This window comes from Rhodobacter sp. NSM (assembly GCF_052244495.1).
In the GTDB taxonomy this organism is placed as follows: domain Bacteria; phylum Pseudomonadota; class Alphaproteobacteria; order Rhodobacterales; family Rhodobacteraceae; genus Cereibacter_A.
This window is the reverse complement of the sequence record NZ_JBQPXH010000001.1, coordinates 559206-614759: the sequence shown is the minus strand read 5'-3', so window position 1 is coordinate 614759 and position 55554 is coordinate 559206. Positions and strand designations below refer to the sequence as shown.

Annotated in this window: 53 protein-coding genes and 1 tRNA gene (1 of these 54 cut by a window edge); 15 read left to right on the top strand and 39 right to left on the bottom strand. The window is 67.7% G+C overall.

Annotated elements, in window-relative coordinates; translation table 11 throughout:
* Positions 1-1023, bottom strand: partial view of a glycosyltransferase family 2 protein gene (locus tag ACTVZP_RS02895; protein WP_443210579.1) — the 5' portion only. It extends 471 nt beyond the left edge of the window; only the first 1023 of its 1494 coding nucleotides appear in the window; it begins with the start codon at positions 1021-1023; its stop codon lies off the left edge, out of view.
* Between the two features lie 202 nt (positions 1024-1225).
* On the opposite strand from ACTVZP_RS02895, the gene ACTVZP_RS02890 reads away from it, so the two are divergent.
* Both ACTVZP_RS02890 and ACTVZP_RS02885 read left to right on the top strand, forming a co-directional pair.
* Positions 1226-2008: a family 16 glycosylhydrolase gene (locus ACTVZP_RS02890; RefSeq protein WP_443210578.1), complete on the top strand. Its 783-nt coding sequence runs from the start codon at positions 1226-1228 to the stop codon at positions 2006-2008.
* A gap of 16 nt (positions 2009-2024) precedes the next feature.
* On the top strand, positions 2025-3317 hold the full coding sequence (locus tag ACTVZP_RS02885; RefSeq protein ID WP_443210577.1) for an O-antigen ligase family protein: 1293 nt from the start codon (positions 2025-2027) through the stop codon (positions 3315-3317).
* Positions 3318-3624: 307 nt separating this feature from the next.
* On the opposite strand, the gene ACTVZP_RS02880 is transcribed toward ACTVZP_RS02885, so the two are convergent.
* Both ACTVZP_RS02880 and ACTVZP_RS02875 read right to left on the bottom strand, forming a co-directional pair.
* On the bottom strand, positions 3625-4857 hold the full coding sequence (locus ACTVZP_RS02880) for a polysaccharide biosynthesis/export family protein (RefSeq protein WP_443210576.1): 1233 nt from the start codon (positions 4855-4857) through the stop codon (positions 3625-3627).
* A 74-nt stretch (positions 4858-4931) separates the two neighbouring features.
* Positions 4932-5543 carry a sugar transferase gene (locus ACTVZP_RS02875; RefSeq protein ID WP_443210575.1) on the bottom strand — a complete coding sequence of 204 codons (612 nt, stop codon included), beginning with the start codon at positions 5541-5543 and terminating at the stop codon, positions 4932-4934.
* A gap of 870 nt (positions 5544-6413) precedes the next feature.
* Between ACTVZP_RS02875 and surE the strand changes: the two genes are divergently transcribed.
* The 3 genes from surE to ACTVZP_RS02860 all read left to right on the top strand — a co-directional run bounded on the left by surE (position 6414) and on the right by ACTVZP_RS02860 (position 9203).
* Entirely contained in the window at positions 6414-7199 is a 786-nt protein-coding gene (gene surE, locus ACTVZP_RS02870; RefSeq protein ID WP_443210574.1) for a 5'/3'-nucleotidase SurE, read from the top strand.
* Entirely contained in the window at positions 7196-7852 is a 657-nt protein-coding gene (locus ACTVZP_RS02865) for a protein-L-isoaspartate(D-aspartate) O-methyltransferase (protein WP_443210573.1), read from the top strand. Before surE ends, ACTVZP_RS02865 begins: the two co-directional genes overlap by 4 nt.
* 145 nt (positions 7853-7997) lie before the next feature.
* Positions 7998-9203, top strand: coding sequence for a peptidoglycan DD-metalloendopeptidase family protein (locus ACTVZP_RS02860; protein WP_443210572.1), 1206 nt, complete (start codon positions 7998-8000; stop codon positions 9201-9203).
* A gap of 230 nt (positions 9204-9433) precedes the next feature.
* On the opposite strand, the gene ACTVZP_RS02855 is transcribed toward ACTVZP_RS02860, so the two are convergent.
* From ACTVZP_RS02855 to ACTVZP_RS02830, 6 genes are all read right to left on the bottom strand, one after another.
* The gene (locus tag ACTVZP_RS02855) at positions 9434-10270 is read right to left on the bottom strand and encodes an ATP-binding protein (RefSeq protein ID WP_443210570.1); all 837 of its coding nucleotides are present in this window, start codon (positions 10268-10270) and stop codon (positions 9434-9436) included.
* Entirely contained in the window at positions 10267-11130 is an 864-nt protein-coding gene (gene tatC, locus ACTVZP_RS02850) for a twin-arginine translocase subunit TatC (protein ID WP_443210569.1), read from the bottom strand. The genes ACTVZP_RS02855 and tatC overlap by 4 nt, the downstream gene beginning before the upstream one ends.
* Positions 11127-11570, bottom strand: a complete 444-nt coding sequence (tatB, locus tag ACTVZP_RS02845) for a Sec-independent protein translocase protein TatB (RefSeq protein WP_443210568.1) — start codon at positions 11568-11570, stop codon at positions 11127-11129. The genes tatC and tatB overlap by 4 nt, the downstream gene beginning before the upstream one ends.
* Positions 11571-11580: 10 nt before the next feature.
* Positions 11581-11793, bottom strand: a complete 213-nt coding sequence (tatA, locus tag ACTVZP_RS02840) for a twin-arginine translocase TatA/TatE family subunit (RefSeq protein ID WP_096786107.1) — start codon at positions 11791-11793, stop codon at positions 11581-11583.
* Between the two features lie 320 nt (positions 11794-12113).
* Entirely contained in the window at positions 12114-13208 is a 1095-nt protein-coding gene (locus ACTVZP_RS02835) for an ABC transporter ATP-binding protein (RefSeq protein ID WP_443210567.1), read from the bottom strand.
* 241 nt (positions 13209-13449) lie between these two features.
* Positions 13450-14229 (bottom strand): SDR family oxidoreductase, encoded by a 780-nt coding sequence (locus tag ACTVZP_RS02830; RefSeq protein ID WP_443210566.1) that lies wholly within the window; start codon positions 14227-14229, stop codon positions 13450-13452.
* A 235-nt stretch (positions 14230-14464) separates the two neighbouring features.
* Between ACTVZP_RS02830 and ACTVZP_RS02825 the strand changes: the two genes are divergently transcribed.
* From ACTVZP_RS02825 to ACTVZP_RS02805, 5 genes are all read left to right on the top strand, one after another.
* Positions 14465-15469: a Hint domain-containing protein gene (locus tag ACTVZP_RS02825; RefSeq protein ID WP_443210565.1), complete on the top strand. Its 1005-nt coding sequence runs from the start codon at positions 14465-14467 to the stop codon at positions 15467-15469.
* 130 nt (positions 15470-15599) lie between these two features.
* On the top strand, positions 15600-17204 hold the full coding sequence (locus tag ACTVZP_RS02820) for a peptide chain release factor 3 (RefSeq protein ID WP_443210564.1): 1605 nt from the start codon (positions 15600-15602) through the stop codon (positions 17202-17204).
* A 35-nt stretch (positions 17205-17239) separates the two neighbouring features.
* Positions 17240-18001: a hypothetical protein gene (locus ACTVZP_RS02815; protein WP_443210563.1), complete on the top strand. Its 762-nt coding sequence runs from the start codon at positions 17240-17242 to the stop codon at positions 17999-18001.
* Between the two features lie 122 nt (positions 18002-18123).
* Positions 18124-19623 carry a DEAD/DEAH box helicase gene (locus ACTVZP_RS02810; RefSeq protein ID WP_443210562.1) on the top strand — a complete coding sequence of 500 codons (1500 nt, stop codon included), beginning with the start codon at positions 18124-18126 and terminating at the stop codon, positions 19621-19623.
* Between the two features lie 266 nt (positions 19624-19889).
* On the top strand, positions 19890-20054 hold the full coding sequence (locus ACTVZP_RS02805; RefSeq protein ID WP_443210561.1) for a hypothetical protein: 165 nt from the start codon (positions 19890-19892) through the stop codon (positions 20052-20054).
* Positions 20055-20121: 67 nt separating this feature from the next.
* Here the strand turns inward: ACTVZP_RS02805 and ACTVZP_RS02800 are convergent, their stop codons facing one another.
* The 26 genes from ACTVZP_RS02800 to ACTVZP_RS02675 form a co-directional block, all read right to left on the bottom strand.
* The gene (locus ACTVZP_RS02800) at positions 20122-21795 is read right to left on the bottom strand and encodes a ribonuclease J (protein WP_443210560.1); all 1674 of its coding nucleotides are present in this window, start codon (positions 21793-21795) and stop codon (positions 20122-20124) included.
* Positions 21792-22565, bottom strand: a complete 774-nt coding sequence (locus ACTVZP_RS02795) for a type III pantothenate kinase (RefSeq protein WP_443210559.1) — start codon at positions 22563-22565, stop codon at positions 21792-21794. The genes ACTVZP_RS02800 and ACTVZP_RS02795 overlap by 4 nt, the downstream gene beginning before the upstream one ends.
* Before the next feature lie 10 nt (positions 22566-22575).
* On the bottom strand, positions 22576-23331 hold the full coding sequence (locus ACTVZP_RS02790; protein ID WP_443210558.1) for a biotin--[acetyl-CoA-carboxylase] ligase: 756 nt from the start codon (positions 23329-23331) through the stop codon (positions 22576-22578).
* Positions 23321-24757, bottom strand: coding sequence for an NADH-quinone oxidoreductase subunit NuoN (gene nuoN, locus ACTVZP_RS02785; RefSeq protein WP_443210557.1), 1437 nt, complete (start codon positions 24755-24757; stop codon positions 23321-23323). Before nuoN ends, ACTVZP_RS02790 begins: the two co-directional genes overlap by 11 nt.
* A gap of 10 nt (positions 24758-24767) precedes the next feature.
* Positions 24768-26309 carry an NADH-quinone oxidoreductase subunit M gene (locus ACTVZP_RS02780; RefSeq protein ID WP_443210556.1) on the bottom strand — a complete coding sequence of 514 codons (1542 nt, stop codon included), beginning with the start codon at positions 26307-26309 and terminating at the stop codon, positions 24768-24770.
* Positions 26309-28483: an NADH-quinone oxidoreductase subunit L gene (gene nuoL, locus ACTVZP_RS02775; RefSeq protein ID WP_443210555.1), complete on the bottom strand. Its 2175-nt coding sequence runs from the start codon at positions 28481-28483 to the stop codon at positions 26309-26311. The genes ACTVZP_RS02780 and nuoL overlap by 1 nt, the downstream gene beginning before the upstream one ends.
* A 5-nt stretch (positions 28484-28488) precedes the next feature.
* A complete protein-coding gene (gene nuoK / locus ACTVZP_RS02770) occupies positions 28489-28794 on the bottom strand; it encodes an NADH-quinone oxidoreductase subunit NuoK (RefSeq protein WP_002719678.1) in 306 nt (101 codons plus the stop codon).
* Between the two features lie 159 nt (positions 28795-28953).
* Positions 28954-29568 (bottom strand): NADH-quinone oxidoreductase subunit J, encoded by a 615-nt coding sequence (locus ACTVZP_RS02765; RefSeq protein ID WP_443210554.1) that lies wholly within the window; start codon positions 29566-29568, stop codon positions 28954-28956.
* Positions 29565-29975, bottom strand: a complete 411-nt coding sequence (locus ACTVZP_RS02760; RefSeq protein ID WP_443210553.1) for a carboxymuconolactone decarboxylase family protein — start codon at positions 29973-29975, stop codon at positions 29565-29567. The genes ACTVZP_RS02765 and ACTVZP_RS02760 overlap by 4 nt, the downstream gene beginning before the upstream one ends.
* Positions 29972-30475, bottom strand: a complete 504-nt coding sequence (gene nuoI, locus ACTVZP_RS02755) for an NADH-quinone oxidoreductase subunit NuoI (RefSeq protein ID WP_443210552.1) — start codon at positions 30473-30475, stop codon at positions 29972-29974. The genes ACTVZP_RS02760 and nuoI overlap by 4 nt, the downstream gene beginning before the upstream one ends.
* A 1-nt stretch (position 30476) precedes the next feature.
* Entirely contained in the window at positions 30477-31514 is a 1038-nt protein-coding gene (nuoH, locus tag ACTVZP_RS02750) for an NADH-quinone oxidoreductase subunit NuoH (RefSeq protein ID WP_443210551.1), read from the bottom strand.
* 27 nt (positions 31515-31541) lie between these two features.
* Positions 31542-31952, bottom strand: a complete 411-nt coding sequence (locus tag ACTVZP_RS02745) for a hypothetical protein (protein ID WP_443210550.1) — start codon at positions 31950-31952, stop codon at positions 31542-31544.
* 5 nt (positions 31953-31957) lie between these two features.
* Positions 31958-33979, bottom strand: a complete 2022-nt coding sequence (nuoG, locus tag ACTVZP_RS02740) for an NADH-quinone oxidoreductase subunit NuoG (RefSeq protein WP_443210549.1) — start codon at positions 33977-33979, stop codon at positions 31958-31960.
* A gap of 102 nt (positions 33980-34081) precedes the next feature.
* Positions 34082-34441, bottom strand: a complete 360-nt coding sequence (locus ACTVZP_RS02735) for a hypothetical protein (RefSeq protein ID WP_443210548.1) — start codon at positions 34439-34441, stop codon at positions 34082-34084.
* Between the two features lie 4 nt (positions 34442-34445).
* Positions 34446-35741 (bottom strand): NADH-quinone oxidoreductase subunit NuoF, encoded by a 1296-nt coding sequence (gene nuoF / locus ACTVZP_RS02730; RefSeq protein WP_443210547.1) that lies wholly within the window; start codon positions 35739-35741, stop codon positions 34446-34448.
* A 10-nt stretch (positions 35742-35751) separates the two neighbouring features.
* Positions 35752-35964 (bottom strand): DUF5337 family protein, encoded by a 213-nt coding sequence (locus ACTVZP_RS02725; protein WP_443210546.1) that lies wholly within the window; start codon positions 35962-35964, stop codon positions 35752-35754.
* Positions 35964-36875 carry an NADH-quinone oxidoreductase subunit NuoE gene (gene nuoE, locus ACTVZP_RS02720; protein ID WP_443210545.1) on the bottom strand — a complete coding sequence of 304 codons (912 nt, stop codon included), beginning with the start codon at positions 36873-36875 and terminating at the stop codon, positions 35964-35966. The genes ACTVZP_RS02725 and nuoE overlap by 1 nt, the downstream gene beginning before the upstream one ends.
* Positions 36875-38083, bottom strand: a complete 1209-nt coding sequence (locus ACTVZP_RS02715) for an NADH-quinone oxidoreductase subunit D (protein WP_443210544.1) — start codon at positions 38081-38083, stop codon at positions 36875-36877. Before ACTVZP_RS02715 ends, nuoE begins: the two co-directional genes overlap by 1 nt.
* Positions 38084-38093: 10 nt before the next feature.
* Positions 38094-38696: an NADH-quinone oxidoreductase subunit C gene (locus tag ACTVZP_RS02710; RefSeq protein ID WP_443210543.1), complete on the bottom strand. Its 603-nt coding sequence runs from the start codon at positions 38694-38696 to the stop codon at positions 38094-38096.
* A gap of 10 nt (positions 38697-38706) precedes the next feature.
* Positions 38707-39231, bottom strand: coding sequence for a NuoB/complex I 20 kDa subunit family protein (locus tag ACTVZP_RS02705; protein ID WP_443210892.1), 525 nt, complete (start codon positions 39229-39231; stop codon positions 38707-38709).
* Positions 39228-39593: an NADH-quinone oxidoreductase subunit A gene (locus ACTVZP_RS02700; RefSeq protein WP_443210542.1), complete on the bottom strand. Its 366-nt coding sequence runs from the start codon at positions 39591-39593 to the stop codon at positions 39228-39230. Before ACTVZP_RS02700 ends, ACTVZP_RS02705 begins: the two co-directional genes overlap by 4 nt.
* Positions 39594-39812: 219 nt before the next feature.
* Positions 39813-40601 carry a crotonase/enoyl-CoA hydratase family protein gene (locus ACTVZP_RS02695; RefSeq protein WP_443210541.1) on the bottom strand — a complete coding sequence of 263 codons (789 nt, stop codon included), beginning with the start codon at positions 40599-40601 and terminating at the stop codon, positions 39813-39815.
* A 68-nt stretch (positions 40602-40669) separates the two neighbouring features.
* Complete coding sequence (locus tag ACTVZP_RS02690; RefSeq protein ID WP_443210540.1) at positions 40670-41566, bottom strand: hydroxymethylglutaryl-CoA lyase; 897 nt, start codon at positions 41564-41566, stop codon at positions 40670-40672.
* Positions 41559-43499, bottom strand: coding sequence for an acetyl/propionyl/methylcrotonyl-CoA carboxylase subunit alpha (locus ACTVZP_RS02685; protein ID WP_443210539.1), 1941 nt, complete (start codon positions 43497-43499; stop codon positions 41559-41561). Before ACTVZP_RS02685 ends, ACTVZP_RS02690 begins: the two co-directional genes overlap by 8 nt.
* A gap of 1 nt (position 43500) precedes the next feature.
* Complete coding sequence (locus ACTVZP_RS02680) at positions 43501-44091, bottom strand: hypothetical protein (RefSeq protein ID WP_443210538.1); 591 nt, start codon at positions 44089-44091, stop codon at positions 43501-43503.
* Between the two features lie 2 nt (positions 44092-44093).
* A complete protein-coding gene (locus ACTVZP_RS02675; protein ID WP_443210537.1) occupies positions 44094-45698 on the bottom strand; it encodes a carboxyl transferase domain-containing protein in 1605 nt (534 codons plus the stop codon).
* Positions 45699-45841: 143 nt separating this feature from the next.
* Here ACTVZP_RS02675 and ACTVZP_RS02670 point away from each other — a divergent pair, with 143 nt between their 5' ends.
* Positions 45842-46447 (top strand): OmpW/AlkL family protein, encoded by a 606-nt coding sequence (locus tag ACTVZP_RS02670; RefSeq protein WP_443210536.1) that lies wholly within the window; start codon positions 45842-45844, stop codon positions 46445-46447.
* A 90-nt stretch (positions 46448-46537) separates the two neighbouring features.
* Here ACTVZP_RS02670 and ACTVZP_RS02665 read toward each other — a convergent pair whose 3' ends face one another.
* The gene (locus tag ACTVZP_RS02665) at positions 46538-47695 is read right to left on the bottom strand and encodes an isovaleryl-CoA dehydrogenase (protein ID WP_443210535.1); all 1158 of its coding nucleotides are present in this window, start codon (positions 47693-47695) and stop codon (positions 46538-46540) included.
* Between the two features lie 131 nt (positions 47696-47826).
* Between ACTVZP_RS02665 and ACTVZP_RS02660 the strand changes: the two genes are divergently transcribed.
* Positions 47827-48279, top strand: a complete 453-nt coding sequence (locus ACTVZP_RS02660; RefSeq protein WP_443210534.1) for a CreA family protein — start codon at positions 47827-47829, stop codon at positions 48277-48279.
* A 140-nt stretch (positions 48280-48419) separates the two neighbouring features.
* Here ACTVZP_RS02660 and ACTVZP_RS02655 read toward each other — a convergent pair whose 3' ends face one another.
* Positions 48420-49109 carry a phosphoglycolate phosphatase gene (locus ACTVZP_RS02655; RefSeq protein ID WP_443210533.1) on the bottom strand — a complete coding sequence of 230 codons (690 nt, stop codon included), beginning with the start codon at positions 49107-49109 and terminating at the stop codon, positions 48420-48422.
* A gap of 100 nt (positions 49110-49209) precedes the next feature.
* Between ACTVZP_RS02655 and glmU the strand changes: the two genes are divergently transcribed.
* Together glmU and glmS are read left to right on the top strand one after the other, a co-directional pair.
* Positions 49210-50574 (top strand): bifunctional UDP-N-acetylglucosamine diphosphorylase/glucosamine-1-phosphate N-acetyltransferase GlmU, encoded by a 1365-nt coding sequence (gene glmU, locus ACTVZP_RS02650; RefSeq protein WP_443210532.1) that lies wholly within the window; start codon positions 49210-49212, stop codon positions 50572-50574.
* Entirely contained in the window at positions 50574-52385 is a 1812-nt protein-coding gene (gene glmS / locus ACTVZP_RS02645; protein WP_443210531.1) for a glutamine--fructose-6-phosphate transaminase (isomerizing), read from the top strand. The genes glmU and glmS overlap by 1 nt, the downstream gene beginning before the upstream one ends.
* A gap of 280 nt (positions 52386-52665) precedes the next feature.
* On the opposite strand, the gene ACTVZP_RS02640 is transcribed toward glmS, so the two are convergent.
* Both ACTVZP_RS02640 and ACTVZP_RS02635 read right to left on the bottom strand, forming a co-directional pair.
* Positions 52666-52740, bottom strand: a tRNA-Thr gene (locus ACTVZP_RS02640).
* Between the two features lie 125 nt (positions 52741-52865).
* On the bottom strand, positions 52866-54539 hold the full coding sequence (locus ACTVZP_RS02635; RefSeq protein ID WP_443210530.1) for an ABC transporter permease: 1674 nt from the start codon (positions 54537-54539) through the stop codon (positions 52866-52868).
* Between the two features lie 76 nt (positions 54540-54615).
* Between ACTVZP_RS02635 and ACTVZP_RS02630 the strand changes: the two genes are divergently transcribed.
* Positions 54616-55485: a hypothetical protein gene (locus tag ACTVZP_RS02630; protein ID WP_443210529.1), complete on the top strand. Its 870-nt coding sequence runs from the start codon at positions 54616-54618 to the stop codon at positions 55483-55485.
* Positions 55486-55554 lie beyond the last annotated feature (69 nt).

Sequence of the window (55554 nt, the reverse complement as noted above, 5' to 3'; positions counted from 1 at the left end):
TTCGGGCGCGAGCAGCGGAGGCACAGCCACAAGGCGCTGCCCGTCCCCCACGGGCCGCGGATCGGCCGAGAGCACGATCGACAGCGCGTGAGGCTCGACCGCCTCGGAGGCGCGCCGCTGCAGCCGCTCGCGCAGGCTGCGCGCCAGTTCCGCCAGAAGCACCGGCCGACGCAGCAATCCCGCCAAAGCGGCCAAGGGACGCCGACCCTTCAATGCCGCCACGAGATGTTCGAAGGCGAGCAACCTCTCGAGACGCGCCCGCCGCCGTCGCATCATCGCCTGCAGGGCCGGATCGCCGGCCTCCGCGGCCGTCCGATCGTGCGCCGCCAGAAGCGGTTCCAGCGCCGCGACCGACAGGCGGTGCGAGATCGAGCCTGAATGGCGGCGGTAAAGGTAGAGCGCCTCGGGCAGCAGAACGAGTTCCGCACCACGAAGGAGGAGCCGCAGGTAGAGGTCGTAATCCTCTCCGACGCGCAAGGTCTCGTCGTAGCGGAGGTCTCCCCAGGCCGAACGGTGGACCAGAGGCTTCAGATAGCCCATCGGCGGAAGATCGTCCGACCCGCCATTGGCGGCGACGAAGGTCGTCGCATCCACCGGCATCGGCTCGACCAGATGCAGGCTCTCGAGCAGGGTGCGCCCGCTCGCATCCGGCGTATCGCCGAAGAAGAGCATGTCGTCGGCCACGGCATCGACCTCGAGCGCCTCAGCCGCCGCGAGCAGCCGCGCCAGCCGGTCCGGATGAAGCACGTCGTCGGAGTCCATGACGGCCAGCCACTCGCCGGTCGCCGCATCGAGCGCGCGGTTGCGCGCCGCGGACGGGCCGCCATTGCGCTCCATCTCGATCAGCCGGACGCGCGGGTCCTCGGCCGCGATCTCGCGCAGGATGTCCGCGCTCTCGTCACCCGAGGCATCGTCCACCACGATCAGTTCAAGATCCGCATGGCTCTGGCGCAGGACCGAGTCCACCGCCTCCGGCAGGAAGGCCGCGCCGCGGTAATTGGCCATCAGCACCGAAATCCGCATCTTCCCTCCGCCCGTGCCGAATCGTTCCTGTGTAGCCCTCTGGGGCCCGCGGTGTAACCCGGCACCGTTCCCGCTACCGGCCGCCTCGACAATCTGCCAAGTTTTGCGGCAGCGCGGCAAGCTGTTGCCATTGTGATCGTGGAATCGTCGCCACGGCACCGCTGCACGCCTAACCTCGATCCGAAACAGACACGGAGTTCAGATGAGTCCCCGTCCAACGCTTGCCGGCCTTGTGCTGCCGGCACTTCTTCCTGCCCTCTTCGCGCTGCCCGCTGCGGCACAGGACGCCCCCTCGTCGTTCCGCGAGACCTTCGACCGGATCGATGGCAGCCGCTGGTTCATTGCCGATGGCTGGACCAACGGAGAGCACCAGAACTGCACCTGGTCCTCCAAGGCCATCCGCGCCGAAGAGGGCATCCTCAAGCTCATGTATTTCGCGGACCCCTCCGGCGAGGGCAAGCACCGTTGCTCGGAAGTGCAGACGCAGGACCGCTATCTCCATGGCACCTTCGAGGCACGGATGCGCACCGATCATCGCGTGTCCGGCCTGAACGCGGCGTTCTTCACCTACATCGGCCCGGTGCATGGCGAGCCGCACGACGAGATCGATTTCGAGATCCTCACCCGCAACACTTCGTCGGTGGACGTGAACACCTATGTCTCGGGAGAGCCCCGGAACGGCGGCAAGGTGGCGCTCGACCCTCCGGCGGACGAGGACTGGCACGTCTACTCCTTCACCTGGGAGCCGGACCGGATCCGCTGGTACGTCGACGGCGCGCTGGTTCACGAGGCGACCGAGACCCTTCCCGTCACGGCACAGAAGATCTTCTTCAGCCACTGGAGCACGGACGTCCTGACCGAGTGGATGGGCGCCTACGAGGCGCCGCGGAAGCCGGTGGCACTGGAAGTGGACTGGGTCTCGTGGACGGCGCCCGGAGAGGAGTGCCAGTTCCCCGAATCCGTGCTATGTCATCTGCCGGATTGAGGAGAATTCATTTCAGATGACCGCCGCCCGCCTGAGCCCGAGCCGTAGAGACGGCCTCTACATCCACATCTGCCCGACGACGGTGCTGGCCTTCCTGACCATCATCTGCCTTCTTCTGGTGCAGTGGATCGGGTCGATGGCGGCGGCGGGATTCCTTGCCTCGGGCTGCCTTCTGGTGGCGCGGCGTCCGCAGACCACCCTGCAGGAGCTGCGCCGCTACTGGATGATCTTTGCCATCGCCGGCTGGTGCCTCTTCACGGTCCTCTGGTCGCAATACGCCTCCGTGACCCTGCGCTACGGGATCCAGCTCTGCGTGACCTTCGCGATCGCGGTGGCCATCGCCAGCCGACTCTCGCCCGCCGTCTTCCTCCGCATCCTCTTCAGCGCGCATCTCATCGCAGCCGTGCTCAGCCTGCTCTTCGGCCGCATCCGGGCGGATGGTGGCGGCTGGCTCGGCATCTTCGGATCGAAGAACGCCTTCTCGCTGCCGATGTCGACGCTGATGCTCTGCGCCTTTGCGATCATGCTCGACCGCAACCAGTCGCGGATGTGGCGCCTCCTGGCCACGGGGGGCTTCCTCCTCGGGGGGTTTCTGCTCATCCAGGCGCAGTCAGCAGGTCAGCTGCTTGCGACCGGCGCGGCGCTCGCCTTCGCGCTGCCCTTCATCCTTGGCCGCAGGCTGACCCTCGTGCAGCGGCTTCTGCTGGCGGGATTTGCCTTGGCTCTCGGCGTGTTGACAGCCATTGTTATCATGGCGCTTCAAGACGAGATCATGGCCTTCATCCTCGAGACGACCGGCAAGGATGCGACCCTTACCGGCCGGACGGATCTCTGGGCGCTGGCCTTCCGCGAGATCGCGCAGCATCCCCTGACCGGGATCGGCTTCCAGGCTTATTGGGTGCCCGGCAACCCCGGCGCCGAGGCGATGTGGAGCGAGTTCGGCATCGACGGAAAGCGCGGCTTCCACTTCCACAACACCTTCATCTCGAACGCGGTGGAGATCGGCATCATCGGCGTGCTGATGCAGGCCGCGGCCATCTTCGGGGCGCTCGGTCTCGCCATCTATTGGGCCTTCCGCGAGCCAAGGGCGGAGTCGATCTTTCTCACGGCGCTGATGATGCGAAGCACGGTGCTCAGCATGTCCGAGGTCGTGGGCTACACCCAGTTCGACCTGATGACGCTGATGCTGGTGGCGGCTCTCGTCTACGGCATCCGGTGGCAGCGCGAGCAAGGCCAGCGACTTCCGCCCCGGCGGGTCGGCAATCGCCCGGCCGCGTCTCAACAGGCCGCGCCTGCCGGCCCTGCCTGACGGGCAATCCGACCGGAGCACCTCGGGCCGAAGCCGTCCCCCGTCCTGATCGAGGCGGCCGGAGCGCGAGTGATCTGCCTTGCCTGACCCGCAACATTCCGGAACCTGTCGAGCCGAAGCCGGACCGTCCCCGCCTGCACCGACGTCGCTGGGGCGTGGGTGGAAAGCCGAGAGGCCGGCGCCGCCCCCGCTCCCGAGCCAGGGGGCGTTGCCTTGCGCTTATCCCGACTGCAACGAAACGGGCGGAAGCCGGTCCTCGCCAGCTTCCGCCCGATCATGACAAGCGCCCGCTATTCGCCGGCGCGGCTCAGTTGGTCGAAGGCGGCCGCAGGGTCAGTTGAACCATGTCGCCGGGCTCGAGCCGAACGTCCATCGCATCGGGGATCTGGCGGATCTCGTCGCCCGCGCTCCGCATGATCACGACGTCGCTCATCTCGGCGATGGTCGCCGGATCCGTCGCCAGATCCTTGCCCCCCGCCTGGCTCAAGAGCGAGATCGACAGGTTCCGCTGGGTGTCGATCTTGCGGTCCATCTCGAGAATCTGCGCCTCGACCTCCTGAAGCTGCGCCGCAATCTCGGACGACCGGCCGTCGAGCAGCTCGATGCGGTCGCGCTCGGCGGTGGTGATGCCCTGCCGTGCACGCAGGATCGCCGTCGACGTGTCGAGCAACTGGCTCTCGACCGTGGCGAGAGTCCGCTGCGTCTCGAACAGCCGGCCGCTGGCCACGAGGCCGCGCTCCGACAGGTTCTTGGCGTTCGCCGTCTCCTTCTCGGCCAGTTCCCGTTGCAGTTCCAGCTGTCCCGTCTTGGACTGGAGCGCCTCGATCTCGGCATTGAGAAGCTCGCTCTGCGCATCGATGGCCGCGAGGTTGCGGTCCAGCTGGTCGCGGCGCAGTTCCATGAAGGATTTCTCCTCGGCCAGCAGCGCCTTGCCCCGGGCCGTGGCGAGGTCCGGGACGGCATCGAGTTCCGTCTGCCCGTCGCGCTCGGCGAGAAGACGTGCCCTGCGGGCCATCATGCCCTCGCGGCTGTCGAGCAGAATGCGCAGCGCACCCTCTTCCGAGATCAGATCCCGCACGATGGCGGGCGTGCTGCGGATCTCATCGCTCGGACCACCCGCCATGGCAATGGCCTGCCGAGCGGTGAGACCGGGGCGGTAGTCGACCTCGCCCGGCGTCCGCACATGTCCCGCGACGATGATCGGGCGGTATTCGGCAATCTCGATCGTGGCATCGGGCAGGTCCGGCAGAGCCAACCGCTCCATCAGCCCGTCCGCGATCAGCGTGCCGAGCTGGGCCGGAGTGTGGCCAGCCGCCTCGACCGGACCGAGGAAGGGGACGGAGATCGTCCCGTCGGCGTTGACGCGATACTCGCCCGTCATCGCCTCCCACTCCCGCATGGTGCCGTCGACCGGCTGCCAGTCGAGGACGCGCAACCGCAGCAGGTCGCTTGCACTGATCGTGTAGCTCTCGGCGGCAGCGGCACCGGGCAGAAGCGCCACGGCAAGAAGGGTGAAGATGTGGCGGCGAAGTGCGGCCATTCGGCGACCTTTCTCAAAATGAATGCGCGGCGGACCCTCCGCCGCGGCCTCTGGACCGGATTCGGATGCCTGGCTCAGCAGGAGCCGCGGGACCGGAGCACTGCCGGCACGGTACGCAGGATGATCGCCACGTCGGCAAGCACGTTCCAGCGCATGACGTAGTACCGGTCGAGCAGGACACGCTGCTTGTAGCTCAGGTCGCTGCGCCCGCTCACCTGCCACATTCCGGTGAGACCGGGACGGGTCCGGAGGTAGTGGCCCGCCGAGCCACGGTAGCGGCGAAGCTCGGCCACGACAACCGGACGCGGGCCGACGACGCTCATCTCACCCGAAAGGATGTTGAAAAGCTGCGGCAGCTCGTCGATCGACAACATCCGGATGACCGCGCCGATCGGCGTGACGCGCGGATCCTTGCGCAGCTTGCGGTCGCGGTCCCATTCGCGCTGCGCGTCGGGATTCGCCCTCAGATGACGCTCGAGAACCACGTCCCCGTCCACGACCATCGAGCGGAACTTCCAGCACCGGAAGGTGCGGCCGCCGAAGCCCACGCGCTGGTGGCCGTAGAAGATCGGGCCGTTGCTGCCGAACCAGATGATCAGCGCCACGCCGATCATCAGCGGAGCAAGAGCGATCAGCGCCGTCACCGCAATCACGATGTCGATCATGCGTTTGAGCAGACCACCCACGGGACCCGACACCTGTTCGAGCGAGCGGGGCAGAGAGGAAAGATAGAGGTGATCCGGACTGACATGATCCGGCGTCAAAGAGGATTGCGGATTGAATTCCATGAAACACCTGTTGCTTTTGAGCGTCGCCACTCAGGCACGAGCCGACTTTAATCCAGAAAATGCTGAGTCATGTCGCGCCAAGTCTTCCGGGTTGATTATTGTCCAAATGAGAACAGAAATTTTCCTCGCTTTCGCCAAAGTGTCAAGGCATGCCCATTTTCCGGGCGGTTTCTTGATCGCGTCTGTGCGGATTCTCGCTGCACCCGCGAAGAGAGGGCTATCCTTATCAAAGTGGTCACCGGGGTCCGCCTTTCGGCCAGGGGCGATTCTTGTCGAACTCCCAGTCACTGTGATCCTCAACGATTCTAGGCATTTTTCAAGATGAAGAATGGTTCAACGACCTGCGCCGAAGTCATTCAAGAACTTGCAACCCAAAGAAGTAATGACAACCCCCTTCGGTAGCAATAATGCTGCGGGCGCAGCCTGGCGGACGAGGGATCGACCTCCGAGGTCAGGCATTGCTCCTAAGGAAGCGTCGGACGCAAGGGGGCACGTCTCCCGCAGGCGGAGGACCGCCGCCCGAGAAATCGGGTGAATCCTGCGGCAGCGCAGCATGAATGGGGTAGTCCTTGATCAAGGGTTGAGCAGGCAGACGGACCCGTGCGCGGCCCGTCATCCGCGCTACAACCCGCCCGGTCGCGATCTGTTCCGATGCGGGACCCGGGCGGTGAGGACACAGCGCGGAGGCCGCGCGCCGGGCCCGGCGGCGCGCCGCTTTACCCTCGGCGCCCGCTCGTCTAAGCAGATGATCGGAAAAGAGAGAGCTTCATGCGGATCCTGATCACGAACGACGACGGCATCAACGCCCCCGGCCTCGAGGTGCTCGAGCAGATCGCGCTGGAGCTTGCAGGGCCGGAGGGCGAGGTCTGGACGGTGGCCCCGGCCTTCGAGCAGTCGGGCGTCTCCCACGCGATCAGCTACACCCATCCGATGATGATCGCAAAGCTCGGCCCGCGCCGCTTCGCCGCCGAAGGCAGCCCGGCAGATTGCGTGCTCGCCGCGATCTACGACGTCCTGCAGGGTGCGCGGCCGGACCTCGTGCTGTCGGGCGTGAACCGCGGCAACAACTCGGCCGAGAACGTCCTCTACTCCGGCACGGTGGGCGGCGCCCTGGAGGCGGCCCTGCAGGGCCTGCCCGCCATCGCCCTTTCGCAGTTCCTCGGTCCCGACACCGAGGGGCTCGCGGATCCGTTCGAATGCGCCCGCGCCCATGGTGCGCGGATCCTGCGGCTCCTGCTCGAGCGCGGACTGTGGGACGACGGCGACTACCGCCTGTTCTACAACGTGAACTTCCCCCCGAAGCCGGCGGCCGGGCTTCGCGGCCACCGGGTCGCGGCGCAGGGCTTCCGGCGCAACACCTCCTTCGGGGTCGAGCCGCACATGTCGCCCTCGGGTCGGCGCTTCCTGTGGATCCGCGGCGGCGCGCAGCAGAGCCCGACCCTGCCCGGCACCGATGCCGCGGTGAATCTCGACGGCTTCGTCTCCATCACGCCCATGCGCGCCGATCTCACCGCGCATGACAGGCTGGCCGAACTCGAGGCCCAGATCGGATGACCGGGCCCGCGGAGGAGGATCCGGCCGAACGCAAGATGCGGTTCCTTTTCGCCGTCCGATCGCGCGGTGTGACCGATGCCCGTGTGCTGGCCGCGATGGAGCGCATCGACCGCGGCGCCTTCGTCCGCGGCATCTTCTCGGACCGCGCCTACGAGGACATGCCGCTTCCCATCGCCTGCGGCCAGACCATCAGCCAGCCATCGGTCGTGGGCCTCATGAGCCAGGCCCTCGCCGTCAACCCGCGCGACAAGGTGCTCGAGGTTGGCACCGGCTCGGGCTACCAGGCCGCCGTGCTGAGCCACCTCGCCCGTCGCATCTACACCGTCGACCGCCACCGCCGCCTCGTGCGAGAGGCGACCGAGGTCTTCCATCGTCTGGGGCTGACCAACATCACGGCCCTCGCAGCCGATGGCAGCTTCGGCCTGCCGGAACAGGCGCCCTTCGACCGGATCCTCGTCACGGCCGCGGCAGAGGATCCCCCCGGCCCCCTGTTGGCACAATTGAAGATCGGCGGTATCATGGTCGTGCCGGTCGGCCAGACCGATGCGGTGCAGAACCTGATCAAGGTCACCCGGCTCGAACAGGGCTACGACTACGAGGAGCTCCGGCCGGTTCGCTTCGTGCCGCTGGTCGAGGGGATCGGGTCCGACTGACAGGCGACAGGGCGGGCACGCCCGTCGCCACACAGGCGCTACGGGAGAGCCCGCCTCGCCCGCGTCCGACAAGAGGCTCCGGAGCGCAATCCGGGCGACTGACAAGCTTCGGGATCAACCCGGACCGCAAGACGAGAGGCAGAGCATGTTCCACCGTCCCCCGCTCGCGCGTGCCCTGTGCATGACGGCCACGCTGGCGATCCTGGCCGCTTGCAACACGTCGCAACTCGACTGGGACCTGCGCGGCCGTCCCGGCGCGCTGAACACCTCGGACGCGGCCCGCGCGGCGACGGCGCCCCGGCCCCGGCCCGATGAGCGCGGGATCATCTCCTATCCGAATTACCAGGTGGCCGTGGCGCGGCAGGGCGACACGATCGCCTCTCTGTCCGGCAGGCTCGGCCTCGATGCGGCGCAGGTGGCGAGCTACAACGCGTTGTCGCCTCAGAACGAACTGCGTCCGGGCGAGGTCGTGGCCCTTCCGCAGCGCGTGGCGGCCGCACCCGCCATGGCCCCGTCGCCGGTGATGGCGGCACCTGCCGCCGTTCCGCCCGGCGGGGTGGACGTGACGGCTATCGCCACGACCGCCCTCGACCGCGCGGGCAGCACGGCGCCTGCACCGGTCACGACGGCCGCTCCGGCGCCCGCCGCCGCGCCGCGCGCCGCGGACGAACCGGCGCGCCACCGCGTCGTGCGCGGAGAGACCGCCTATTCCATCGCACGCAGCTACAATGTCTCGGCGAAGGCGCTGGCCGACTGGAACGGCCTCGGCCCCGACCTGGGCATCCGCGAGGGCCAGTATCTGATCATTCCCACGGCCGCGGCCGCGCCTCCCTCGCCGACCCCGAACGTGACGGCCGTGACGGTGCCGGGTGCCGGCTCGCCCACGCCCACGCCGCCATCGGCCGCCAAGCCCCTGCCCGCCGAATCGACCACGCCCGCCTCGAAGCCGGCAAACCAGCCTGCCTCGCCCGATCTCGGCGCGCAAAGGACCTCTGCTTCGGCCTCGCGGCTGGGCTTCCCGGTGCAAGGCAAGATCATCCGCGGCTACGTGAAGAAGAAGAACGACGGGATCGACATCTCCGCGGCCGTGGGCACGCAGGTCGCGGCGGCCGCGGACGGCACGGTGGCGGCGATCACTCAGGATACCGACCAGGTGCCGATCCTCGTGATCCGCCATCCGGACAATCTTCTGACGGTCTATGCCAATATCGACGGGATCAAGGTCGCCAAGGGCACCTCGGTCAAGCGCGGCCAGCCGATCGCGGTGGTGCGCGCAGCCGATCCGCCCTTCGTGCATTTCGAGGTTCGCAAAGGCTTCGAGAGCGTCGATCCGATGCCCTACCTGCAGTAGATATACCTGCCCCAATCAACAGGTTACGACGCGAAGCAGCCACGGAACACGAAGTTCCCGGCTGCTTCTTGATTTTCGATCCAAGCGCATGGACATGCCTCGCCCCGAGGCCGGACTCCTGCGCTTGAGGGCGATTTCCGCACCGACCCCACGGGACAAGCGCCAGCAGGCACGGCAGGCGCCATGCCTGAACCATCAGCCCAGAAGGTGAAGACTTTCAGACCACTGGATCAGAGCGCGATGCCGTGGCGTGCCGCAAGGTCGGTAAAGAACTGCCAGGCGACGCGGCCAGATCGTGCGCCGCGGGTGGCCTGCCATTCGATGGCCTCGGCGCGGAGCGTCTCCTCGGCGATCGAAAGCCCGTGAGCGTCACAGTATCCGCGGATCATTTCCAGGTATTCATCCTGCGAACAGGGATGGAACCCCAGCCAGAGCCCGAACCGGTCCGAGAGAGAGACCTTCTCCTCCACCGCCTCGGAGGGGCTGATCGCGGTCGAGCGCTCGTTCTCGATCATGTCGCGCGGCATGAGGTGCCGGCGGTTCGACGTGGCGTAGAGAATGACATTCTCGGGCCGCCCCTCGATCCCGCCATCCAGAACCGCCTTCAGCGACTTGTAGTGCTGGTCATCGTGGCTGAACGAGAGATCGTCGCAGAACAGGATGAAACGGAAGGAGGCGCCGCGCAGGTGCTTCAGCAGCCGCTGCACGGAGGGCAGATCCTCGCGGCTCAGCTCGACGATCTTGAGCGGCAGGCCGTCTTCCACGACCTTGGCGTGAATGGCCTTGACGAGGCTCGACTTGCCCATCCCCCGCGCGCCCCAGAGCAGCGCGTTGTTGGCCGGCAGGCCGCGGGCGAAATGTTCGGTGTTGGCCCGAAGGATGTCCCGTGCGCGGTTGACCCCCACGAGAAGCGAGAGATCCACCCGCGACACCCGCTCCACCGGCTCGAGCCGGTCCGGCGCCGTGTGCCAGGCGAAGGCGTCCGCCGCGCCGAAATCCGGCACCGGCATCGGCGGCGGGCTCATCCGTTCGAGCGCCGCGGCAATCCGCGCAAGCGGGTCGCTCATGCCGCGCCGTCCTCTTCCTCGTCCTCGAACCACAGGCCCTGTGCCCGCAGTTCGGCCTCGCGCTTCCGCTCGATCCGCTTGATGAGGAAGATCGAGATCTCATAGAGCGGATAGACCGCGCCAAAGAGGATCATCTGGGACATCATGTCGGGCGGGGTCACCAGCGCGGCGACCAGCAGGATCAGCACGATCGCGTATTTGCGCATCGAGCCGAGCCCGTGCGAGGTCACGAGACCCGCCTTGCCCATCAGCGTCAGAAGGACCGGAAGCTGGAAACAGAGGCCGAAGGCCAGGATGAAGTTCGAGGTGAGAGCGAGATACTGCTCCATCGAGCCCTGGAACACGACCCCCGCGAGGGGCAGGCTGCCGTCCTCGCGCACAGTGCCCGGCTGCTCGGTCATGAACTGCTGGAAGCCGAGGAAGAAGTCGAACGCGATGGGCAGCACGACGTAGAAGGCGAAAAGGCCGCCGAGCAGGAACATGATCGGCGAGGCCACGAGGAACGGCAGGAAGGCCGCCTTCTCGTTGCGGTAGAGACCGGGCGCCACGAAGCGCCACATCTGCCAGGCGATGATCGGGAAGGACAGCGCGATGCCGCCCATGACCGAGATGCGGATCGCGACGAAGAAGCCTTCCTGCAGCTTGATCAGCACCAGCCCGCAATCCTGGCCACGCGCGATCAGCGCATCGCAGATCGGATGGGTGAGGAAGTTGAAGATCGGGTTCCACACCATGAACGAGGCGAGCATCGCCACCACGAAGGCGGCGAGCGAGATCAGGATGCGGTTTCTGAGTTCGGCCAGGTGCTCGATCAGCGGGGCACTGGAACCGTCGATATCGTCTTTGGTGTCGCGGCTCATTCGTCACTCTTGCGATCGGCCGGCGCGGAAGCCGCGGGTGCCTGCGAAGGCGGCGCGGCCGGCGCCGCGGCGGGAGGAGCCGTCACGGCAGCGGCGCCAGGGCCCTGCTGCGCCTGAGCCGTCGGACTGGCGCCCGAGGCGGATCCGGGCTGCGACGGCTTCATCGGATCCCACTTCTCGAACCGGTCGGCCGCTTCCTTCATCGCGTCGAGGCCCATGCTGCGCGGCGAGGTCACGTTCTTGACGTCCTTCACCACATCTTTCACGCCGGTCTCGTCCGCAGCCGCCTCCATCGCGCGCTGAAACTCGCGTGCCATGTTGCGGGCCTTGGCCGTCACCCGTCCAAGGGTGCGGAACATCTCGGGCAGGTCCTTGGGCCCCACCACGATCAGCGCCACCACGCCGATGACGAGCAGCTCGCTCCAGCCGATGTCGAACATCGGGTGCCGATCAGACCTTGTCGCGATCGGCGGCGGGCGTCACGTCGCGCGTCGTCTCGGGGCGGTTCTCGATTTCGGCGGTCTCTTCCTTGATGCCCTTCTTGAAGGCATTGATCCCCTTGCCAACCTCGCCCATGAGCGAGCTCACCTTGCCGCGCCCGAACAGCACGAGCACCACCACCGCAATGAGCAGCAGGCCGGGCAAACCGATATTGTTGAGCATCTCGCGTCTCCTGGAGCCGACATGCGGCCTCGCTTCGTCACTGACCCCATTTATTGGTTCGCGACCCCGGATCAAAGACCCTTTCGCAGCGCCTCCGCGTTTTTTGTTCTGCTGCTTGCGCTGGAACAAGCTTGCCGTCGGGCCTGGGAGCGCGATTGCGCCACGCCCTTGCATCTCGCGTGGCAGCTGAGGTTTTCCTACCAGGTGGCTGAGCAAAATTGAAAAATTTCCCAAGGCCAGCATCCACGACCCCGCCGAAAAGCAGGCAAGGCGTATGGCCGCCGCTCCGCGCGCCCGTGCGGATGGCGGAGGGAAGTCCGTCAGCGCCGCGCCGGAAACACGAAGCAGCGGTCGCGGCGGATCATCAGCCAGAGCGGGGTGCCGGGCCTCGGCAGGAACACGTTCGGCACGGACGTGGTCAGGCGGGAGCCGTCGCTGTCCATGACGAAATCCACGAGGCTCTCGCGGCCGAGGAACCGCGCCCGCACGACCCTCCCCCGCGCGGCCGTGCCCTCCGCGGGCGTGGGATTGGGGCCGCGCCCGTTGCGGTCGAAGTCGATCTTCAGGTGCTGCGGGCGGATCACGATCTCGACCTCGGCCCCGTCCGCATGCCCCGGCGTCAGGAACTCGCCAAAGGGTGTCCGCGTCAGTGCCCCCCGCGACGTCCCCCGGATCACGTTGACGTCCGAAAAGAAGGCCGCCGCCGCCCGGTCCACCGGCGAGTTGTAGACGTTGTAGGGAGAGCCGCGCTGCACGATCCGCCCCGCCCGCATCAACAGGATCTCGTCCGCCATGCGCAATGCCTCGTCGGGCTCGTGGGTCACGAGAAGGACCGCCGCGCCTTCCTCCTTCAGGATCTCGAGGGTCGTGTCACGGATCCCGTCGCGGAGGCGGTTGTCGAGACCCGAGAAGGGCTCGTCCATCAGCATCACGCGCGGCCGCGGCGCGAGCGCACGGGCCAGGGCCACCCGCTGTTGCTCGCCCCCCGAAAGCTGGTGGGGATGCTTGTCGCCGTAGCCCACGAGATTGACCCGCTCGAGGAGTTCCGCGACCCGACGCATCCGTGCCTCGCGGCTGTCCCTGAGGCCGAAGGCCACGTTCTGCGCCACCGTCAGATGCGGGAAGAGCGCGAAATCCTGGAACATCAGCCCGACCGACCGCGCCTCGGGCGGCAGGAATGACGCCGCATCCGAAACCGTCTGGCCGTCGAAGGCAATGCGGCCCTTGTCCGGACGCTCGACGCCCGCGATCATGCGCAGAGTCGTCGACTTGCCGCAGCCGGAGGGGCCGAGGAGGCAGGCGACCTGCCCCGCCGCCACATCGAGCGAGACGTCGTCGACGACGGGAACGGTTCCGAAGGCGCGCGTCAGATGCTCGACCGTGAGGCGCGTGGGACTGGCGGGAGACTGGGGCACGCTCTATCCGACTGTTTCTATCAGGCACTTCTGGCCGCTTTCGTCGCCGGATTCAAGCCGGAGATCCTGCCCGGCAATCGCCCACGGCACCGCATGGGCACTCGCCGCCGCTCGCCCTTCGGAAAAGGCCCGCTTTTCCGCACGTCCTGCCGAGCGGGGGATCCGAGGCGGACAGCACCCGCCGCGACCACGGACTTCCATCCGGGCGGGCCCGTTCCCCGGGGCTTTGGCGATTGCGGGCTCAGACCGTGAGGTTGGTCCCGCCGCCGTCCACCAGCAGGTTCTGCCCGACGATGAAGCGCGCCTGCTCCGAGCAGAGGAAGGCGCAGGCCGCGCCGAAGTCCTCCGGACGGCCGTAGCGGCGGGTCGGGATCGTCGCCTCGCGCTGCGCGCGCGCCGCGTCGCGGCCGATGCCCTGTGCCTCCATCACGCCCCGGTCGAGCGCCTCGGCCCGGTCGGTATCGTGGATGCCCGGCAGCAGGTTGTTGATGCAGACGCCGTGCTGCGCCACCTGCCGGGACGTGCCCGCGACGTAGCCCGTCAGTCCCGCGCGCGCCGAGTTGGAGAGGCCGAGCGCAGGGATCGGCGCCCGCACCGACTGCGAGGTGATGTTGACCACCCGGCCCCAGCCGCGCTCGATCATCCCCGGCAGCAAGGCGGTCATGAGCGCGATGGGCGTCAGCATGTTGGCGTCGAGTGCCCGGATGAAGTCGTCTCGCGACCAGTCCGACCACAGGCCGGGCGGCGGCCCGCCCGCGTTGGTCACGAGGATGTCGACCTCACCGGCGGCTTCCAGCACGCGGGCGCGTCCCTCCTCCGAGACGATGTCGGCGACGACGGTGGTGATGCGCGTGCCGTGGCGCCTGCGCAGATCCTCGGCCGCGGCGTCCAGCGCCTCCGCACCCCGCGCATTCATCACCAGATCGACCCCGGCCTCGGCCAGCGCCGACGCGCAGCCGAGACCCAGGCCCTTCGACGAGGCGCAGACCAGCGCCCGGCGGCCACGGATACCCAGATCCATTGCATCTCTCCTCTGCATGCTGCAGACCGCATTAGCAGCCATGCGCGTTGCCGGAAACCCGTCCCGGCCGGCGGCGCGGCCGGGGCAAAACGGGCCGACGACCGGCAAACCCTTGCCATCCGGACAGATTGACCCCTCTGGAACGATTTGCTAACCGCGTTCGTGCTTGTTTGGAGCCTTCGCGGACACATCTTTTCCGCACACATGCCCAATGACGAGGATCAGCCCGCACCTCATGGCCGAAGCACCCCTCAGCGCCTCGTTGCCCGGCCGCGCCGTCCAGCTCTTCCGGGCCGAGGACATCTTCGTGAGCTCGGGGGCCAACCTGCATGACGGCCTCGGGGGTCCCGACCAGGTGTGTCTCGGCGACAGCTACGAGCTCGACGCCATGGCCCGGCCGCTGCGGCTCGAGGTCGTGCCCTCGGCCGCGGGCGGGCTGGAAGTGGCGGAGGCCTCGGACGTCGGGCATGCGGGCGAAGAGGTGCTGCTCGCCTGCCGCTACCGGCTGATGACACCCGACGGTGACTCGGTGGAACTGCTGCTGGTTCGCGTGGGAAGTGCGGGGCTGCACGTGCTGCCCCTCGCCCCGCTCGGCGCCCGGATCGAATACATGCTGGTCAAGATCGAGGACGCGCCCGAGCCCGAGGCGCTGGCCGATCTGCTCTGCGTCTCCTTCGCCCATGGCACGATGATCTCGATGGCCGACGGCAGCCAGCGCCCGATCGAGAGCCTGCGCTGCGGCGACCGCGTTCTCACCCGGGATCATGGCGCACAGCCGATCCGCTGGATCGGAAATGCGACTCTGCGCGCGGTCGGGGCCTTCGCGCCGGTCGTGATCACGCGCGACGTGCTCGGCAACATGGGCGATCTCGTCGTCAGCCAGCACCACCGCATCTTTCTCTACTATCGCCGCAGGCGCGAGGAACTGCCGACGGCCGAGGTCCTCGTGCAGGCGCGTCACCTCGTCAACGGCGACAGCGTCTACCTGCGCGAGGGCGGTTTCATCGACTATTTCTCGCTCGTCTTCGACCGGCACGAGATCGTCTATGCCGAGGGCGTGCCCGCCGAGAGCCTGATGGTGAACGAGGCGACGGTCTCGCGCCTGCCGACCGATCTCGCCGAGGAGGTGAAGGCCCGCTTTCCCAACCTCTCGCAGCATCAGCATGTGGGCACCGAAGCCTCGCGTCAGCTCATCGACCGCATCGGAACGCCGCCCTTGCGCCGCGACGGCGGCCTCTGACCGACCCTCAGTGGCCTCGCCTCCGGGCCGGGCCGTCCCCTTCCCGTGCAGGAGGGCATGCAACGACTGCGACAGCACGGGTCCGAGGACGCGCTTTCCAAGACGCGGGGCACAGGCTATATCGCGGCCCATGCTGGACCAGTCGAACCGCCCCGCCCTGCCCCCCGAAATCGCCCGACGCCGGACCTTCGCGATCATCTCGCATCCGGACGCCGGCAAGACGACTCTGACCGAGAAGTTCCTGCTCTTCGGCGGCGCGATCCAGATGGCGGGGCAGGTCCGCGCCAAGGGCGAGGCGCGGCGCACGCGCTCGGACTTCATGGCGCTGGAAAAGGAGCGCGGGATCTCGGTCTCGGCCTCGGCCATGAGCTTCGACTTCAGCCGGTGGCGCTTCAATCTGGTGGACACGCCCGGCCACTCGGACTTCTCCGAGGACACCTACCGCACGCTCACGGCGGTCGATGCGGCCATCATGGTGATCGACGGCGCGAAGGGCGTGGAAAGCCAGACGCGCAAGCTCTTCGAGGTCTGCCGCCTGCGCGACCTGCCGATCCTGACCTTCTGCAACAAGATGGACCGGGAAAGCCGCGACACATTCGAGATCATCGACGAGATCCAGTCCAACCTCGCCATCGACGTGGCCCCCGCCTCCTGGCCCATCGGCATGGGGCGCGAGTTCCTCGGCTGCTACGACATCCTGCACGACCGGTTGGAGCTGATGGACCGCGCCGACCGCAACCGCGTGGCGGAGTCGATCAAGATCGAGGGGCTCGACGATCCGAAGCTCGCCCAGCATGTCCCGGCGGAGCAGCTCGCCAAGCTGCGCGAGGACCTCGAGATGGCGCGCGAGCTTCTGCCCGCCTTCGACCGGCAGAGCTTCCTAGAGGGGCATCTGACGCCGATCTGGTTCGGCTCTGCGATCAACTCCTTCGGCGTGAAGGAGCTGATGACCGGCATGGGCGAGTTCGGCCCCGAGCCGCAGATCCAGAAGGCGGCCGAGCGCGGCATCGCGCCCGAGGAGACGCCGGTGACGGGCTTCGTCTTCAAGGTGCAGGCCAACATGGACCCCAAGCACCGCGACCGCGTGGCCTTCGTCCGCCTCGCCTCGGGCCATTTCGAGCGGGGGATGAAGCTTCTGCACGTCCGCTCGAAGAAGCCCATGGCGGTGACGAGCCCGGTCCTGTTCCTCGCCGCCGACCGCGAACTCGCCGAGGAGGCCTGGGCGGGCGACATCATCGGCATCCCCAACCACGGCCAGCTTCGCATCGGCGACGCGCTGACCGAAGGCGAGGCGCTGCGCTTCACCGGCATCCCCTCCTTCGCGCCCGAGCTTCTGCAGGGCGTGCGGGCGGGCGATCCGATGAAGGCCAAGCATCTGGAAAAGGCGCTGATGCAGTTCGCCGAGGAAGGCGCCGCCAAGGTCTTCAAGCCGATGATCGGCTCGGGCTTCATCGTGGGCGTGGTGGGCGCGCTGCAATTCGATGTGCTCGCAAGCCGGATCGAGCTGGAATATTCGCTGCCCGTCCGCTTCGAGGGCTCGCAGTTCACCTCGGCGCGCTGGGTGTCGGGCCCGAAGGCCGAGGTCGAGAAATTCGTCAACGTGAACAAGGGCCACATCGCCCATGACCACGACGGCGACCTCGTCTATCTCACGCGGCTGCAATGGGACATCGACCGGGTGAGCCGCGACTATCCGGAGGTGCGTCTTACGGCGACAAAGGAGATGATGGTCTGACGGGGGGCCCGATCTGGAGCGGCGGTGCCGGCGAGGTGATCGGCCGATGGCGCCGCCGGCGCGCGCCGCTCGACTTCGCCGCGGGAGAGAGCCTGCCGTTCGAGGCGGATCTTGCCCTCCTCGCCAGCCGTCCGGCGCCCGAGGTTCCGGCGCCCGGTCCGGGTGCCTCGACCCATGCGGTGAAGCGGGCCGATGTCGCGCGCGAGACAACGGGTCTCAGCGAACTGGCCTTCCTGAACGCGCTTTGCATCGCCCATCTGAGGAAAAGCCGCCAGCCCGAGGGCACGGCCCGGCTGTTCCGCCGGATCTGGATCGAGCAGGGCCCGGCCCTGCTGGCCGAGCTTCCGACGCGCTGGCTCGTGTCCTCGCTCATCACCTTCGGCGACCACGGCGCCAACGAGGGCGAGCGCCGGCTCGGCGTGCAGATGGGTGTGCTCTTCGGGCTCATGAAGCTCTACGAGACCGAGCGGACCTATTCGGGCCTGCCGCCCGACCGGCCCTTCCCCCTCGGCCGCCGGGCGCGTGTCGCCCTGCCGATGGGCCTGCCGGGCTTTTCCATGGCGACTGGCGGGCTCGACGTGAACCTTCTCGCGCCCCTCTGGCTCGAGGCCGAGGAGGTGCCGGTCGCAGGACCGATCGCGCTCGCGCTCCTCGACAGGCTGAACCACGATCCCGGCACGCTCTTCCGCCGGCTCGAAAGCATGCGGCAGGAGTTGAGCGCCCGCCGGTCGCGCCGCGGCAAGTCAAAAGACCCTCTTCCGCCCCCGGAGGAGAAGGAAACGAAGCCCGAACCTTGACCGCGTGGTGGATTTGGGCTAAGGCGCGCGGAGGCCATGAGGGCCGAAAGACGCCGGGACGCCCGGACCATCAGCGTCCCCTTGAGTACCATGCGGTCCGATACCGCATTGACAGGATGCTAATGACCAAGTTTTCCGACCTCGCGCTGGATCCCCGCGTGCTGAAGGCCGTGCAGGAAGCCGGCTACGAAACGCCCACTCCGATCCAGGCGCAGGCCATACCGCATGCGCTCGAAGGCAAGGACGTGCTGGGCATCGCGCAGACCGGCACCGGCAAGACCGCAAGCTTCACGCTGCCGATGATCACGATCCTCGGCAAGGGCCGTGCCCGCGCGCGCATGCCGCGCAGCCTCGTGCTCTGCCCGACGCGCGAACTGGCGGCCCAGGTGGCCGAGAACTTCGACATCTACGCCAAGCACTCCAAGCTCTCGAAGGCGCTGCTGATCGGCGGCGTCTCCTTCACCGAGCAGGACAAGCTGATCGATCGCGGCGTGGACGTGCTGATCGCCACCCCCGGCCGGCTCCTCGACCATTTCGAGCGCGGCAAGCTCCTTCTGACCGGCGTGCAGATCATGGTGGTGGATGAAGCCGACCGGATGCTCGACATGGGCTTCATCCCGGATATCGAGCGGATCTTCTCGCTGACGCCCTTCACGCGCCAGACGCTGTTCTACTCGGCCACCATGGCGCCCGAGATCGAGCGCATCACCAACACCTTCCTCACCGGCGCGGTGAAAATCGAGGTGGCGCGGCAGGCCACGACCTCCGAGACGATCGAGCAGAAGCTCATCCAGATCACCCCCACCCGGAAGGAGCGCAGCTTCGCCGACAAGCGCGCCGTCCTGCGTGCGCTGATCCGCGCCGAGGGCGAGGCCTGCACCAACGCGATCATCTTCTGCAACCGGAAGATGGACGTGGACGTGGTGGCCAAATCGCTGAAGCAGCATGGTTTCAATGCCTCACCGATCCATGGCGACCTCGACCAGTCGCAGCGCACGAAGACGCTCGACGGTTTCCGCGACGGCACGCTGCACCTGCTCGTGGCCTCGGACGTGGCGGCGCGCGGGCTCGACATTCCGGCGGTGAGCCACGTGTTCAACTTCGACGTGCCCACCCACCCCGAGGATTATGTCCACCGCATCGGCCGGACCGGCCGCGCGGGTCGCAAGGGCAAGGCCTACACGATCGCCGTGCCCTCGGACGAAAAGCATGTGATCGCGATCGAAAGCCTTGTGAAGCAGCCGATCCCGCGGGGCGAGATGCCCGAAGGCTTCAGCCTCGAGGACAGGCCCGACCGCCCGGACCGCGAGAGCCCGCGCGGCGAGCGCGGCGACCGCAAGCGCCGGGGACGAGACCGCGACCGCCGCGAGGAGCCGCCGCGTGTCGAGGCCGTCGAGCCCGCCGCGCCGGAGCCGCGCGAGGAGCGCAGCCCGCGGCGGGAAGAGCGCCGCGACGACCGCAACCGCAGGGACCGCGACCGCGACCGCCGAGAGGATCGGGTCGTGGGCATGGGCGATCATGTCCCGGACTTCCTGCTGCGAAGCTTCCGCATCCCGGCCCTTCAGTCCGCAGAGGACGAGGACGCGACCGAAGAGGCGCTGGCCGAGCAGGGCGGATCCTGAGCCCGGCGGCGTAACCTGCGGTCCGCATCGCCGCAGCCTCTTCCGAAGGTTCCTCCGGCCGGATCCTGAAGCCATTGCGACGGCTGCCTCAGGTCATGCTGCGACCGGGGCTTGGCGCCTCGGCCGCCTCGCGGCTCTGGGGCGGCCCTGCCGTCTTCTCCACCCGGAAGCGACACGGGTTCGCCGAGTTGCTCCGCACGGGCCGAGGAAACGAAAAAGGCACTTTGCGCGTTGAGGTTCATCCTCACGCCAAGAAAGGTGCTGCCATGATCCGCCTGACGTCCGTCCTGCCCCTCGCGGGCCTCCTGATGCTCGCCGCCTGCGGCGACAATGACACCGAGCGCGCCGCCACCGGCGCGGTGGGCGGGGCCGTCGTCGCCGGCCCGCCGGGTGCGCTGGTCGGAGGTGCCGCCGGCACGCTCGTCGACTGACCCCTGCCCAGAAGTGCAGAGGCCGGCGGATCGCCGGCCTCTCTTGCCTTGAATGTGGCGACCGATGTCAGCCTTCCATCAGACGGCTCACGACGACGGTCACCTCCGGCTTCTTGCCGATCTCTTCCATCGAGACCTGACGGACCAGCCTGCGGATGGCCTCATCCAGCTTGTCGTCGTTGCGCAGCACCTTGGCACCCGCACGACCGAGGAAGTCCGAGAGTTCCTCCTCCATCGTCTCCGACAGTGCCTTGCCGGTCCGGCCCTGCTCCGGCAGGCCCATGAGTTCGACCCAGGCGTCGCCCAGCGGCTCGTCCTGTTCGTCGAGGATCACGGTCGTCAGGACATGGCCGTTCAGCGCCATCCGGATCCGGTCGCGAACCACGCCGTCGCGTGCGCCGATCAGCACCGAGCCGTCGAGATAGGTGCGTCCCGTGTCGATGTATTCGGCGACCTGCAACCCGCGCGTCAGGTCGACCATCATCCCGTTGGTGATCACGTCCGAGGTGATCCCCTTGGCCGAGGCGATCCGCGCATGTTCGCGCAGGTGGCGGTGCTCGCCGTGCATCGGCACCAGCATCTCGGGCCAGAGCAGCGTGTGCACCTGCTCGAGATCGGGACGGTTCGCGTGGCCCGACACATGGTAGAGCCCGCCGGCATCGTCCATCACGTCGACGCCCATCTCGGAAAAGGCGTTCACGACCCGCAGCACGCCGCGCTCGTTGCCCGGGATCGTCTTCGAGGAGAACAGGAAGAGATCGCCCTCCTTCATCTCGAGCCCGAGGTACTTGCCGCGCGCGAGCTGCGCCGAGGCCGCCCGGCGCTCGCCCTGGCTGCCTGTCACGATCAGCATGAGGTTCTGCCGCGGGATTTCGGCCGCTTCCTCGGGGCTGACGACGGCGGGGAAGCCGGACAGGACGCCGCTTTCCTGCGCCGCCTGAACCATGCGCCGCATCGCGCGGCCGAGCAGGCAGATGGACCGGTCGGCCGCGGCCGCCGCCTCGGCCAGCGTCTTCAGCCGCGCCACGTTCGAGGCGAAGGTCGTGGCCACCACCATGCCCCGCGCACCGGCGATCAGCGTGCGGAGCGGCTCGGCCAGCGTCGCCTCGGACCGGCCGGGATGAAGAGAGAAGACGTTGGTCGAGTCGCACATCAGCGCCTTGACCGGCCGCTCGGCCGAGATGGCGCGGAAGGTCTCGTCGGCCCATGCCTCGCCCACCACCGGCGACCGGTCGAGCTTGAAATCGCCCGAATGGACGATCCGCCCGGCGGGCGTGTCGATCACGAGGGCCGAGCTTTCCGGGATCGAATGCGAGACCGGGACGAACTGGACCTCGAAGGGGCCGGCCTCGACCACCTCGGGACGGGCGCCCACGATGGTGATCCGGTCGGCCGGCAGGCCATGCTCCTCGAACTTCAGCCGGCCGATGGTGCCGGTGAAGCGGCGGGCATAGACCGGCGCCTTCAGGCGCGGCCAGAGATGGCCGAGCGCGCCAATGTGATCCTCGTGCGCATGGGTGATGAAGATCGCCTCGATCCGGTCCTGCCGCTCCTCGAGCCAGGAGATGTCGGCCATGATGAGATCGACGCCGGGCGTCGTGTCCATGTCGGGGAAGGTCACTCCCAGATCCACGACGATCAGGCGCTCCTTGCCCTCGGGCCCGTAGCCATAGACGTAGCAGTTCATCCCGATCTCGCCCGCTCCTCCGAGCGGAAGGTAGATCAGCCGGTTAGTACTCATTCCGTGTCCTTGTTGTACTGGTGGATCAGGACAAGACCCTGCATGGTCAGATCGTCCTCCACCTTGTCGAAGAGATCGAATCCCTGGTCGAATAAGGGTGCCAGGCCCCCTGTTGCGATGACCTTCATCGGGGCGTGCCGCTCGAGCCGGATCTGGCGAACGATGCCCTCGACGAGGCCGATGTAGCCCCAATACACGCCGGACTGGATGCAGGCCACTGTATTCGTCCCGATGGCCTGCGGGGGTCTCGTGACGTCGACATGCGGCAGCGCCGCCGCCGCCATGTGCAGCGCCTCGAGGCTGAGGTTGACGCCCGGCGCGATGACACCGCCGATGTAGGCGCCGTCCGCGTCCACCACGTCGAAGGTGGTGGCGGTGCCGAAGTCCACCACGATCAGATTGCCGCCGTGGAAGTGGAAGCCTGCCACCGTGTTGACCAGCCGGTCCGGTCCCACCGTCGTGCCCTGGTCCACGCGCGGCGCCACGGGCAGGCGGCATTCCGGCTTGCCGACCACCAGCGGGCGGCAGTCGTAGTAGCGGTTGCAGAGCACGCGGAGATTGAACACCACCCGCGGCACCGTCGAGGAGATGACCGCCTCCGAGATCCGGGCGTGAATTCCGGTAAGGCTCATCAGCGTCGAGAGCCAGACGTGGTACTCGTCCGCGGTCCGCTTGTGATCGGTGGCGATGCGCCAGGTGGCGAGGAACTGCGTGCCGTCCCAGATCGAGAAGACCGTGTTCGTGTTGCCGCAGTCGATCGCCAGAAGCATCGCTTCTCCCTCAGAAAAACACCTCGGCCGCCGGGATCGCCACGCGGCCGTCCCGCGTCTTCAACACCAAAGCGCCCTGGGCGTCCACAGTCTCGAAGATCCCTTCGCGAACCTCGCGACCCGAGCGCGCCCGGATCATCTCGCCAAGCCGGGCGGCATGGGCCAGCCAGGCCGTCCGGATGGGGCCGAAGCCGAGGCGGGTGAAGCTCTCCTCGCGACGGGCATAGGCCGGGGCGAGCGCATCGAGGAAGGCCTCGGGCGTGACGCGGAGACCCGTCTCGGCGAGAAGGCTCACCGGCGGCACGGCGCCGGGCTCGACTGCGGAGGCATCCGGCGCGCCGATCAGGTTCACGCCGATGCCGATCGCCAGATGCTGCACGCGCCCGCCCTGTCCGAGGCTCTCCAGCAGGATGCCGGCGAGCTTGCCGCCGTTCAGCAACACGTCGTTGGGCCATTTCAGCGCGAAGGCCTCGGGCAGACCCGTGAGCGACACGCAGGCGTCGCGCAGCGCAAGGGCGGCCACGAAGGACCGCAGCGCCACCACCTCGGGCGGCTCGGTCGGATGCAGGAGATGGGTCGCGTATAAATTGCCGCGCGGCGAGGTCCAGGGACGGCCACGCCGGCCCCGTCCCGCCGTCTGCTCGCCGGCGAGGATCCAGGCCGGGCCGCTCAGGCTGGATGCGAGGCGAGCCGCCACGGCATTGGTGGAATCGACCGTCTCGAGGGCGTGGCGCGCCACGCCCTCCGGCCAGGGATCAGCGGACAAGCGTCTCGGCCGCCACCGCGGCAAGCGGTTCCAGACCGAACAAGTTGATCACGCCGAGCACGTTGATGGCGGCGGCCCCCATGAGCATGGTCCATTGCACCCCGTCCATCCGGCTCTCGACCGGGTCCGAGTCCTTGCCGAAATACATGTAGTAGACGATGCGCATGTAGTAGTAGGCGCCGATCACGGCTGCGAGCACCGTCAGCACCGCAAGCCAGGCCATCCCGGCGCTGACCGCCGCCTTCAGCACGTAGAACTTGGCGAAGAAGCCGACGAACGGCGGCACGCCGGCCAGGCTGAACATCAGGATCAGCACGGCGAGCGCCTTCAACGGCTCGCGTCGGGCGAACATGTTCAGGCTGTCGATGCTGGTCACCGGCCGGCCGTCCTTCTCCATCGACAGGATGAAGGCGAAGGTGCCCACGTTCATCGTGACGTAGATCGCCATGTAGAGCAGCATCGCCTGCACGCCCGCCGCCGTTCCCGCGGCGAGGCCAACCAGGGCATATCCCATGTGGCCGATCGAGGAATAGGCCATCAGGCGCTTGATGTCGCGCTGGCCGATGGCCGCGACGGAGCCGAGGAACATCGAGGCCACGGCGAGCGCGGCCAGCACCTGCCGCCAGTCGCCCGGGATGCCGCCGAAGGCATCGTGTACCGTGCGGGCGATGAGCGCGATGGCCGCCACCTTGGGCGCGGTCGAGAAGAAGGCCGTGACCGGCGTCGGAGAACCCTCGTAGACGTCCGGCGTCCACATGTGGAAGGGCGCGGCCGAGACCTTGAAGGCGAGACCCGACAGCATGAAGACGAGGCCGAACAGCAGCCCCAGCGGCACGCCCTCGTTCACCGTGGCGAGGATGCCCGAGAAGAGCGTCGTGCCTGCATAGCCATAGACGAGAGAGGCGCCGTAGAGGAGGAGGCCCGACGACAGCGCGCCGAGGACGAAGTACTTCAGCCCCGCCTCGGTCGACTTGACGGAGTCGCGCCGCAGCGAGGCCACGACATAGAGCGCGAGGCTCTGGAGTTCGAGCCCCATGTAGAGCGAGATCAGGTCCCCGGACGAGACCATCATCATCATGCCGGTGACCGACAGGGCCACGAGGATCGGGAACTCGAACCGGCCGAGGTCGCGGCGCTGCATGTAATCCTGCCCGAGCAGCAGGACGGCGGCGGCCGAAGCGAGGATCGTCACCTTGGCGAAGCGCGAGAACGGGTCCTCGATGAAGAGGCCGCCGAAGGCCGCGCGGGCCCCCGAGCCGCCGAAGCCGATCCAGACGGCGAGAAGCAGCATCAGCCCCGCCATCAGCCAGGTCATCAGCGGCGTCGTGCGGTCCTTGCCGCCGTAGACGCCGGCCATGAGCGCCACCATGGCCGCTCCGGCAAGCACCACCTCGGGAAGGACGGTCGAGAAATCAGCGGAGGTCATCGTTCGTCCCTCATTCCATGGCCAGCCGCGTGCCTGCCTCGAAGGCGGCGGCCGCGGCCTGGTAGTCGCTCGTCAGGCGGGCCACCGAAGGCCCGATGATGTCTGTGACAAGGCTCGGATAGACGCCGAGCAGCAGCGTCATGGCCACGAGCGGAGCGAAGATCGCCTTCTCGCGCCGGTCCATGTCGCTGATGGTGCGCAGCGCCTCCTTCACGAGCTCTCCGAACACCACCCGGCGGTAGAGCCAGAGGCCGTAGGCCGCCGAGAGGATCACGCCGGTCGTGGCCACCATCGCCACCCAGGTGTTGACCTGGAAGATGCCGACCAGGGTCAGGAACTCGCCGATGAAGCCCGAGGTGCCTGGCAGGCCCACGTTAGCCATCGTGAAGAACATGAAGATCAGCGCATAGGCCGGCATCCGGTTCACGAGGCCGCCATAGGCGTCGATCTCGCGCGTGTGCATCCGGTCGTAGATCACGCCCACGCAGAGGAACAGCGCGCCCGAGATGAAGCCGTGGCTGAGCATCTGGAAGATCGCGCCGTCCACGCCCTGCTGGTTCGCGGCGAAGATCCCCATGGTGACGTAGCCCATGTGCGCGACCGAGGAATAGGCGATCAGCTTCTTCATGTCCGACTGCGCCAGCGCCACCAGCGAGGTGTAGACGATGGCGATGGCGGACATCCAGAAGACGAGCGGCGAGAGGATCTCGGACCCCGCCGGGAACATGGGCAGCGAGAAGCGCAGGAAGCCGTAGCCGCCCATCTTCAGCAGGATTGCCGCCAGCACCACCGAGCCCGCAGTCGGCGCCTGCACGTGCGCGTCGGGAAGCCAGGTGTGGACCGGCCACATCGGCATCTTCACGGCGAAGCTTGCGAAGAAGGCCAGGAACAGCAGCGTCTGGAGGCCGCCCACGATCTGGAATCCCGCAAGCGAGATCGTGCCCGACGAGAATTCGTGCGTGAGCAACGTCGGGATGTCGGTCGTGCCCGCGTCGAAATACATCGCGATCATCGCGATCAGCATCAGGACCGAGCCGAGGAAGGTGTAGAGGAAGAACTTGAAGGCCGCGTAGATCCGCTCCTTGCCGCCCCAGATCCCGATGATCAGGAACATCGGAATGAGCCCCGCCTCGAAGAAAAGGTAAAAGAGCACGAGGTCGAGCGCACAGAACACGCCCAGCATCAGCGTCTCGAGGATCAGGAAGGCGATCATGTATTCCTTCACCCGCGTCTCGACCTCCCAAGCCGAGGCGATGGTGAGCGGCATGAGGAAGGTCGTCAGCAGCACGAAGAGGATCGAGATCCCGTCCACGCCCATCTTGTACTTCAGCCCCGCGATCCAGTCGTAGGTCTCGACGAACTGGAAGCCGGTGTCCTGCGGATCGAACCCCGCCAGCAGGAAGAGCGACACGAGGAAGGTCGCCGAGGTGGCCAGCAGCGCCAGCCACTTCGCGTTCCGCTGCGCGGCCGCGTCCTCGCCCCGCAGGAACAGCGCCATGATCAGCGCCGCCACCAGCGGGATGAAGGTGATGATCGACAGCAGGTTTTCCATCAGTGCGCGCCCCCCGTGAGCGTCATCCAGGTAATGAGGATCGCGATGCCGAGGAACATGGCGAAGGCGTAGTGGAAGATGTAGCCGGACTGGATACGCCCGGCCATGCGGGTCAGCGCCGGGATGATCCCGAGAGCGAGCCCGTTGATCGCGCCGTCGATCACCGACCCGTCGCCACGCTTCCAGAGGAAGCGGCCGAGGAACCGGGCCGGGCGCACGAAGATCACGTCGTAGAGCTCGTCGAAGTACCACTTGTTCAGCAGGAACAGGTAGAGCGGGCGCTGGTTCTTCGCGAGCGCCGCCGGCAGGGCAGGTTTCGCGATGTAGAAGAGCCAGGCCATGCCGAGGCCGAGCAGCATCGCCACGAAGGGCGAGACCTTGACCCAGACCGGCGCATGGTGCGCCTCGTCCATGACGTGGTTCTCAGGCCCCATGTAGATCGCCCCGATCGGCCCGAGCGCCGCGGCTTCGGCATGGGCCTCCTCCTCGGCCGCCGTCGGTGCCTCGCCGGCACCGGCGAGATTGCCGGCCTCGGGCAGCGCCTCGTCGGCCGTCACGGTTGCCTGGGCTTCCGTCCCCTCCGCCTCGGCCGCGCCATGTTCGGCCGCAGCCTCGGCATGGGACTCACCCTCTTCCGAGGCTTCGGCGTGGTGGGGCATGCCGAACCAGCTCGCCACCTTCTCGTGGTCGCCGAAGAACGAGTTGTACCAGATCATCCCGGCGAAGGTCGCCCCGAGCGCCAGCACCCCGAGCGGGATCGTCATGCTCGACGGGCTCTCATGCGCGTGGTCATAGGCGTGATGGTCGCCGCGCGGGCTGCCGAAGAAGGTCAGGAAGATCAGCCGCCAGGAATAGAAGCTGGTAAAGCAGGCGGCGACGACCAGAAGCCAGAAGGCGTAGGACGAGCCGACGAAGGCGCTCTCGATGATCGCGTCCTTCGACAGGAAGCCTGCGAAGCCGATGTGGGTCAGCGGTATGCCGACGCCGGTGATGGCGAAGGTGCCGATCATCATGGCCCAGAAGGTCAGCGGGATCTTCTTCCGCAGCCCACCGTAATTCCGCATGTCCTGCTCGTGGTGCATGGCATGGATGACCGAACCCGCGCCGAGGAAGAGCATCGCCTTGAAGAAGGCATGGGTGAAGAGGTGGAACATGGCCGCCGAATAGACGCCCACGCCCGCCGCCACGAACATGTAGCCGAGCTGCGAGCAGGTCGAATAGGCGATCACGCGCTTGATGTCGTTCTGCACGAGGCCCACCGTCGCCGCGAAGAAGGCGGTGGTGGCGCCGACGACCACGATCATGGTCTTGGCATCGGGGGCAAATTCGTAGAGCGGCGACATGCGACAGACGAGGAAGACGCCCGCCGTCACCATGGTGGCCGCGTGGATCAGCGCCGAGACCGGCGTCGGACCCTCCATCGCGTCGGGCAGCCACGTGTGGAGGCCCAGCTGTGCCGATTTGCCCATCGCGCCGATGAAGAGCAGCACCCCGATCAGGTTCGCGGCATTCCACTCGGTCCACAGGAAGGTGACGTTCGTCTGCGCAAGCTGCGGCCCGGCCGCAAAGACATCATCGAAGCGGATCGAATCCACCAGGAAGAACAGCGCCATGATGCCGAGGGCAAAGCCGAAGTCGCCCACCCGGTTCACCACGAAGGCCTTGATCGCCGCGGCATTGGCGGAGGGTTTCCGGTAGTAGAAGCCGATCAGCAGGTAGGAGGCGACGCCCACGCCTTCCCAGCCGAAGAACATCTGGACGAGGTTGTCCGACGTCACCAGCGTGAGCATGGCGAAGGTGAAGAACGAGAGATAGGCGAAGAAGCGCGCCTTGTAGTGCTCGTGGTGGTTCCAGTTGTCGTCATGCGCCATGTAGCCGAAGGAATACAGGTGCACGAGCGCCGAGACCGTATTCACCACGACCAGCATGATAGCGGTCAGCCGGTCGATGCGGATCGCCCATTCGGTCGAGAGCGAGCCGCTCTCGATCCAGCGCATCAGCACGACCTGATACATCTCGCCGTCGAAGCCGAGGAAGATTATCCACGAGAGCAGGGCCGCGAGGAAGACGAGCGCGGTCGCGATGACCTGCCCCGCCCGCTCGCCGATGAGGCGCCAGCCAAAGCCGCAGATCAGCGCGCCGATGAGCGGCGCCAGAAGGATGATCGTTGCCATGTGCCTCAGCCCTTCATCACGTTGACGTCTTCGACGTCGATGGTGCCGCGGTTCCGGAAGAAGGTGACGAGGATCGCGAGCCCGATGGCGGCCTCGGCCGCGGCCACGGTCAGCACGAAGAGCGTGAACACCTGCCCTGTCAGGTCGCCGAGGAAGCTCGAGAAGGCCACGAGGTTGATGTTCACCGCGAGCAGCATGAGCTCGATGGACATCAGGATCACGATCACGTTCTTCCGGTTGAGGAAGATGCCGAAGATCCCGATCACCAGCAGCGCGGCCGATACCGTCAGATAATGCTCAAGTCCCACCATTCTCGTCCCTCCGGCTCACCGCCCGTCTTTTCCCTTGCCGGTGGCCGGCCCACGCGCTGCGCAGGCACCCGGCCGCCGGGTCTTCCGCCCGCGGACCCGGCAAGGGGCCCGCACCACGGTCCTTGATCGCGGGCTCCTGCGGAGCCTCCGTCGTAGCCCTCAGAGGCCCTGCCCCGGCTTCACGTCCTTCAGCTCCATCGCCTTCGCGGGATCGCGCCACATCTGCGCCAGCACATTCTGGCGCTTGACGTCCTTGCGCTCGCGCAGCGTGAGCAGGATCGCCCCCACCATCGCGACCAGCAGGATCAGCCCGGCCGCCTGGAACAGGTAGAGATACTTGTCGTAGATCAGCAGCCCGAGGGCCCGGCTGTTCTCGATCTGGTCAGGGTCCGGCGTCACCGACTGCCGCATCGCCGGCGCGCCTTCCGCCGTGACCCATGCGCCGATCCCCATCGAAAGTTGCAGCAGGATCACGATCCCGATCAGGGCCGCCACCGGCATATAGCGGACCATCTCGGACTTCAGCGCCTCGAAGTCGACGTCCAGCATCATGACGACGAAAAGGAAGAGCACCGCCACCGCGCCGACATAGACGATCACGAGCAGCATCGCGACGAACTCGGCGCCCAGCAGCACGAACATCCCGGCCGAGCTGAGGAAGACGAGGATCAGCCACAGCACCGCATGGACCATGTTGCGCTGGGTCACCACCATGAGCGCGGCGAAGACCGCGGGCACAGCGAAACAGTAGAAGGCCACGTCGGCGACACTCATTCGTCCGTCTCCTCGAACTCGGCAAAGACGCTCTGGGCCACGTCCAGCGCCTTCTGCATGGCGGGAACCCCGCCGAATAGGCTCATCTGCCAGATCACCTCGGCGATCTCGCGCTTCGTGGCCCCCGCCGCCAGCGCGTGGCGGATCGTCAGCCGGATCTGCGGCTCGGCATGGGCGCCCAGCACGGTAAGGGCGGCCAGGGTCACGAAGAGCCGGGTCTTGGCGTCGAGACCTTCACGGTTGAAGGTCTTGCCGAACCACATCTCCATCACGTCCTTGGGCATGGTGGGGATCAGCTTCTCGAACTCCTTCACCTGGAAATGCTCGAGCGCAGGATTGAACGAGCGGGCCATCTCGTGGCTCTGCTCGATCATCGCCTTGAACATCCTGGCCAGATCGTCGTTCATCGGTAGGGCGCATCCATTTCCAGGTTCCGGGCAATCTCGGCCTCCCACCGCGCGCCGTTCTCGAGGAGCTTCTCCTTGTTGTAGAAGAGTTCCTCGCGCGTCTCGGTCGAGAATTCGAAGTTCGGCCCCTCGACGATCGCATCCACCGGGCAGGCCTCCTGGCAGAAGCCGCAGTAGATGCACTTCGTCATGTCGATATCGTAGCGCGTGGTGCGGCGGCTGCCGTCCTCGCGCGGTTCGGCGTCGATGGTGATTGCCTGCGCCGGGCAGATCGCCTCGCAGAGCTTGCAGGCGATGCAGCGTTCCTCGCCGTTCGGATAGCGGCGCAGCGCGTGCTCGCCACGGAAGCGAGGCGAAAGCGGACCCTTCTCGTGGGGGTAGTTGACCGTGTGCTTCGGCGCAAAGAAATACTTCATGCCGAGGCTGAAGCCCTTGATGAAATCAAGGAGCAGAAAGTACTTGGCCGCCCGGCCGTAGTCGATTGCGCTTGTCCTGGCCATGTCAGCCTCCCATCGCCCAGCGGGCCCAGAAGCCGCCGAACACTTCGAATTTCGCAAGGAAAGCCACGACCACCACCCAGGCGAGGCTGAAGGGCAGGAAGACCTTCCAGCCGATCCGCATGAGCTGGTCGTAGCGGTAGCGAGGCACGATCGCCTTCACCATGGCGAAGAGGAAGAAGAAGAACGCCATCTTCGCCACCATCCAGAACACGCCGTCGGGCAGTCCGGGGATGGGCGAGAGCCAGCCGCCGAAGAACAGCAGGCTCATCAGCGCGCACATGAGGAAGATGGCGATGTATTCGCCCGCCATGAACAGCAGGAACGGGGTCGAGCTGTATTCCACCTGGAAGCCCGCGACGAGCTCGGACTCCGCCTCGGGCAGGTCGAAGGGCGGGCGGTTCGTCTCGGCCAGTGCCGAGATGAAGAACAGTGCGACCATCGGCAGGTGCGGCAGCCAGTACCAGTTGAAGAGCCCGAATGCCCCGTCCTGCGCCTCGACGATATGGGTGAGGTTCATCGATCCGGTCGAGATGATGATCCCGATGATGATGAGGCCCAGCGACACCTCGTACGAGATCATCTGCGCGGCCGAGCGCAGCGAGCCGAGGAAGGGGTATTTCGAGTTCGACGCCCAGCCGCCCATGATCACGCCGTAGACCTCGAGCGAGGAGGCGGCGAAGACGAAGAGGATCGCCACGTTGATGTCCGACAGCACCCAGCCCGGGCTGAAGGGGATCACGGCCCAGGCGAGCACGGCCAGCACGAAGGAAATGAGCGGCGCGAGGAAGAAGACCGGCCGGTCCACGCCCGCCGGCACCACCACCTCCTTGAAGATGTACTTGGCCGCATCCGCCACCGTCTGCAGCAGGCCGAAGGCGCCCACGACGTTCGGCCCGCGCCGGAGCTGCACCGCCGCCCAGATCTTCCGGTCGCCATAGACGAGGAACAGCAGCGAGATCATCACGAAGGCGATGACCAGAAGGCCCTGCGCCGCAATCGTCAGGATGATGCCCATCCCCGTGTTCATGAACTCACCCATGGCGCCTCGCATCCCTCATGCCGATCGTCATATCGTCGGTATTCCCTGTTCCCGACAATCGCGCACCGTCACCTCGGCGTCGATCGTCTGCACGCCGCGGGGCAGCGCGGCCGAAATGGTGTAAATCGCATCCCCTCGCCAAACGCCACCCCTCTCCGCGACATTTGTTCGCAGATGGCGGGCGAAGCCGTAGCCGCGGATGACCGCATATTGGGCAGCGGCGCATCGGGCGTAATCCTCGACGTCCGGGATGTCCCGCGCGCCCTCCATCTCGACGAGGAATTCCACGAGATCATCGTCCAGAAGCCGCGTCTCGATGCCCTTGTAGACCGGCGCGAATTCCTCTTCCGGGGGCATGGCCTCGGGGGCCGCCTGCGGGCCGCAGGAGGCGAGGCCCGCCATCGCGAGCCCGACGGGAAGGAGGATCGCTGGCCGCACCGCGCTCACTCCGCCGCGAGCGGGGGCTGGCCGCGCCGCGAGGCCATGGCCGAAAGCTCCGCCATGAGCTGCGAGGCCCGCGCGATCGGGTTGGTCAGGTAGAAGTCCCGTACCGCAAGGCGGAAGTCGGCGGTCGCCGGATCGCGCAGCGGCAGCGGCTGCCATTCGGTCTCGGCCAGCTGGTCCACGCGGCCGAGATGCGGCACGGCCTCGACGAGCTTGCGGCGCAGGCCCGCCATCGTGTCCCAGGGCAGCGTCTGTCCCAGTTCCGCCGAGAGCGCGCGCAGGATGGCCCAGTTCTCCTTCGCCTCGCCCGGCGGGAAGCCCGCGCGGAAGGCGAGCTGCGGCCGGCCCTCGGTGTTGACGAAGAGGCCGTTCTCTTCGGTATAGGCCGCGGCCGGCAGGATCACGTCGGCTCGGTGCGCGCCGCGGTCGCCGTGGCTGCCCTGATAGATCACGATGGGGCCCGCAGCGATCTCGATCTCGTCCGCGCCGAGGTTGTAGATCACCTCGGCCCCCTCGATGGCTGCGGAAAGCCCGCCCTCGGTCACGGCGCCCACGTCCATCGCGCCCACACGGGCAGCGGCCGTGTGCAGCACGAGGAGCTTCACGCCCATCGTGGCGGTCAGCTTCATCGCCTGCGCCAGCACGGCCTCGCCATCGGCCTCGCCAAGCGCACCCTGCCCCACGATGACCACGCCCGGCTTGCCGTCGGGGCCGTTCCGCTCCGCCTCGGCCACCAGCGACATCAGCGCAGCCCGGTCCGTGCCCGCATGGTGGTAGTCGTAGGTCAGGTCAACCGCCGGACCGACCACCGCCACCTGCGCGCCCTGCAGCCAGGCCTTGCGGATCCGCGCGTTCAGCACCGGGGCCTCGTCGCGCGGGTTGCAGCCCACGAGCAGGATCGACTTCGCCCCGTCGATGTCCTCGATCGCGGCGTTGCCGACATAGGCCGAGCGGTTGCCCGCAGGCAGCCGCGCCCCGTCGGTGCGGCATTCGATCCGCCCTCCGAGCCCCTCGACCAGCGTCTTGAGCGAGAAGGCGGCCTCGACCGAAGCCAGGTCGCCCACGAGCCCCGCGACCTTCCGGCCCTTCAGCGCGGCGGCGACGGTCTTCAGCGCCTCGCCCCAGGTGGCCTTCCTGAGCTTGCCGTTCTCGCGCACATAGGGCGTGTCGAGGCGCTGGCGGCGCAGGCCGTCCCAGACGAAGCGGGTCTTGTCGCTGATCCACTCCTCGTTCACGCCGTCATGGTTGCGCGGCAGGATGCGCATGACCTCGCGGCCCTTCGTGTCGACGCGGATGTTGGAGCCGAGCGCATCCATCACGTCGATGCTCTCGGTCTTGGTCAGCTCCCACGGACGGGCGGTGAAGGCATAGGGCTTCGAGGTCAGCGCACCGACCGGGCAGAGGTCGATGATGTTGCCCTGCAGGTTCGAATCGAGCGTCTGGTTGAGGTAGCTGGTGATCTCGCTGTCTTCACCGCGGCCGGTCTGGCCCATCTGGCTGATGCCGGCGACCTCGGTCGTGAAGCGGACGCAGCGGGTGCACGAGATGCAGCGCGTCATCTGCGTGGCCACAAGCGGGCCGAGGTTCAGGTTCTCGGACGCCCGCTTCGGCTCGCGGTAGCGGCTGAAATCGACGCCATAGGCCATGGCCTGGTCCTGCAGGTCGCATTCGCCGCCCTGGTCGCAGATCGGGCAGTCGAGCGGGTGGTTGATGAGCAGGAACTCCATCACCCCCTCGCGGGCCTTCTTGACCATCGGCGAGTTGGTCTTGACCACCGGCGGCTCGCCGTTCGGTCCCGGGCGCAGGTCGCGCACCTGCATCGCGCAGGAGGCGGTGGGCTTCGGCGGCCCCCCCACGACCTCGACAAGGCACATGCGGCAGTTGCCGGCGATCGACAGGCGCTCGTGATAGCAGAAGCGCGGGATCTCGATCCCCACCTCTTCGGCCGCCTGCAGCAGCGTCATGGCGCCATCGACCTCGACCTCGATGCCGTCGATGATGATCTTCTTGAGGTTGCTCATCCGCCTACTCCGCCGCGATGAGCGCGGGGCCGATGCCCCGCGCGTTGTTCCGTTCCTTCGGACGCGGGGCGCAATGCCCCCATCCGACCGGGCGCCCGCCCGTCATGCGCAGGCCCCGGTGAAGCGCCAGAGGCCCGGCGCGCTCACGCGGCCCACCGCGGTCGGGTCGAACCGCCCGCCCTGGCCCTCGCAGGCCGCCTCGGCCGCCCGCTTCGCCGCCGCGCCGTCGCTGTAGTGGAGCGGCGGCGCAGCACGACGCACATCGACCGTGAAGCCCGCGACCGGCCGCGCCCCCGCCGCCGTCAGCCGCTCGCCCGCAGGACCCGGGCGTAATTCGGCGAGGAAGCCCTGCCCCTCGACCGTCAGTTCCGACGCGCCAGGGATCGCGCGGCCTCCGACCGGCCCCTCGGCGGCACAGGCCGACAGCGCGCCCATCACGATGAGGACCCCACCGGCGCGCAAGGGCTCACTCCGCCGCCATGGCGCCCATGCGCCCCGTCTTCCTGGCCTTGATCCGGTCCTCGATCTCTTCGCGGTAGTGCCGGATCAGGCCCTGAATCGGCCAGGCCGCCGCATCACCGAGCGCGCAGATCGTGTGGCCCTCGACCTGCTTCGTCACCGACAGCAGCATGTCGATCTCTTCGACCTCGGCCTCGCCGCGCACCAGCCGGTCCATGACGCGCATCATCCAGCCCGTGCCCTCGCGGCAGGGCGTGCACTGGCCGCAGCTCTCGTGCTTGAAGAACTTGGCCAGCCGCCACACGGCCTTGATGACGTCGGTCTGCTGGTCCATCACGATCATGCAGGCGGTGCCGAACGAGGATTTCAGCTCGCGCATGCCGTCATAGTCCATGACGGCATCCTCGCACTGCTCGGCCGGAATGACCGGACAGGAGGCGCCGCCGGGGATGATCGCCTTCAGGTTCTTCCAGCCGCCGCGGACCCCGCCGCCATGCTTCTCGATGAGTTCCTTCATCGAGATCGACATGCTCTCCTCGACCACGCAGGGCGTGTTGACGTGGCCCGACATCGCGAACAGCTTGACGCCGGAGTTGTTCGGGCGCCCGAACGAGGCGAACCACTCGCCGCCGCGGCGCAGGATCGCGGGAATGACGGCGATGGATTCGACGTTGTTAACCGTGGTCGGGCAGCCGTAGAGGCCCGAGCCCGCCGGGAACGGCGGCTTCATCCGCGGCATCCCCTTCTTGCCCTCGAGGCTCTCGAGCAGCGCGGTCTCTTCGCCGCAGATGTAGGCGCCGGCCCCGTGGTGGAGGTAGACGTCGAAGTCGTAGCCCGACTTGGCGGCGTTCCTGCCGATCAGGCCCGCGTCATAGGCCTCGTCGATGGCGGCCTGCAGGGCTTCCTTCTCGCGGATGTATTCGCCGCGGATGTAGATGTAGGCCGCGACCGCGCCCATGGCGAAGCCCGCGAGCAGCGCCCCCTCGACCAGCGTGTGCGGATCGTGGCGCATGATCTCGCGGTCCTTGCAGGTCGCGGGCTCGGATTCGTCGGCGTTGATGACGAGATAGGCCGGGCGCCCGTCCGACTGCTTGGGCATGAAGGACCATTTGAGACCCGTGGGGAAACCCGCCCCGCCCCGGCCGCGCAGGCCCGAGGCCTTCACGATGTCGATGATCCTGTCGCGCCCGAGCGCGAGCAGGTCCGCGGTCCCGTCCCACTGGCCCCGGGCCATCGCGCCCTTCAGGCTGCGGTCCCGCATCCCGTAGAGGTTGGTGAAGATCCGGTCCTGGTCCTTCAGCATCGCATCGTCCTCATTTCCCCTGGCGCCGTCGCCAGATCCGCCAGGTTGTTACCAGCGCCCAACTGAACCCGGCGAGCGCCGCCAGGTCGAAGAGGAGGAGCGTCCGGGCCGTCAGGCCGAGCCATCCTCCCAGGATCTGCGCCCCGATCCACATGAGACCCGTCGCCGCGATGAGAAGCGCGACCTGCCGCGCCCGTCCCGTGTCGTCGGGCCCGCCCGCCATCAGCCCTCGGGCTTCTTCGGATCGGAGGTCTGCGCCCCTGGCTCGGCCGTGGCCGTGCCGCCAGATGCCACGCCCGGCGTCCCGGGACGGCCGGCCTTCTCGGCCGGGGCCTCCTCGACGGTCACGCCGGTCTTGTCCACCGGACGTCCCGCACCCGGTTTCGGCTGCCGCGCCTCGCCCTCGGCCTCGGAGACCGGCGGACGCCGGCCGAGCCACGGGGTCAGCATCGGCACCTCGGTCCCGTCGATGCGCTTCACCGTGTCGCCGATCTCGAGCGCCAGCGCCACCGAGGCGTTGTGCTCGGAAACCTGCGCGCCAAGTTCGGTCAGGCTCGTCGCCCCGCCCGCGGGCTCGGAGGAGAAGCGGCCGCTCTGCGAGCCGGGCCGCGGCACCTCGCCCGCCGAGAAGCGGTCGATCAGGGCTGCCAGCGTTTCGGCGTTCAGGTCCTCGTAGTAATCCTTGCCGATCTGCGCCATGGGTGCGTTCGCACAGGCGCCGAGGCACTCGACCTCTTCCCACGAGAAGCGGCCGTCGGGCGAGAGCATGTGCGGCCGCGGCGCGATCTTCTCCTGGCAGACCCGGATCAGGTCCTCGGCGCCGCAGATCAGGCACGAGGTCGTGCCGCAGATCTGGATATGCGCCACGGATCCAACGGGTTGCAGCTGGAACATGAAGTAGAAGGTCGCCACTTCCAGCGCGCGGATGTAGGCCATCCCGAGGAGGTCGGCCACATATTCGATGGCAGGCTTCGTGAGCCAGCCCTCCTGCTCCTGGGCGCGCCAGAGAAGCGGGATGATCGCCGAAGCCTGACGGCCCTCGGGATATTTCGTCATCTGACCCTTCGCCCATTCGAGGTTCGCCGGGGTGAAGGCGAAGCTGTCGGGCTGGGCGTGATGCAGGCGGCGAAGCATTAGCGGTCGATCTCCCCGAACACTACGTCGAGCGTGCCGATGATGGCGGACACATCGGCCAGCAGGTGCCCCTTGGCGATGTAGTCGATGGCTTGCAGATGCAGGAAGCCCGGCGCGCGGATCTTGGCCCGATAGGGCCGGTTGGTCCCGTCTGCCACGAGATAGACGCCGAACTCGCCCTTGGGCGCCTCGACGGCGGCATAGACATCGCCCTCGGGCACGTGGAAGCCCTCGGTATAGAGCTTGAAGTGATGGATGAGCGCCTCCATCGAGGTCTTCATCTCAGCCCGCGGCGGCGGCGTGAGCTTGCCCCGCGCGAGCACGTCGCCCTTCTCGACCCGGAGCTTGGCCAGGCACTGCTGGATGATCCGCGTGGACTGGCGCATCTCCTCCATGCGGCAGAGATAGCGGTCGTAGCAGTCGCCGTTCTTGCCCACCGGGATCTGGAAGTCGAACTCGTCGTAGCACTCGTAGGGCTGCGAGCGCCGCAGGTCCCAGGCGAGGCCCGAGCCGCGCACCATCACGCCCGAGAAGCCCCAGTCGAGGATGTCCCTCTCGGAGATGATGCCGATATCGACGTTGCGCTGCTTGAAGATCCGGTTCTCGGTCAAAAGCTCGTCGAGATCGTCGAGCACCTTCGGGAAATGCGCAGCCCAGTCCTCGATGTCCTCGATGAGGCGCGGCGTCAGGTCCTGGTGCACCCCGCCCGGCCGGAAGTAGGCCGCGTGGAGCCGCGCGCCCGAGGCACGCTCGTAGAAGACCATCAGCTTCTCGCGCTCTTCGAAACCCCAGAGCGGCGGCGTCAGCGCGCCGACGTCCATGGCCTGTGTGGTCACGTTCAGCAGGTGGTTCAGCACGCGCCCGATCTCGGAGAACAGCACCCGGATGAGGCTCGCCCGCCGCGGGATCTCGACGCCCGTCAGCTTCTCGATGGCGAGGCACCACGCATGTTCCTGGTTCATCGGCGCCACGTAGTCGAGCCGGTCGAAATACGGCAGGTTCTGCAGGTAGGTCCGCGTCTCCATCAGCTTCTCGGTCCCGCGGTGCAGCAGGCCGATATGCGGGTCGCAGCGCTCGACCACCTCGCCGTCAAGCTCTAGCACGAGGCGAAGAACCCCGTGCGCGGCAGGGTGTTGCGGGCCGAAGTTGATGTTGAAGTTGCGAAGCTTCTGCTCGCCGGTCAGCACGTCGTCGAACTTGCCGTCCATCATGACCCCCTTACGCCCGCGCCTTGTCGTCGCCAGGCAGGATGTAGTCCGCGCCCTCCCAAGGCGAGAGGAAGTCGAACTGGCGGTATTCCTGCACGAGCTTTACCGGTTCGTAGATCACGCGCTTCTGGACCTCGTCGTAGCGGACCTCGGTATAGCCCGTGGTCGGAAAGTCCTTGCGCATCGGATGACCGCGGAAGCCGTAGTCGGTGAGAATGCGCCGCAGGTCCGGATGGCCCGTGAAGAGGATGCCGAACATGTCGAACACCTCGCGCTCGAACCAGTTCGCCGAAGGATGCACGGAATGGATCGAGGCCACCGTCTCGTCCTCGCGCACCTGCATCTTCAGGCGGATGCGCTGGTTCTGGTACATCGACAGGAAATGATAGACCATGTCGAAGCGCGCCGGACGCTCGGGGTGGTCCACCGCCGTGATGTCGACGAGCGACGAGAACCGGCAGCTCGGATCCGTGCGGAGGAACTCCACAAGTCCGACGATGCGGTTCGGCACCACGTCGAGCGTCAGCTCGCCGAACTCGATCCGGTGGCCGAGGATCGCGTCGGGCTGGCGCATCTCGACATGCGCGGCCAGTTCCTGAAGGGCTTCGGCCATCTGGATCTCCTCAGCGGGTGATGGTGCCGGTGCGGCGGATCTTCCGCTGCAACTGGAGGATGCCGTAGAGCAGCGCCTCGGCCGTGGGCGGGCAGCCCGGCACGTAGATGTCCACCGGGACGATCCGGTCGCAGCCCCGCACCACCGAGTAGCTGTAGTGGTAGTAGCCGCCCCCGTTGGCGCAGGAGCCCATCGAGATCACGTAGCGCGGTTCGGGCATCTGGTCGTAGACCTTGCGCAGCGCCGGCGCCATCTTGTTGGTCAGGGTTCCGGCCACGATCATCACGTCGGACTGCCGCGGGCTGGCGCGTGGCGCCACGCCGAAGCGTTCCACGTCATAGCGCGGCATCGAGGTGTGCATCATCTCGACCGCGCAGCAGGCGAGGCCGAATGTCATCCAGTGGAGCGAGCCGGTGCGCGCCCAGTTGATCAGATCCTCGGTCGTCGTCAGCAGGAAACCCTTGTCCTGAAGCTCTCGGTTCAGGTTCTGCGTGTCGACGTCGCGGTCGTGTCCCGCGGTATTGAGGCCGGTCATTGCCATTCCAGCGCCCCCTTCTTCCATTCATAGGCGAAGCCCACCGTCAGCACGGCGAGGAACACCATCATCGACCAGAAGGCCGTCATGGAAATATCGCCGAAGGCAACGGCCCATGGGAAGAGGAATGCCACCTCGAGGTCGAAGATGATGAAGAGGATCGAGACGAGGTAGAACCGCACCTCGAACTTCATGCGGGCGTCGTCGAAGGCGTTGAAGCCGCATTCGTAGGCCGAGACCTTCTCCGGGTCGGGATGGCGGACCGCGACGATCACGGCGGACAGCATGAGCAGAAGCCCGAGCCCTCCTGCCAGCACCGTCAGGATGACGATGGGAAGAAACTCTCGGAGAAGATCGTCCATGGCGGCTCCCTCGGCTGGCGGCTGACCCCGTTTCAGGCGGTGCAGGCAGTCACGTGCTGACGCTTCGTTTACTCTGCGCCCCGTCCGGGGTCAACCGAAGGTCGCGACAAAATACCGCGACCAAAATGTGCCTTATGCCATTGGTATGCAATGGTGAACCGAAATTTTGCTTATGCAGCAATACGGAGCGGGGACGCCCTGTCGCAGGTGACCTCCGACTCAGCCCTCGCGGACCCATGCTGCGGGGCGGCGTCCGAAAAACGCCTCCACCCCTTCGCGCGCCTCGCCGCTTTCCCACCGTGTCACGAGCGCACGTATGCTGTCCTCGACCGCCGCCTCGTCGATGACCGGCCCGAAGCGGCGCAGGAGCGCCTTGGACTCCGCCACGGCGCCGGGTGCGCAGGCAAGATAAGGGCTCACCTCTGCCTCGACCGCGGCATCGAGATCCTCCGGCGCGACCACCGACGACAGGAAGCCGAGCCGGGCCGCCTCTGCGGCACCGAAGAGGCGGGCCGAGAAGAAGACGCGGCGCGCCATGGCCTCGCCCACGCGCGCCGCGACATAGGGCCCGATGGTCGCGGGAATGAGGCCGAGGCGCGTCTCGGTGAAGCCGAAGCGCGCGCCCTCGGCCGCAATCGCCGTGTCGCAGACCGAGATCATTCCCATCCCGCCGCCGAAGGCCTGCCCCTGCACCCGCCCGATGAGAGGCTTCGGCATCTCGTTCAGCGCGCGCAGCATCCGGGCGAGCCTGCGCGCCTCGGCGGCGCGGGTCGCGCCGTCCGCCTCGATCTGCGCCTTCATCCAGCCGAGGTCCGCGCCCGCGCAGAAGCTGGCTCCGGCGGCGGCGAGCACCACCACGCGGACGGACGGATCCGCGGCCAGCCTCTCCGCGGCGGTGGTCAGCTCGGCGATCATCACGCCCGAAAGCGCATTGTGCTTCTCCGGCCGGTTCAGCGTCAGCGTCGCCACACCGCGCCGGTCCGTGTCGATGGAGATGGTCTCGAACATCCTTCGCTCCTTTCCGGCAGGCCGCGCATCCCGGCCCCGCCATGCTCGCCCGGGCGACCGCCCCCCCTTCACCCGTCCCGCAGCGCCTTCGCCATGCGTGCCGCCACCGCGAGCCGCGCCGGATCCAGACCCGTCTGGAAGCCACGGGCCGCGAGATGCGCCGCCACCGCTTCCGTTGCGACATTGCCGGCCGCGCCCGGCGCATAGGGGCAGCCGCCGAGCCCGCCCACGGCGGCATCGACAACGCGCAGGCCACGCGCCAGCGCCGCATCGATCACCGCCAGCGCCCGGCCTGCCGTGTCGTGGCAATGGGCCGCAAGCCGGTCGGCCGGCAGCACCCCGAGAACCTCGGCCAGCATCGCGTCGAACCCCTCGGGCGTGGCCCGCCCCACCGTGTCACCCAGCGACACCTCGGCACAGCCGAGGTCTCTCAGCGCCGCCACCACCCGCGCCACGGCCGCAGGCGGAGTCGGACCGTCGAAGGGGCACTCCACCACCATCGAGACGTAGCCGCGAAGCCGCATCCCGTCGCGGCGAGCCGCCTCGGCAATGGGCGCAAGCCGGCCGAGGCTTTCCGCAACCGTGCAGTTCAGGTTGGCCTTCGAGAAGCCCTCGGAGGCCGAGACGAAGACCGCCACCTCTCCGACGCCGGCCGCAACCGCCGCCTCGTAGCCGCGCAGGTTCGGGGCGAGGGCCGCATAGGTGACGCCGGGCCGGCGGGCGATGCCCGCCAGAACCTCGGCCCCGTCGGCCATCTGCGGCACCCATTTCGGGCTCACGAAGCTCGCCACCTCGATCCGGCGGAAGCCGCAGTCCGAAAGCGCGTCGACCAGTGCGATCTTCCCGGCCGTGGGGATCGATCGCGGCTCGTTCTGGAGCCCGTCGCGCGGGCCGACCTCGAAGATATCGACGAAATCGGCCTTGGGCGTGCCTCCGCCCGTCTCCCTCACGCGCGCCTCAGCCATCGCCGTCCTCCAGCCGCACGAGCGGCGCACCGGCCTCGACCTGCGCGCCGGCCTCGACCAGAACCTCGGCCACCGTCCCGTCGCGTGCGGCAGTCAGCACATGCTCCATCTTCATCGCCTCGATCACGGCGAGCCGGTCGCCCTTCGCGACCTGCTCGCCCGCCCGCACCGCGACCTCGCGGACGAGACCCGGCATCGGCGAGAGGGTGAGCCCGCCCTGCCCGGCTTCCTCGACCCCGCGGTCGAGCGGATCGGGGATCGCGAAGCTGACCGTGCCGGTGCGCGCGAAGACATGGACCTGGCCGCCGATCCGGAGGACGCGGCCCGGATGACGGCCGGCGACCTCCCATCCCTCCGGACGCAGGAGCGCCGGAAGGCGGAGGTCCCCGATCTCCACGATGGCCCGGCCCGGCCCTTCGGTGGCGTAGGTCGCGCGGATCTCCTCGTCGCCGTGCCGCAGGCGCGCGTGGCGGCGGAGCGGGGTCCAGAGGCTGAACCCCTGGAGCGGCTGCGGCGCGGAGCCAAGCTCGGCCACGAGCAGAGCGGCTGCCGCGACTTCGGGCGCTACAGGCACGGGCTGGGTCAGGCTTTCGAGATCGCGCCCGATGAGGCCGGTGTCCACCTCGCCCGCCGCGAAGCCGGGATGGCGCGCGAGACGGCCAAGAAAGGCGAGGTTTGTGACCGTCCCTGCCACCTCGGTCTCCTCGAGGGCCCGGGCGAGGCGGTTCAGCGCGGAGGCCCGCGAGGGGCCGTGCGCGACGATCTTCGCGATCATCGGATCGTACCAGGGACTGATCCGGTCGCCGCTGCGCACGCCCGTGTCGGCACGAACGCCGTCGGCGAAGCGCAGGTGATCGAGCCGTCCGGTCGCGGGCAGGAAGCCCGCCGGCACGTCCTCGGCATAGAGCCGGGCCTCGAAGGCGTGGCCCCGCAGCGGGATCGCCTCCTGCGCCAGCGGCAGCGGCTCGCCCGAGGCGACGCGAAGCTGCCATTCCACGAGGTCGATGCCGGTCACGGCCTCGGTCACGGGATGCTCGACCTGAAGCCGCGTGTTCATCTCCATGAACCAGAAGCGGTCGGGGCGCAGGCCCTCGGACCCGTCCACGATGAACTCGACCGTGCCCGCACCGCGGTAGCCGATGGCGCGGGCGGCCCGCACCGCGGCATCCCCCATCGCCTCGCGCATCGCAGGCGTCATGCCGGGGGCCGGAGCCTCCTCGATCACCTTCTGGTGGCGGCGCTGGAGCGAGCAGTCGCGTTCGTAGAGATGGACCGCACCGGTGCCGTCGCCGAAGACCTGAACCTCGATGTGGCGCGGGCAGTCGATCCATTTCTCGATCAGGACGGCGTCGTTGCCGAAGGCGGTCCGGGCCTCGGCCCGGGCCGAGGCAAGCGCGGCCGAGAAGTCCTCGGGGCGTTCGACGCGGCGCATCCCCTTTCCGCCTCCGCCCGCGACGGCCTTGATGAGGACGGGATAGCCGATGTCTGCGGCCATCAGGGCGAGATGCTCGGGCTCCTGGTCCTCGCCGTGGTAGCCCGGCACGACCGGCACGCCCGCGCGCTCCATCAGCGCCTTGGCGGCATCCTTGAGGCCCATCGCGCGGATGGCGGAAGCCGAGGGGCCGATGAAGACGAGACCCGCGGCCTCCACCGCCTCGACGAAATCCGGGTTCTCGGAGAGGAAGCCGTAGCCCGGGTGGATCGCCTCGGCCCCGGTGGCCAGCGCCGCCTCGATGATGCGCTCGCCGCGCAGGTAGCTGTCGGCGGGCTGCGGGCCGCCGATCGCCACGGCCTCGTCGGCCATCGCCACATGGAGCGCGACCTCGTCGGCCTCGGAATGAACGGCCACCGTCGCCACGCCGAGGCTTCGGGCGGTGGCGATGATACGGACGGCGATCTCGCCGCGATTGGCGATCAGGATCTTGCGGAACAAGTTATCGCTCCCGAAGAATATTTGCACTTATTGGCCGACCGTTACCGTTCATTCGAACGAGAAGATGCTCGCCCGTAGCCAAGATCGCAACGTGGTTTTGGATTGCAGATATTATTGCCTTCACACTTTGCCGCAAGAAGGTCTGGTACTCCTCCCAATTTACGCTATCGGAGTATGGGTTCTTGGAGTGCAGCACGTTTCCCAAACGGCCATAGGTGCTGGTGAGTACTTGCGGCTTGAGCTGAAACTCATTGTCTGTCATCAGCCACTCACCACTCGAGTTCCGACCCGCTATAGACACTGAGGTCGGGAGGAACTGCGGGTTTATCTTTTCAAGCCGCCTCAACAATCTGCTAAAGTCATTTTCCTTGAAGAATCCGCTCCATTCCATCTCGTAGAGCTGTCGGTTCGAGGCAAGCGAGGCAAACGCAAGAAACTCCAAGATCTTTCGAACTTGAAGGCAGGCGTTTTCGAATTTCATTACAGGCACAGCCTTCAAACTGGCCGGTCGTACATAATCTTCCTTCACAAAGTCCAGCCGCACTTTGACCTCCCACAGGCAGCGCACATACACTTCTACTTCTTGGTTCATCATCACATCCGGAAGAGGCCGAAGCGCGTGGGCTCGATGGGCGCGTTGAGGGCGGCGGAGAGCGAGAGGAAGAGCGTCTCGCGGCTTTTCCGCGGGTCGATGATGCCGTCGTCCCAGAGCCGGGCGGAGGCGTAGAGCGGGTGGCTCTGGCGCTCGAACATCTCGATGGTCGGGCGCTTGAAGGCGGCCTCCTCCTCGGCCGACCACTGACCGCCCTGCCGCTCGATCGCGTCGCGCCGGACGGTGGCGAGAACGCCCGCCGCCTGCTCGCCGCCCATGACGGAGATGCGCGAGTTGGGCCAGGTCCACAGGAAGCGCGGGGAATAGGCGCGGCCCGCCATGCCGTAGTTGCCCGCCCCGAAGGAGCCGCCGACGAGCATGGTGATCTTCGGGACCGCCGTGGTCGCGACCGCCGTCACCATCTTGGCGCCGTGGCGGGCGATGCCCTCGTTCTCGTAGCGCCGGCCGACCATGAAGCCGGTGATGTTCTGCAGGAAGACCAGCGGGATCGAGCGTTGCGAGCAGAGCTCGACGAAATGTGCGCCCTTGATCGCGGCCTCGGAGAAAAGGACGCCGTTATTGGCGACGATCCCCACCGGGCAGCCCATCAGATGGGCGAAGCCCGTGACCAGCGTCTCGCCGAAGCGCGGCTTGAACTCGTCGAAGCGCGAGCCGTCGACGAGGCGGGCGATCAGTTCGCGGATGTCCCAGGGAGTGCGGAGGTCCGGGGGCACGATGCCCAGGATCTCCTCGGGGTCATGGGCGGGATCCTCGGGTGCGGCCCAGGCCACGGTCCGGGGCCGCGTCCGGTTCAACTGCCCCAGCGCGCGGCGCGCGAGGGCGAGCGCGTGGGCGTCGTCCTCGGCCAGATAGTCCGCCACGCCCGACAGGCGCGTGTGCACGTCACCCCCGCCCAGATCCTCGGCCGAGACCACCTCGCCCGTTGCGGCCTTCACCAGAGGCGGGCCCGCAAGGAAGATCGTACCCTGGTCTCTCACGATGATCGTGACGTCGGACATGGCGGGCACATAAGCGCCGCCCGCCGTGCAGGAGCCCATGACGACCGCGATCTGGGGGATGCCCGCCGCGCTCATCTGTGCCTGATTGTAGAAGATCCGGCCGAAATGGTCGCGGTCGGGGAAGACCTCGTCCTGATTGGGCAGGTTCGCGCCGCCGGAATCGACGAGATAGACGCAAGGAAGCCGGCATTCCGCGGCGATCTCCTGCGCGCGCAGGTGCTTCTTGACCGTCATCGGATAGTAGGTGCCGCCCTTCACGGTCGCGTCATTGCACAGGACCATGACCTCGGCGCCGTGGACGCGGCCGATGCCGGCGATCACGCCCGCGGCCGGCGCCGCGTCCTCGTACATGCCATGCGCCGCAAAGGCCCCGATCTCGAGAAAGGGCGAACCGGGATCCAGCAGCCCCGCCACCCGCTCGCGTGGGGGCAGCTTTCCGCGCGCAGCATGGCGGGCCTGCGCCGAGGAGCCGCCGCCTGCGGCAGCCCGCGCCGCCACCGCCGACATTTCGGCCAAGAGGGCCAGGTGATGCGCCCGGTTGCTGCGGAAGCTGTCCGAGGACGGCAGGATGCGGGAGGCGAGCTTCATGTCATGTCCTGCGGCTGGCGATGAGCGACGGTGTGGCCGGGATGCTGCGGCGCACGGAACCCGGGATGGCATTGACGCAGATCAAGGCAATCTGGGCGTTCACGAGAGACCTTCACCGGCGTTGATAATCCCAGGGTATGCAGATGCACACGATGATTCCCGCGGCCTTCGCCGCAAGCCTCGCTCTCCTTGCCGCCGCCCCGGTGGCCGCCCAGTCGGCCGGAGACATGACCTTCGGCCTCGGCCTCGGCAGTGTGATGCCGAAGTCCGACAACGGCACTCTCGCGGGACTCGACGCGGAGGTGGGCAACGACGTGCAGCCGACGATCACCTTCGAGTACTTCATCCGCGACAACCTCGGGATCGAGGTTCTGGCGGCCACGCCCTTCAAGCATGACGTGTCGCTGAGCGGCCTCGGGGACGTCGCGACGGTCAAGCACCTGCCGCCGACCCTGACCCTGCAGTACCACTTCCCGACCGGCGGCGCCTTCGCGCCCTTCGTCGGCGCGGGCGTCACCTACGTGACCTTCTTCGAGGAAGAGACGGACCTCGGCGATCTGGAACTCGACGATAGCTGGGGCCTCTCGGTCCATGCCGGCTTCGACTACTGGCTGAACGACCGCAACGCGATCCGGGCCGACGTGCGCTGGATGGACATCGACAGCGACGCCAAGCTGAACGGTGCCGACATCGGCACGGCCGAGATCGACCCGGTCGTGGTGGGCGTTTCCTACATCTGGAAATTCTGACCCTCCGACCGGCCCGGGTCTGCCGGGCCGGTCCGTCCCGCGGGCGGCAGCCATCCTGCCCGCGGGATGAACCGCATCACGCGCCACCGCTCAGACCGCCATCAGTTCGCGGCCGATAAGCATCCGGCGAATCTCGGACGTGCCCGCGCCGATCTCCATCAGCTTCGCATCCCGGAAGAGACGGCTGACCACCGAGTCGTTCAGGAAGCCCGCGCCCCCGAGCGCCTGCACCGCCTGGTGGGCCTGAACCATCCCCTGTTCCGAGGCATAGAGCACGCAGCCCGCCGCATCCGCCCGCGTGACGCGGCCCGCATCGCAGGCCTTCGCCACTTCGTAGACATAGGCGCGCGAGGTGTTGAGCGCGACATACATGTCGGCGATCTTGCCCTGCATCAGCTGGAAGTTCCCGATCGGCTTGCCGAACTGCTGGCGCGACTGGCAATAGGGCACCACCTCGTCGAGGCAGGCGGCCATGATCCCCGTCCCGATCCCCGAGAGCACCACACGCTCGTAGTCGAGGCCTGACATGAGCACGCGGACACCGCGGCCCTCCTGCCCGAGGACGTTCTCGAACGGCACCTCGCAATCGTCGAAGATCAGTTCCGCGGTGTTCGAGCCGCGCATGCCGACCTTGTCGAAATGCGGGCTGGTGGAGAATCCCTTCATGGACTTCTCGATCAGGAAGGCGGTGATGCCCTTCGCCCCCGCCTCGGGGTCGGTCTTGGCATAGACCACCAGCACATCGGCATCCGGCCCGTTGGTGATCCAGTATTTCGTGCCATTGAGGACATAGTAGCCGTTCCGCTTCTCGGCCTTCAGCTTCATGCCGACCACGTCAGACCCCGCCCCCGCCTCGGACATGGCGAGCGCGCCCACATGCTCGCCCGAGACCAGCTTCGGCAGGTAGCGCGCCTTCTGCTCGGCGCTGCCGTTCAGGCGGATCTGGTTCACGCAGAGATTGGAATGCGCCCCGTAGCTGAGCGAGACCGAGGCAGAGGCGCGCGCCACCTCCTCCACCGCAATGGTGTGCGCAAGATAGCCCATGTCCGAACCGCCGAACTCCTCGGGCACGGTGATGCCCAGAAGCCCGAGCTCGCCCATCTCGCGCCAGAGCTCGGCCGGGAAGACGTTCTCGCGGTCGATCCGGGCCGCCATCGGCTTCACCCGCTCCTGCGCCCAGGCATGGACGGTCTCGCGGAGGGCGGCGATCTCCTCGCCAAGGTCGAAGGTCATCGGAGCGTGAAACATGCGGCGAGCCCTTTATTGAACGTGTGTTCATTTCTTGCCCATCCAGGCTGAGTCGGTCAAGTGCGGCGTGCAGCGGCCTCGCGCAGCGGGCGGAACTGCGCCATGCTCGGGCCGAAGGACAGGAGGTGCGCATGAAACGTTTCTGGTTGGCGCTGGCGCTGCTGGCGGTCTCGCCCGCGAGCGCCGAAGTCGTGGGCGAGGTCGGGGTGGACTGGGTCGGCAACGACATCCTGATCGAGGCGGTCTCGGACCCCGAGGTGCAGGGCGTCACCTGCCACATCGCCTATTTCGACCGGTCGGTGATCGACCGGCTGCGTCAGGGCAACTGGTTCGAGGATCCGTCGAACGCCTCGATCGCCTGCCGGCAGACCGGGCCGGTCACGCTGGGCGACATCGATCGGTCGGAGGATGGCGAGGAAATCTTCAAGGCGAGCCGGTCGCTGGTGCTGAAGTCGCTCCGGATCACCCGCATCTACGACGAGGCGAACGATACGCTGATCTACCTCGTCCATGCGCGCGAACTGACCGAAGGCTCGGCCAAGATGTCGATCTCGACCGTGCCGCTCTGGCGCGCGCGGGAGTAGCGGCGCCACCTGAGCCCCCTGCCGCGGCCCGCATCCGCGCCTGCCGCACCGGCATGTGCGGACCATGACGGCCGCCTGAAGGATCGGGCGACTGCCTCGCGCGGCGGCGCAGCGCGCTCTCGTCGCGCGGATCGCGGGTCTCAGCCGAGCAGGCGGGCGGCGAGGTCCGGCAGATCATCGAAATGATCGAGCAGCGCCTCGGGGCCGAAGGCCGCCACGTCGCGCCCGCTCGGCCCGAAGGTCACGAGCGCGACCGGCACCCCGGCCGCGCGCGCCGTCTCGCGATCCGTGTGGGTATCGCCCACGAGCATGGAGTGCCCGAGGCTGCCGCCCGCCCGCTCGACCGAGGCCACATAGGGCGCGGGATCGGGTTTGCGGACCGGCAGCGTATCCGCCCCGATCATCGCGTCGAAGAGATGGCGGACCTCCATCAGTCCGAGCAGCGTCTCGGCCAGCGCCTCGGGCTTGTTGGTGCAGACCGCCGTGGCGAACCCCTCCGCCCGCAGCCGCTCGACCGCTTCCCGCGCGCCGGGATACAGCGTCGTGTGGACGTTGATGGCACAGCGGTAGTTCTCGAGCAGGATCGGATACTGCAGGTCGATGTCGGCCTCGGCGCTTTGCCCGTCCAGCCGCTCGAACCCGAGCCGCAGCATCGCCCGCCCGCCGTGGAACGCCGTCAGCGCATCCTTCAGCGGGTCGAGCGGTTCGCCGCGACCCAGGGCCCGGAAGCAGGCATTGGCCGAGGCGATCAAGTCGGCGCTCGTGTCGGCAAGCGTTCCGTCGAGGTCGAAGACCACCGTGCGCCGCGTGCCATCGGATCCATTGCGCATGTCGCCTCCTGAAACAGCCGGTAAGAGAGTGTGAAGGCCACGGTCTTGCGGCCTCGCCCAACCCCGTTAAAACGGGCGCAGTGCAAAGGAAAGGGTGCCCATGAGCCGTCCGACCGTTTCGTTGATCGTTCTGGCTGCCGGACAGGGCACGCGGATGAACTCGGACCTGCCGAAGGTCCTGCACCCTCTCGGCGCGGCGCCCATGCTGCATCACGCCCTGCGTGCCGGCCAGTCGCTGGAACCCGAGCGCGTCGTGGTGGTGGCGGGACATGGCGCCGAACAGGTTGCCCGTGCCGCGCGCGCCTTCGACGAGACGGTCGAGGTCGTGGTCCAGGCCGAGCAGCTCGGCACCGCCCATGCCGTGGCCCAGGCGGCGCCGCTTCTGGCCGATGCGCCCGGCGAGGTTGTCGTGCTCTATGGCGACACGCCCTTCATCCGGCCCGAGACGCTGGAGCGGATGCTCGAGATGCGGGCGCGCCATGCTGTGGTCGTGCTGGGCTTCGAGGCCGCCGAGCCCGGCCGCTACGGACGGCTCGTGACGCAGGGAGAGGATCTGGAGCGCATCGTCGAATGGAAGGACGCGACGGATGAGGAGCGGGCGATAACCCTTTGCAATTCAGGCGTGATCTGCGCCGAGGCTCAGATGCTCTTCTCGCTGGTGTCCGAGGTCGGCAATGCCAATGCCTCGGGCGAATACTATCTCACCGACGTCGTGGGCCTCGCCCGCGCCAAGGGCCTGTCAGCAGGCGTGGCGCTCTGCGACGAGGCCGAGACGCTCGGAGTGAACACCCGCGCGCAACTGGCTGATGCCGAGGCAGAATTCCAGAAGCAGGCCCGCGCCGCGGCACTTGCCGACGGGGTGACGCTGACCGCGCCCGACACGGTCTTCTTCGCGCTTGACACCTTCCTCGGCCGCGATGCGATCGTGGGGCCGAACGTGGTCTTCGGTCCCGGCGTCACCGTGGAGTCCGGCGCCGAGATCCGCGCCTTCTGCCATCTCGAGGGCTGCCACGTCTCGCGCGGGGCGACCGTCGGGCCCTTCGCGCGCCTCCGCCCCGGTGCGGAACTGGCCGAGGATGTCCATGTCGGCAACTTCGTCGAGATCAAGAACGCGGTGCTCGACGAGGGCGTGAAGGTCGGCCACCTGACCTATCTCGGCGATGCCCGCGTGGGCGAGCACACCAACATCGGCGCGGGTACGGTGACCTGCAACTACGACGGCGTCAACAAGCACCGGACCGAGATCGGCGCCCATGCCTTCATCGGCTCGGACACGATGCTGGTCGCCCCGGTGCGGGTCGGCGCAAGGGCGATGACCGCCTCGGGCTCCGTCATCACCGAGGATGTGCCCGCCGAGGCGCTGGCCGTGGGCCGCGCGCGGCAGGTCACGAAACCCGGCCTCGCCACGCGACTGATGGAGATGTTCCGCGCCGAGAAGGCCGCGAAGAAGAAGGAAGCCAGCTGATGTGCGGGATCGTCGGAGTCCTCGGCAACCATGAAGTGGCGCCGCTTCTCGTCGAGGCGCTGAAGCGCCTCGAATACCGCGGCTACGACTCGGCCGGGATCGCCACGGTGAACGGGGGCCGGCTCGACCGGCGCCGGGCGGTGGGCAAGCTCGCCAACCTTTCCGACCTGCTGGTGCATGAGCCGCTGGCGGGCAAGATCGGCATCGGTCACACGCGGTGGGCCACGCATGGCGCGGCGACGGTGACGAACGCCCATCCCCATCGCGCGGGACCGGTGGCGGTGGTTCACAACGGCATCATCGAGAATTTCCGCGAACTGCGCGCGGAACTCGCGGCGGCGGGCTTCAGCCCCGAGACCCAGACCGACACCGAGACGGTGGCGCTCCTCACCCAGATGCACATGGGCCGCGGCCTCTCCCCGCGGGAAGCCGCCGCCGAGACGCTCTCGCGGCTGACGGGGGCCTTCGCGCTGTGCTTCCTCTTCGACGGAGAGGAGGATCTGCTGATTGCCGCGCGCCGTGGCTCGCCTCTGGCCATCGGGCATGGCGACGGCGAGATGTTCGTGGGCTCGGACGCAATCGCCCTCGCGCCCATGACCGATGCGATCACCTATCTCGAGGAAGGCGACTGGGCCGTCGTGACCCGCGACGGCGCCGAGATCTTCGACGGCCACGGCCGTCGGGTGAACCGCACCACGACGCGGATCCAGATCGACGCCACGCGGATCGAGAAGGCTGGCTACAAGCATTTCATGGCCAAGGAAATTGCCGAGCAGCCGGTGGTTCTGGCCGATGCGCTGCGCCACTACGTCCAGAACGGGCACATCAACCTTCCGGGCGTCGAATTCGCCGGCGTGGACCGGGTGACGCTGGTGGCCTGCGGCACGGCCTCCTATGCCTGCCACGTGGCGAAATACTGGTTCGAGCAGATCGCGGGCCTGCCCGCGGACGTCGATATCGCCTCGGAGTTCCGCTACCGCGAGCCGGTGCTTTCGCCCACGTCCTGGGCCTTTTTCGTCAGCCAGTCAGGCGAGACGGCCGACACGCTGGCGGCCCTGCGCCATGCCGGCGACGAGGTGGCCCGGACGGTCGCCGTGGTCAACGTGCCCACCTCGTCGATCGCGCGCGAGGCGAACCTGGCATTGCCGATCCTCGCCGGGGTCGAGGTCGGGGTCGCCTCCACCAAGGCCTTCACCTGCCAGCTCACCGTGCTCGCGCTACTGGCGTTGAAGGCGGCGCGCGACCGCGGCCGGATCGACGACGCGGAACTCGGCCGCAGGCTCGACGCACTGGCGACGCTGCCCGGGCTGATGAACCATGCGCTCGGCCTCGCCGACGACATCCGCAGCCTCGCCGGAGAGCTGGCCGAGGCGCAGGACATCCTCTTCCTCGGCCGCGGCCCCATGTTCCCACTGGCACTGGAAGGGGCGTTGAAGCTGAAGGAAATCAGCTACATACACGCGGAAGGTTATGCATCGGGCGAACTCAAGCACGGGCCCATCGCTCTGATCGACAATCGGGTGCCGGTGATCGTGATGGCACCTCGCGACGGCCTGTTCGACAAGACCGTGTCGAACATGCAGGAAGTCATGGCGCGGCACGGCAAGGTGTTGCTGATCTCTGACGCCGAAGGCATCGCGGAGGCCGGAGCCGGCTGCTGGCAGACGCTCACCATGCCTCAGGTGGCGGATTTCCTCGCGCCGATCCTCTATGCGGTGCCTGCGCAGCTCCTGGCCTATCACACCGCCATCGCCAAGGGCACGGACGTGGACCAGCCGCGCAACCTCGCGAAATCCGTCACGGTCGAGTAAGGCGCGGCACAGGGGTGCCCGATCTCTCCCGACGCGCGACGCAGGACAGACGGGTCCCGCGCACGGTTCAGGGGTGCTCTGGCAGGGGGAAGTGCACCTCCGACTGCAAGTCGAACCGGCACGGGCCGCGTCCCCCTGGCAAGGAACCGGATCGTCCAGTCTGTCCATCGTTCTGTGCACACGGATGAGCATCAAAGCGGCGCCGCCTGTCAGCGCCGCAGCCGCTGCCCGGACGAGCGGGAAGAACGCGGCATCCGATCGGAAGAGATCAATGGAGAGATGGTGCCGGCGGAGGGGATCGAACCCCCGACCTTCGGTTTACAAAACCGCTGCACTACCGCTGTGCTACACCGGCCAAGGCGGACACCTTCCGCCCGGATCGCCGCAACCCGCTGCGATCCTGCGCCGACTCTCCCGCGGATTTCGTGGTCGAGACAGCGCCCGCCCCCGATAGCGCGACAGAACAGGCGGCGCAAGCCCTCAGCGCGTCCGGTTCGCGCGGGCCAGCAGCGCCACCGCCGCAAGGCCGACCAGCATCACGAGCAGAGCAGCAGGGGCAGCCTCTCCCAGCCGCTCCAGGCTCGCCTGCTCATGCGCGCGCGTGGCGAGCGTGTCGTAGTTGAAGGGCCGCAGGAGCAGCGTCGCAGGAAGCTCCTTCACGCAATCCACGAAGACCACCAGAAGCGCCGTTGCCACCGATCCGCGCATCAGCGGCAGGTAGATCGAGGCCAGGACCGCGCCCGAGCCGCGCCCGAGCGAGCGAGCGGCCATCGGCAGGCTGGGCGAGATCCGGCCGAAGGCCGCGTCCACCGCCCCCTGCGCCACTCCGAAGAAGCGGACCACGTAGGCCAGCACCAGAGCCGCGGCGGTGCCGGTAAGGAGAAGCCCCGGATCCGTGCCCGTCAGCGCCTCGACCAGATCCGCCATGCGGTGGTCGAGCGCGGCAAGCGGGATCAGCAGACCCAGCGCCAGCACCGCACCGGGTGCAGCATATCCCAGAAGCGTCAGCGGCAGGACAAGCCGCGGCAGCCCGCGCCTCGCGAGGCGAACACCATAGACGAGGAACACCGCCCCGCTCACGGTCAGAACGGCCGCGGTTCCTCCGACGGCCAGCGTATTGCCAAGCGCGCGCGTCAGGCCCGGAGACGTCCAGGCGTCCGGCTTCCGCAGGGCATGGTTCAGCATCACCGCCACGGGAAGCAGGAAACCGGTGCAGACCGGCAAGAGGCAGAAGGCGGTGGCGAGCCATCCCGCAAGGCCGGTCAGGCGAACAGGCTGGATCGGGCGCGAGCCGCGGGACATGCGATGGAATCGCGCGTGGCGCCTGCCGGTCCGCTCCAGCGCGATCAGCAGGAAGATGAGCACGAGAACGACGCCCGCGATCTGCGCGGCGCCTCCGGCATTGCCGGCCGTCAGCCACACCGAGAAGATGCCGGTCGTCAGCGTCTGCACGCCGAAGTGCTCCACGGTGCCGAAATCTGCGACCGTCTCCATCATGGCCAGCGCCACGCCCGCGGCGATGGCCGGCCGCGCGAGCGGCAGGCCCACCCGGAAGAACAGCCCCCAGGGTCCCTTCCCCAGCGCGCGCGCCACTTCGTAGGAAGCCCCGGACTGCTCGCGGAAGGCTGCGCGTGCGAGAAGGTAGACATAGGGATAGAGCGCGGAGGACAGCACAAGCACCGCCGCCCAACGCGAGCGCACCTCGGGAAACCAGTAGTCCCGGGCGGATTGCCAGCCCATCAGCCCGCGCAGCCCCGTCTGCAGCGCGCCCGAATAGTCGAAGAAATCCGCAAGCGCATAGGCGCCGATGTAGGCCGGGATCGCCAGCGGGAACAGCAGCGCGTGGTCGAGCAGCCGCGACCCCGGAAAGCGGTGCATGGCGATGAGCCAGGCCGCACCCGTTCCCACCATGGCCGTGAGAACGGCGACCCCCGACATCAGCACGAGCGTGTTGGCGAGGTAGCGCGGCAGCACCGAGGACAGCAGATGCGGCCAGATGTTCTCGACCGGATGGAACGCGATCCAGACGACCGAGACGATCGGCATCAGGACGAGAACGGCAATGACCAGTGCGCCAAGGGACCAGCCGTCCGGCCGTGGCAGCCGCAGCCCTTCCCGCGCGGCGGGCAGATCGGTCCGGTGAGGCTCAAGCATCCCTGCCCCATACCGGTTTCCGGTTTTCCTGTCCAGAAAAGCCCGTATATTCCGCCCGATTGAAAGCGAGCCCTGCATGCATATTGTCTATCACCTCGGTGCCCATTGCACGGACGAGGAACGGCTTCTCCGCTGCCTTCAGCGCAACCGCGACCTGCTCGAGGCGGAGGGCATCGTCGTTCCCGACCCGGCACGTTACCGGACGCTTCTGCGCGACACGGCGGTCACGCTGAAGGGCGCGCCGCTGGTGGACGGCGCGCAGCAGGCGGTGCTGGACCAGGTCTTCGCCGGCGCACGGGCCGAGCGCGCGATCCTGACCTGGGACAGCTTCCTCTCCTATCCGCAATGGGTCCTGCGCGGCGTCTTCTACCCCGCTGCGGGCGAGAGGATGCGGGCGCTGGCCGACATCTTCGCAGGCCACACGACCGAGGCGCATCTTGCCATCCGCAATCCGGCGACCTTCCTGCCCGCGCTCTTCCAGAAGCAGCGCGGGCGCAGCCATGCGGACTTCCTCGAGGGCACCCATCTCGGAACCCTCCGCTGGTCCGACACGATCCGCGCGATCCGCCTCGCCGCGCCCGATGTGCCCCTTACCGTCTGGTGCGACGAGGACACGCCACTGATCTGGCCCGAGGTGCTGGGCTCCCTCACCGGGACTGATCCCGCCGCGCTCGAAGGCACCGACGATCTCCTTGCGGCGATCATGTCTGCGGAAGGGCTGACGCGGCTGCGGACCGCCCTGGCGGAGGCACCGACGGACGGCCCGATCCAGCGGCGACGGCTGATCTCGTCGCATCTCGAAGCCTATGCCCTGCCCGACCGGATCGAGATGGAGTTCGAGATGCCCGGATGGTCGCCGGACGTGGTCGAGATGCTGACGCGCGCCTATGACGAGGACGTGGCGCGGATCCAGACGCTGCAGGGCGTGTCGTTCCTCGCCGCCTGACGAGGCGCTCGCCGTCCGGAACGCCCTCCGGGCAGCGAGGTCCGGAACCGGGGGCCACAGGGCAAGCCT

What these genes read in the sequence shown, in the direction of transcription:
- ACTVZP_RS02890 (WP_443210578.1), top strand. Translation starts at nt 1,226, where the DNA reads ATGAGTCCCCGTCCAACGCTTGCCGGCCTTGTGCTGCCGGCACTTCTT.
- ACTVZP_RS02885 (WP_443210577.1), top strand. Translation starts at nt 2,025, where the DNA reads ATGACCGCCGCCCGCCTGAGCCCGAGCCGTAGAGACGGCCTCTACATC.
- ACTVZP_RS02880 (WP_443210576.1), bottom strand. Translation starts at nt 4,857, where the DNA reads ATGGCCGCACTTCGCCGCCACATCTTCACCCTTCTTGCCGTGGCGCTT.
- surE (WP_443210574.1), top strand. Translation starts at nt 6,414, where the DNA reads ATGCGGATCCTGATCACGAACGACGACGGCATCAACGCCCCCGGCCTC.
- ACTVZP_RS02865 (WP_443210573.1), top strand. Translation starts at nt 7,196, where the DNA reads ATGACCGGGCCCGCGGAGGAGGATCCGGCCGAACGCAAGATGCGGTTC.
- ACTVZP_RS02860 (WP_443210572.1), top strand. Translation starts at nt 7,998, where the DNA reads ATGTTCCACCGTCCCCCGCTCGCGCGTGCCCTGTGCATGACGGCCACG.
- ACTVZP_RS02855 (WP_443210570.1), bottom strand. Translation starts at nt 10,270, where the DNA reads ATGAGCGACCCGCTTGCGCGGATTGCCGCGGCGCTCGAACGGATGAGC.
- tatC (WP_443210569.1), bottom strand. Translation starts at nt 11,130, where the DNA reads ATGAGCCGCGACACCAAAGACGATATCGACGGTTCCAGTGCCCCGCTG.
- tatB (WP_443210568.1), bottom strand. Translation starts at nt 11,570, where the DNA reads ATGTTCGACATCGGCTGGAGCGAGCTGCTCGTCATCGGCGTGGTGGCG.
- tatA (WP_096786107.1), bottom strand. Translation starts at nt 11,793, where the DNA reads ATGCTCAACAATATCGGTTTGCCCGGCCTGCTGCTCATTGCGGTGGTG.
- ACTVZP_RS02830 (WP_443210566.1), bottom strand. Translation starts at nt 14,229, where the DNA reads ATGGATCTGGGTATCCGTGGCCGCCGGGCGCTGGTCTGCGCCTCGTCG.
- ACTVZP_RS02825 (WP_443210565.1), top strand. Translation starts at nt 14,465, where the DNA reads ATGGCCGAAGCACCCCTCAGCGCCTCGTTGCCCGGCCGCGCCGTCCAG.
- ACTVZP_RS02820 (WP_443210564.1), top strand. Translation starts at nt 15,600, where the DNA reads ATGCTGGACCAGTCGAACCGCCCCGCCCTGCCCCCCGAAATCGCCCGA.
- ACTVZP_RS02810 (WP_443210562.1), top strand. Translation starts at nt 18,124, where the DNA reads ATGACCAAGTTTTCCGACCTCGCGCTGGATCCCCGCGTGCTGAAGGCC.
- ACTVZP_RS02805 (WP_443210561.1), top strand. Translation starts at nt 19,890, where the DNA reads ATGATCCGCCTGACGTCCGTCCTGCCCCTCGCGGGCCTCCTGATGCTC.
- ACTVZP_RS02800 (WP_443210560.1), bottom strand. Translation starts at nt 21,795, where the DNA reads ATGAGTACTAACCGGCTGATCTACCTTCCGCTCGGAGGAGCGGGCGAG.
- ACTVZP_RS02795 (WP_443210559.1), bottom strand. Translation starts at nt 22,565, where the DNA reads ATGCTTCTGGCGATCGACTGCGGCAACACGAACACGGTCTTCTCGATC.
- nuoN (WP_443210557.1), bottom strand. Translation starts at nt 24,757, where the DNA reads ATGACCTCCGCTGATTTCTCGACCGTCCTTCCCGAGGTGGTGCTTGCC.
- ACTVZP_RS02780 (WP_443210556.1), bottom strand. Translation starts at nt 26,309, where the DNA reads ATGGAAAACCTGCTGTCGATCATCACCTTCATCCCGCTGGTGGCGGCG.
- nuoL (WP_443210555.1), bottom strand. Translation starts at nt 28,483, where the DNA reads ATGGCAACGATCATCCTTCTGGCGCCGCTCATCGGCGCGCTGATCTGC.
- nuoK (WP_002719678.1), bottom strand. Translation starts at nt 28,794, where the DNA reads ATGGTGGGACTTGAGCATTATCTGACGGTATCGGCCGCGCTGCTGGTG.
- ACTVZP_RS02765 (WP_443210554.1), bottom strand. Translation starts at nt 29,568, where the DNA reads ATGAGTGTCGCCGACGTGGCCTTCTACTGTTTCGCTGTGCCCGCGGTC.
- ACTVZP_RS02760 (WP_443210553.1), bottom strand. Translation starts at nt 29,975, where the DNA reads ATGAACGACGATCTGGCCAGGATGTTCAAGGCGATGATCGAGCAGAGC.
- nuoI (WP_443210552.1), bottom strand. Translation starts at nt 30,475, where the DNA reads ATGGCCAGGACAAGCGCAATCGACTACGGCCGGGCGGCCAAGTACTTT.
- nuoH (WP_443210551.1), bottom strand. Translation starts at nt 31,514, where the DNA reads ATGGGTGAGTTCATGAACACGGGGATGGGCATCATCCTGACGATTGCG.
- nuoG (WP_443210549.1), bottom strand. Translation starts at nt 33,979, where the DNA reads ATGAGCAACCTCAAGAAGATCATCATCGACGGCATCGAGGTCGAGGTC.
- nuoF (WP_443210547.1), bottom strand. Translation starts at nt 35,741, where the DNA reads ATGCTGAAGGACCAGGACCGGATCTTCACCAACCTCTACGGGATGCGG.
- ACTVZP_RS02725 (WP_443210546.1), bottom strand. Translation starts at nt 35,964, where the DNA reads ATGGCGGGCGGGCCCGACGACACGGGACGGGCGCGGCAGGTCGCGCTT.
- nuoE (WP_443210545.1), bottom strand. Translation starts at nt 36,875, where the DNA reads ATGCTTCGCCGCCTGCATCACGCCCAGCCCGACAGCTTCGCCTTCACC.
- ACTVZP_RS02715 (WP_443210544.1), bottom strand. Translation starts at nt 38,083, where the DNA reads ATGGACGGCAAGTTCGACGACGTGCTGACCGGCGAGCAGAAGCTTCGC.
- ACTVZP_RS02710 (WP_443210543.1), bottom strand. Translation starts at nt 38,696, where the DNA reads ATGGCCGAAGCCCTTCAGGAACTGGCCGCGCATGTCGAGATGCGCCAG.
- ACTVZP_RS02705 (WP_443210892.1), bottom strand. Translation starts at nt 39,231, where the DNA reads ATGACCGGCCTCAATACCGCGGGACACGACCGCGACGTCGACACGCAG.
- ACTVZP_RS02700 (WP_443210542.1), bottom strand. Translation starts at nt 39,593, where the DNA reads ATGGACGATCTTCTCCGAGAGTTTCTTCCCATCGTCATCCTGACGGTG.
- ACTVZP_RS02695 (WP_443210541.1), bottom strand. Translation starts at nt 40,601, where the DNA reads ATGTTCGAGACCATCTCCATCGACACGGACCGGCGCGGTGTGGCGACG.
- ACTVZP_RS02690 (WP_443210540.1), bottom strand. Translation starts at nt 41,566, where the DNA reads ATGGCTGAGGCGCGCGTGAGGGAGACGGGCGGAGGCACGCCCAAGGCC.
- ACTVZP_RS02680 (WP_443210538.1), bottom strand. Translation starts at nt 44,091, where the DNA reads ATGAACCAAGAAGTAGAAGTGTATGTGCGCTGCCTGTGGGAGGTCAAA.
- ACTVZP_RS02675 (WP_443210537.1), bottom strand. Translation starts at nt 45,698, where the DNA reads ATGAAGCTCGCCTCCCGCATCCTGCCGTCCTCGGACAGCTTCCGCAGC.
- ACTVZP_RS02670 (WP_443210536.1), top strand. Translation starts at nt 45,842, where the DNA reads ATGCACACGATGATTCCCGCGGCCTTCGCCGCAAGCCTCGCTCTCCTT.
- ACTVZP_RS02665 (WP_443210535.1), bottom strand. Translation starts at nt 47,695, where the DNA reads ATGTTTCACGCTCCGATGACCTTCGACCTTGGCGAGGAGATCGCCGCC.
- ACTVZP_RS02660 (WP_443210534.1), top strand. Translation starts at nt 47,827, where the DNA reads ATGAAACGTTTCTGGTTGGCGCTGGCGCTGCTGGCGGTCTCGCCCGCG.
- ACTVZP_RS02655 (WP_443210533.1), bottom strand. Translation starts at nt 49,109, where the DNA reads ATGCGCAATGGATCCGATGGCACGCGGCGCACGGTGGTCTTCGACCTC.
- glmU (WP_443210532.1), top strand. Translation starts at nt 49,210, where the DNA reads ATGAGCCGTCCGACCGTTTCGTTGATCGTTCTGGCTGCCGGACAGGGC.
- glmS (WP_443210531.1), top strand. Translation starts at nt 50,574, where the DNA reads ATGTGCGGGATCGTCGGAGTCCTCGGCAACCATGAAGTGGCGCCGCTT.
- ACTVZP_RS02635 (WP_443210530.1), bottom strand. Translation starts at nt 54,539, where the DNA reads ATGCTTGAGCCTCACCGGACCGATCTGCCCGCCGCGCGGGAAGGGCTG.
- ACTVZP_RS02630 (WP_443210529.1), top strand. Translation starts at nt 54,616, where the DNA reads ATGCATATTGTCTATCACCTCGGTGCCCATTGCACGGACGAGGAACGG.